This window comes from Pseudomonadota bacterium, from assembly GCA_023229365.1.
In the GTDB taxonomy this organism is placed as follows: Bacteria; Myxococcota_A; Polyangia; order JAAYKL01; family JAAYKL01; genus JALNZK01.
Genome location: JALNZK010000007.1, coordinates 1 through 56,159, shown reverse-complemented (window position 1 = coordinate 56,159; position 56,159 = coordinate 1). Strand labels below are relative to the sequence as shown.

Annotated in this window: 55 protein-coding genes (1 of these 55 running past the window's edge); 29 read left to right on the top strand and 26 right to left on the bottom strand. The window is 70.1% G+C overall.

Going from position 1 to position 56,159, the window contains the following annotated elements:
* The 9 genes from M0R80_06280 to rsfS form a co-directional block, all read right to left on the bottom strand.
* Positions 1 to 189: the start of a hypothetical protein gene (locus tag M0R80_06280; protein ID MCK9459228.1), read on the bottom strand. It extends 1,410 nt beyond the left edge of the window; 189 of the gene's 1,599 nt are visible here — the first part of the coding sequence; it begins with the start codon at positions 187 to 189; the stop codon falls past the left edge of the window.
* Positions 186 to 371 carry a hypothetical protein gene (locus M0R80_06275; GenBank protein MCK9459227.1) on the bottom strand — a complete coding sequence of 62 codons (186 nt, stop codon included), beginning with the start codon at positions 369 to 371 and terminating at the stop codon, positions 186 to 188. The genes M0R80_06280 and M0R80_06275 overlap by 4 nt, the downstream gene beginning before the upstream one ends.
* 5 nt (positions 372 to 376) lie before the next feature.
* Complete coding sequence (gpmI, locus tag M0R80_06270; protein MCK9459226.1) at positions 377 to 1,924, bottom strand: 2,3-bisphosphoglycerate-independent phosphoglycerate mutase; 1,548 nt, start codon at positions 1,922 to 1,924, stop codon at positions 377 to 379.
* 54 nt (positions 1,925 to 1,978) lie between these two features.
* Positions 1,979 to 3,322, bottom strand: a complete 1,344-nt coding sequence (locus M0R80_06265; protein ID MCK9459225.1) for a hypothetical protein — start codon at positions 3,320 to 3,322, stop codon at positions 1,979 to 1,981.
* A gap of 26 nt (positions 3,323 to 3,348) precedes the next feature.
* Positions 3,349 to 5,937: a hypothetical protein gene (locus M0R80_06260; protein ID MCK9459224.1), complete on the bottom strand. Its 2,589-nt coding sequence runs from the start codon at positions 5,935 to 5,937 to the stop codon at positions 3,349 to 3,351.
* Between the two features lie 175 nt (positions 5,938 to 6,112).
* Positions 6,113 to 6,406, bottom strand: coding sequence for a type II toxin-antitoxin system RelE/ParE family toxin (locus M0R80_06255; protein ID MCK9459223.1), 294 nt, complete (start codon positions 6,404 to 6,406; stop codon positions 6,113 to 6,115).
* Complete coding sequence (locus M0R80_06250; GenBank protein ID MCK9459222.1) at positions 6,403 to 6,690, bottom strand: type II toxin-antitoxin system ParD family antitoxin; 288 nt, start codon at positions 6,688 to 6,690, stop codon at positions 6,403 to 6,405. Before M0R80_06250 ends, M0R80_06255 begins: the two co-directional genes overlap by 4 nt.
* 102 nt (positions 6,691 to 6,792) lie before the next feature.
* The gene (locus M0R80_06245; GenBank protein ID MCK9459221.1) at positions 6,793 to 7,233 is read right to left on the bottom strand and encodes a 23S rRNA (pseudouridine(1915)-N(3))-methyltransferase RlmH; all 441 of its coding nucleotides are present in this window, start codon (positions 7,231 to 7,233) and stop codon (positions 6,793 to 6,795) included.
* Positions 7,234 to 7,246: 13 nt separating this feature from the next.
* A complete protein-coding gene (rsfS, locus tag M0R80_06240) occupies positions 7,247 to 7,603 on the bottom strand; it encodes a ribosome silencing factor (protein ID MCK9459220.1) in 357 nt (118 codons plus the stop codon).
* A 189-nt stretch (positions 7,604 to 7,792) separates the two neighbouring features.
* Here rsfS and M0R80_06235 point away from each other — a divergent pair, with 189 nt between their 5' ends.
* Entirely contained in the window at positions 7,793 to 9,352 is a 1,560-nt protein-coding gene (locus tag M0R80_06235) for a carbon starvation protein A (GenBank protein ID MCK9459219.1), read from the top strand.
* Positions 9,353 to 9,434: 82 nt separating this feature from the next.
* Complete coding sequence (locus M0R80_06230; protein ID MCK9459218.1) at positions 9,435 to 10,517, top strand: hypothetical protein; 1,083 nt, start codon at positions 9,435 to 9,437, stop codon at positions 10,515 to 10,517.
* 27 nt (positions 10,518 to 10,544) lie between these two features.
* Here M0R80_06230 and M0R80_06225 read toward each other — a convergent pair whose 3' ends face one another.
* Complete coding sequence (locus M0R80_06225) at positions 10,545 to 11,132, bottom strand: hypothetical protein (GenBank protein ID MCK9459217.1); 588 nt, start codon at positions 11,130 to 11,132, stop codon at positions 10,545 to 10,547.
* 152 nt (positions 11,133 to 11,284) lie between these two features.
* Here M0R80_06225 and M0R80_06220 point away from each other — a divergent pair, with 152 nt between their 5' ends.
* Complete coding sequence (locus M0R80_06220) at positions 11,285 to 12,139, top strand: substrate-binding domain-containing protein (GenBank protein ID MCK9459216.1); 855 nt, start codon at positions 11,285 to 11,287, stop codon at positions 12,137 to 12,139.
* Here M0R80_06220 and M0R80_06215 read toward each other — a convergent pair.
* Positions 12,136 to 13,656, bottom strand: a complete 1,521-nt coding sequence (locus tag M0R80_06215) for a M66 family metalloprotease (protein MCK9459215.1) — start codon at positions 13,654 to 13,656, stop codon at positions 12,136 to 12,138. The two genes, M0R80_06220 and M0R80_06215, sit on opposite strands and share 4 nt — an antisense overlap.
* 119 nt (positions 13,657 to 13,775) lie before the next feature.
* Between M0R80_06215 and M0R80_06210 the strand changes: the two genes are divergently transcribed.
* From M0R80_06210 to fusA, 7 genes are all read left to right on the top strand, one after another.
* Complete coding sequence (locus M0R80_06210; protein ID MCK9459214.1) at positions 13,776 to 15,092, top strand: efflux RND transporter periplasmic adaptor subunit; 1,317 nt, start codon at positions 13,776 to 13,778, stop codon at positions 15,090 to 15,092.
* The gene (locus tag M0R80_06205; protein ID MCK9459213.1) at positions 15,089 to 15,838 is read left to right on the top strand and encodes an ABC transporter ATP-binding protein; all 750 of its coding nucleotides are present in this window, start codon (positions 15,089 to 15,091) and stop codon (positions 15,836 to 15,838) included. Before M0R80_06210 ends, M0R80_06205 begins: the two co-directional genes overlap by 4 nt.
* A 13-nt stretch (positions 15,839 to 15,851) precedes the next feature.
* The gene (locus tag M0R80_06200; GenBank protein ID MCK9459212.1) at positions 15,852 to 17,039 is read left to right on the top strand and encodes an ABC transporter permease; all 1,188 of its coding nucleotides are present in this window, start codon (positions 15,852 to 15,854) and stop codon (positions 17,037 to 17,039) included.
* Complete coding sequence (locus M0R80_06195; protein ID MCK9459211.1) at positions 17,032 to 18,513, top strand: TolC family protein; 1,482 nt, start codon at positions 17,032 to 17,034, stop codon at positions 18,511 to 18,513. The genes M0R80_06200 and M0R80_06195 overlap by 8 nt, the downstream gene beginning before the upstream one ends.
* Before the next feature lie 96 nt (positions 18,514 to 18,609).
* A complete protein-coding gene (locus M0R80_06190; GenBank protein ID MCK9459210.1) occupies positions 18,610 to 18,852 on the top strand; it encodes an AbrB/MazE/SpoVT family DNA-binding domain-containing protein in 243 nt (80 codons plus the stop codon).
* Positions 18,843 to 20,351: an alpha-amylase family glycosyl hydrolase gene (locus tag M0R80_06185; protein ID MCK9459209.1), complete on the top strand. Its 1,509-nt coding sequence runs from the start codon at positions 18,843 to 18,845 to the stop codon at positions 20,349 to 20,351. The genes M0R80_06190 and M0R80_06185 overlap by 10 nt, the downstream gene beginning before the upstream one ends.
* A gap of 167 nt (positions 20,352 to 20,518) precedes the next feature.
* Positions 20,519 to 22,603 carry an elongation factor G gene (gene fusA / locus M0R80_06180; protein MCK9459208.1) on the top strand — a complete coding sequence of 695 codons (2,085 nt, stop codon included), beginning with the start codon at positions 20,519 to 20,521 and terminating at the stop codon, positions 22,601 to 22,603.
* 140 nt (positions 22,604 to 22,743) lie between these two features.
* Here the strand turns inward: fusA and M0R80_06175 are convergent, their stop codons facing one another.
* Positions 22,744 to 23,265 carry an ORF6N domain-containing protein gene (locus M0R80_06175; protein ID MCK9459207.1) on the bottom strand — a complete coding sequence of 174 codons (522 nt, stop codon included), beginning with the start codon at positions 23,263 to 23,265 and terminating at the stop codon, positions 22,744 to 22,746.
* Positions 23,266 to 23,443: 178 nt separating this feature from the next.
* Between M0R80_06175 and M0R80_06170 the strand changes: the two genes are divergently transcribed.
* Positions 23,444 to 24,610, top strand: a complete 1,167-nt coding sequence (locus M0R80_06170) for a radical SAM protein (GenBank protein ID MCK9459206.1) — start codon at positions 23,444 to 23,446, stop codon at positions 24,608 to 24,610.
* A 4-nt stretch (positions 24,611 to 24,614) separates the two neighbouring features.
* Here M0R80_06170 and M0R80_06165 read toward each other — a convergent pair whose 3' ends face one another.
* The 4 genes from M0R80_06165 to M0R80_06150 all read right to left on the bottom strand — a co-directional run bounded on the left by M0R80_06165 (position 24,615) and on the right by M0R80_06150 (position 27,572).
* Positions 24,615 to 26,444, bottom strand: coding sequence for a M14 family carboxypeptidase N/E (locus M0R80_06165; protein MCK9459205.1), 1,830 nt, complete (start codon positions 26,442 to 26,444; stop codon positions 24,615 to 24,617).
* A 34-nt stretch (positions 26,445 to 26,478) separates the two neighbouring features.
* Positions 26,479 to 26,697 (bottom strand): translation initiation factor IF-1, encoded by a 219-nt coding sequence (gene infA / locus M0R80_06160; protein MCK9459204.1) that lies wholly within the window; start codon positions 26,695 to 26,697, stop codon positions 26,479 to 26,481.
* 69 nt (positions 26,698 to 26,766) lie between these two features.
* Complete coding sequence (locus M0R80_06155; protein MCK9459203.1) at positions 26,767 to 27,117, bottom strand: PilZ domain-containing protein; 351 nt, start codon at positions 27,115 to 27,117, stop codon at positions 26,767 to 26,769.
* The gene (locus tag M0R80_06150; protein MCK9459202.1) at positions 27,117 to 27,572 is read right to left on the bottom strand and encodes a hypothetical protein; all 456 of its coding nucleotides are present in this window, start codon (positions 27,570 to 27,572) and stop codon (positions 27,117 to 27,119) included. Before M0R80_06150 ends, M0R80_06155 begins: the two co-directional genes overlap by 1 nt.
* A 150-nt stretch (positions 27,573 to 27,722) precedes the next feature.
* Between M0R80_06150 and M0R80_06145 the strand changes: the two genes are divergently transcribed.
* The 6 genes from M0R80_06145 (at position 27,723) to M0R80_06120 (ending at position 32,617) form a co-directional block, all read left to right on the top strand.
* A complete protein-coding gene (locus tag M0R80_06145; protein ID MCK9459201.1) occupies positions 27,723 to 28,034 on the top strand; it encodes a hypothetical protein in 312 nt (103 codons plus the stop codon).
* Positions 28,035 to 28,117: 83 nt separating this feature from the next.
* The gene (locus M0R80_06140) at positions 28,118 to 28,684 is read left to right on the top strand and encodes a hypothetical protein (protein ID MCK9459200.1); all 567 of its coding nucleotides are present in this window, start codon (positions 28,118 to 28,120) and stop codon (positions 28,682 to 28,684) included.
* A gap of 47 nt (positions 28,685 to 28,731) precedes the next feature.
* Positions 28,732 to 29,721, top strand: coding sequence for a pyridoxal-phosphate dependent enzyme (locus tag M0R80_06135; protein ID MCK9459199.1), 990 nt, complete (start codon positions 28,732 to 28,734; stop codon positions 29,719 to 29,721).
* Between the two features lie 3 nt (positions 29,722 to 29,724).
* Positions 29,725 to 30,753 carry a polyprenyl synthetase family protein gene (locus M0R80_06130; GenBank protein MCK9459198.1) on the top strand — a complete coding sequence of 343 codons (1,029 nt, stop codon included), beginning with the start codon at positions 29,725 to 29,727 and terminating at the stop codon, positions 30,751 to 30,753.
* On the top strand, positions 30,750 to 31,661 hold the full coding sequence (gene mvk, locus M0R80_06125; GenBank protein MCK9459197.1) for a mevalonate kinase: 912 nt from the start codon (positions 30,750 to 30,752) through the stop codon (positions 31,659 to 31,661). Before M0R80_06130 ends, mvk begins: the two co-directional genes overlap by 4 nt.
* On the top strand, positions 31,658 to 32,617 hold the full coding sequence (locus M0R80_06120) for a hypothetical protein (protein MCK9459196.1): 960 nt from the start codon (positions 31,658 to 31,660) through the stop codon (positions 32,615 to 32,617). Before mvk ends, M0R80_06120 begins: the two co-directional genes overlap by 4 nt.
* A 32-nt stretch (positions 32,618 to 32,649) precedes the next feature.
* On the opposite strand, the gene M0R80_06115 is transcribed toward M0R80_06120, so the two are convergent.
* From M0R80_06115 to M0R80_06100, 4 genes are all read right to left on the bottom strand, one after another.
* Positions 32,650 to 33,717, bottom strand: a complete 1,068-nt coding sequence (locus tag M0R80_06115) for a leucine-rich repeat domain-containing protein (GenBank protein MCK9459195.1) — start codon at positions 33,715 to 33,717, stop codon at positions 32,650 to 32,652.
* A 145-nt stretch (positions 33,718 to 33,862) separates the two neighbouring features.
* The gene (locus M0R80_06110; protein ID MCK9459194.1) at positions 33,863 to 34,654 is read right to left on the bottom strand and encodes a YmdB family metallophosphoesterase; all 792 of its coding nucleotides are present in this window, start codon (positions 34,652 to 34,654) and stop codon (positions 33,863 to 33,865) included.
* 9 nt (positions 34,655 to 34,663) lie between these two features.
* Positions 34,664 to 36,229 (bottom strand): ribonuclease Y, encoded by a 1,566-nt coding sequence (rny, locus tag M0R80_06105; GenBank protein MCK9459193.1) that lies wholly within the window; start codon positions 36,227 to 36,229, stop codon positions 34,664 to 34,666.
* Between the two features lie 440 nt (positions 36,230 to 36,669).
* Positions 36,670 to 36,966, bottom strand: a complete 297-nt coding sequence (locus M0R80_06100) for a cell division protein ZapA (GenBank protein ID MCK9459192.1) — start codon at positions 36,964 to 36,966, stop codon at positions 36,670 to 36,672.
* Positions 36,967 to 37,077: 111 nt separating this feature from the next.
* Between M0R80_06100 and dnaJ the strand changes: the two genes are divergently transcribed.
* From dnaJ to M0R80_06080, 4 genes are read left to right on the top strand one after another with little or no spacing between them, the layout of a single operon-like run.
* The gene (gene dnaJ, locus M0R80_06095; protein ID MCK9459191.1) at positions 37,078 to 38,139 is read left to right on the top strand and encodes a molecular chaperone DnaJ; all 1,062 of its coding nucleotides are present in this window, start codon (positions 37,078 to 37,080) and stop codon (positions 38,137 to 38,139) included.
* Positions 38,136 to 38,987: a hypothetical protein gene (locus M0R80_06090; GenBank protein MCK9459190.1), complete on the top strand. Its 852-nt coding sequence runs from the start codon at positions 38,136 to 38,138 to the stop codon at positions 38,985 to 38,987. Before dnaJ ends, M0R80_06090 begins: the two co-directional genes overlap by 4 nt.
* 36 nt (positions 38,988 to 39,023) lie before the next feature.
* Positions 39,024 to 39,665 carry an orotate phosphoribosyltransferase gene (gene pyrE / locus M0R80_06085; protein ID MCK9459189.1) on the top strand — a complete coding sequence of 214 codons (642 nt, stop codon included), beginning with the start codon at positions 39,024 to 39,026 and terminating at the stop codon, positions 39,663 to 39,665.
* A gap of 19 nt (positions 39,666 to 39,684) precedes the next feature.
* Positions 39,685 to 40,476 carry an alpha/beta hydrolase gene (locus M0R80_06080; GenBank protein ID MCK9459188.1) on the top strand — a complete coding sequence of 264 codons (792 nt, stop codon included), beginning with the start codon at positions 39,685 to 39,687 and terminating at the stop codon, positions 40,474 to 40,476.
* A gap of 27 nt (positions 40,477 to 40,503) precedes the next feature.
* Here the strand turns inward: M0R80_06080 and M0R80_06075 are convergent, their stop codons facing one another.
* Positions 40,504 to 42,348 carry a hypothetical protein gene (locus M0R80_06075; GenBank protein ID MCK9459187.1) on the bottom strand — a complete coding sequence of 615 codons (1,845 nt, stop codon included), beginning with the start codon at positions 42,346 to 42,348 and terminating at the stop codon, positions 40,504 to 40,506.
* A gap of 106 nt (positions 42,349 to 42,454) precedes the next feature.
* Here M0R80_06075 and M0R80_06070 point away from each other — a divergent pair, with 106 nt between their 5' ends.
* From M0R80_06070 to M0R80_06040, 7 genes are all read left to right on the top strand, one after another.
* Entirely contained in the window at positions 42,455 to 45,346 is a 2,892-nt protein-coding gene (locus M0R80_06070) for an ATP-binding protein (protein ID MCK9459186.1), read from the top strand.
* Positions 45,343 to 46,893 (top strand): hypothetical protein, encoded by a 1,551-nt coding sequence (locus tag M0R80_06065; protein MCK9459185.1) that lies wholly within the window; start codon positions 45,343 to 45,345, stop codon positions 46,891 to 46,893. The genes M0R80_06070 and M0R80_06065 overlap by 4 nt, the downstream gene beginning before the upstream one ends.
* 41 nt (positions 46,894 to 46,934) lie before the next feature.
* Positions 46,935 to 47,771 carry an undecaprenyl-diphosphate phosphatase gene (locus M0R80_06060; GenBank protein MCK9459184.1) on the top strand — a complete coding sequence of 279 codons (837 nt, stop codon included), beginning with the start codon at positions 46,935 to 46,937 and terminating at the stop codon, positions 47,769 to 47,771.
* Positions 47,772 to 47,779: 8 nt separating this feature from the next.
* Entirely contained in the window at positions 47,780 to 48,850 is a 1,071-nt protein-coding gene (locus tag M0R80_06055) for a sugar phosphate nucleotidyltransferase (protein ID MCK9459183.1), read from the top strand.
* Positions 48,851 to 48,923: 73 nt separating this feature from the next.
* Complete coding sequence (locus M0R80_06050) at positions 48,924 to 49,748, top strand: 3'-5' exonuclease (GenBank protein MCK9459182.1); 825 nt, start codon at positions 48,924 to 48,926, stop codon at positions 49,746 to 49,748.
* Positions 49,749 to 50,336: a hypothetical protein gene (locus M0R80_06045; GenBank protein MCK9459181.1), complete on the top strand. Its 588-nt coding sequence runs from the start codon at positions 49,749 to 49,751 to the stop codon at positions 50,334 to 50,336.
* A gap of 13 nt (positions 50,337 to 50,349) precedes the next feature.
* Positions 50,350 to 51,528, top strand: a complete 1,179-nt coding sequence (locus M0R80_06040) for a hypothetical protein (GenBank protein MCK9459180.1) — start codon at positions 50,350 to 50,352, stop codon at positions 51,526 to 51,528.
* Here M0R80_06040 and M0R80_06035 read toward each other — a convergent pair.
* From M0R80_06035 to M0R80_06025, 3 genes are read right to left on the bottom strand one after another with little or no spacing between them, the layout of a single operon-like run.
* Positions 51,465 to 52,163, bottom strand: coding sequence for a M23 family metallopeptidase (locus tag M0R80_06035; protein MCK9459179.1), 699 nt, complete (start codon positions 52,161 to 52,163; stop codon positions 51,465 to 51,467). The two genes, M0R80_06040 and M0R80_06035, sit on opposite strands and share 64 nt — an antisense overlap.
* Positions 52,164 to 52,207: 44 nt before the next feature.
* On the bottom strand, positions 52,208 to 53,413 hold the full coding sequence (locus M0R80_06030; GenBank protein MCK9459178.1) for a PQQ-binding-like beta-propeller repeat protein: 1,206 nt from the start codon (positions 53,411 to 53,413) through the stop codon (positions 52,208 to 52,210).
* Positions 53,410 to 54,360 (bottom strand): hypothetical protein, encoded by a 951-nt coding sequence (locus tag M0R80_06025; protein ID MCK9459177.1) that lies wholly within the window; start codon positions 54,358 to 54,360, stop codon positions 53,410 to 53,412. Before M0R80_06025 ends, M0R80_06030 begins: the two co-directional genes overlap by 4 nt.
* 102 nt (positions 54,361 to 54,462) lie before the next feature.
* Between M0R80_06025 and M0R80_06020 the strand changes: the two genes are divergently transcribed.
* A complete protein-coding gene (locus M0R80_06020; GenBank protein MCK9459176.1) occupies positions 54,463 to 54,768 on the top strand; it encodes a septum formation initiator family protein in 306 nt (101 codons plus the stop codon).
* A gap of 18 nt (positions 54,769 to 54,786) precedes the next feature.
* Here M0R80_06020 and M0R80_06015 read toward each other — a convergent pair whose 3' ends face one another.
* Entirely contained in the window at positions 54,787 to 55,671 is an 885-nt protein-coding gene (locus M0R80_06015) for an extensin family protein (protein MCK9459175.1), read from the bottom strand.
* The coding region (locus M0R80_06010) for a dipeptidase (GenBank protein MCK9459174.1) at positions 55,668 to 56,159 on the bottom strand (492 nt) is incomplete at its 5' end. The genes M0R80_06015 and M0R80_06010, both read right to left, overlap by 4 nt.

Sequence of the window (56,159 nt, the reverse complement as noted above, 5' to 3'; positions counted from 1 at the left end):
CCACGCGACGTTCTCGGCGGAAAGCCTTTCGACGTGATCGTTTTCCACGACGAAGCGGTCGTCGTCCCAGTTCAGGAAGCCGCCGTCGAGCGACGGCGCGACCACCGCGATCGCCGCGAGGGCCACGACGACCGGCGCCGCGAGCGCCGTCCCGATCTTCCCCTTCTGAGAAAGCATCTCGAGCTTCACGCGCCCGGCTCGCTGTAGTCGTACCGGATGTCGAGGCGGGCGATCAGCTCCTCGTAGCGGCGGACGAGGTCGTCCATCGCCGCGGCGTACGCCGCCTCGTCGAGCTCGCCTGAGCGGCGGCGCGTTTCGATCGCCGCCTCCTCCATCGCGAACCAGCGCTCGGGATCGAAGTTGTACGTCATCCCGCCTACCTCGAGACGAGCGAGAGGCCGGTCATCTCGGCCGGCCGCTCGACGCCGAGCAGCTCGAGCACCGTGGGCGCGACGTCCCGCAGCGAGCCGCCGTCCCGGAGGGCGACGCCCGGCCGCGCGTCGTCCACGAGGACCACCGGCACCGGGTTCAGGGTGTGCGCGGTGTGCGGCTCGCCTGTCGCCTCGTCGAGCATCTGCTCGCAGTTGCCGTGATCCGCCGTGATGATCAAGGCGCCGCCCTTGGCGCGCACCGCCTCGCACAGCCTGCCGACCTCCCGGTCCACGGTCTCGGCGGCGACGATCGCGGCCGCGAGGACGCCCGTGTGGCCCACCATGTCCGGGTTCGCGTAGTTGACGAGGACGAAGGCGTCGTCCGCCGCGGCGAGCCGCGCGAGCACTTTCTCGGTCACCTGCGCCGCGCTCATCTGCGGCTTCAGGTCGTACGTCGCCACCTCCTTCGGCGACGGCACGAGCGCCCGCTCCTCGCCCGGGAACGGCGCCTCGGACCCGCCGTTGAAGAAGAACGTGACGTGCGCGTACTTCTCCGTCTCGGCGCACCGGAACTGCCCGAGCCCGCGCGCGGCGAGCAGCTCGCCGAGGATGTTCCGCATCGAGAGCTGCCCGAACGCGATCGGCAGCCCGAAGCTCTCGTCGTACTCGGTCATGCAGACGTACGCGGAGAGCCGCGGCACGACCTCGCGCGCGAAGCCGTCGAACCCCTCGAAGTTGAGCGCCCGCGTGATCTCGCGCGCCCGGTCGGCGCGGAAGTTGAAGAAGAAGACGCCGTCGCCGTCCCCGATGCGGCCCTTGGGCGCGCCGTCGGCGCCGCAGATCACGCGCGGCTCGACGAACTCGTCGGTCTGGCCCGCCGCGTACGCCGCCGCGATCGCCTCGTCCGCGCTCGCGTGGAGCGCGCCCCGCCCCTGGACGTGCGCGAGGTAGCCGCGCTCGACGCGCTCCCACCGCTTGTCGCGGTCCATGGTCCAGAAGCGGCCGACGACGACCGCGACCTCCGCCTTGCCCCGGATCCGCGCCTCGATCTCCTTCAGGTAGCCGCGCGCCGAGGAGGGCGGCGTGTCGCGGCCGTCGGTGATCGCGTGGAGCCGCACCTCGAGGCCGGCGCCCGCGAGCAGGTCGACGAGCGCGTACAGGTGCTCGAGCGAGCTGTGGACGCCGCCCGGCGAGCAGAGCCCCATGAGGTGCGCCTTGCCGCCCGCGGCCCGGATCTTCGCGATCGCCTCGTTGAACGCCGGGTTCGCGGCGAACGAGCCGTCGGCGACCGCGTCGTCGATCCGCACGATGTCCTGCGGCACGATCCGGCCCGCGCCGAGGTTCAAGTGCCCGACCTCGGAGTTGCCCATCTGCCCGTCCGGGAGGCCGACGGCGCGGCCGTGGGCGGCGAGCTGCGAATGCGGCCGCTCCTTCCAGAGCGCGTCGAACACCGGCGTCCGCGCGAGGGTTATCGCGTTGTGCGCCGACGGCTTCGCCAGCCCCCAGCCGTCCATCACCACGAGCATCACCGGTTTTCGATTCGATCCGCTCATTCCCTCTCCTCTCGGGCCTGTAACTGATGATTCCATGCAGATGATCAGAACCGACTAAAACAGCGGTACGTCGCCCATGCTCGCCGGGGTCTCGTCGTCGCCTATATACACGACGCCAGAACCGAGGTCCCCGTAGCCGAGCTCGCCCGTGTCGTCTACCCCCCAACACCGGATGGTGCCGGTTGTCGTCAGCACGCACGTGTCGCCCTGTCCCGAGTCGATCGCCACGACCTGCGCGCCGATGTCGACGAAACCGACGTCGGCGGGCACCTCGTCGTCGCCGACGTTCTCGGGATTGCCATACCCGAGCTGACCACCAACCCCCTGTCCCCAGCACTTCACATCGCCGCCTACAAGAAGAGCACAGGTATGGTGCGCCCCGAGCGTGATCTGCTGTACTGGCGCACCGACGTCCACGGGGCCGACATCGGCGGGCACTTCATTGTCGCCGATCGTTTCCGTGTTCCCATTGCCGAGCATCCCGTACTCCCCGAGGCCCCAACACACGACGTCGCCGGATTCGAGCAGGGCGCAGGTGTGGTAAGTTCCGCACGAGACCTGCACCGCCGAGCCGCCGAGGTCCACTGGGCCGACGTCGGATGGCAACTCGTCATCGCCGACGTTCTCGATGTTGCCGTAGCCGAGCTCGCCGGCACCGCTGTTTCCCCAGCAAAGGATGTTGCCGCCCTCCAGCACGGCGCAGGTGTGATAGGAACCCGCGGACACCTGGACGACCGATCCCCCGACCTGCGCCACTACCGGCGTGTACGACTGATGGCCGGTGCCCCCGTTCCCGTCCCCCAGCTGTCCGTCGCTATTGTTCCCCCAGCACTTGAGAACGCCACTCTCCAACAGAGCACACGCGTGCGCGGCGCCGGCCGACACCTGCGCGACGGGGCCGTCCAGCGCGATGGGATCGTAGTCCGCGGGTACGTCGATGACTCCGATCGTGTCCACCGCCGCCTGTCCGAGCTGCCCGAAGTCGTTCGTACCCCAACAGAGCATGTCATGGCTTTCGAGCAGAGCGCACGTGAATTTGCCCGACGCCACGATGCGCTCCACCGGGGCACCCACGTCAACGAACGGCAACGTCGATGGCAACGAGGTGTCCGCGCCGGGAAGGGCATCGAGGTCGTAACCGTAGCCCAACGCACCGTACTGTTTGAAACCCCAACACTTGACGTCGCCGCCTTCGATCACGGCGCAGGTGTGGACGTTTCCGGCAGAGACGTCGACAGCCTCGTGGCTCGTCCCGCCGTCCTCTCCCGCGTCTGCGTCCGAATCCCCATCCGTGTCGGTGTCGGTGTCCGTATCCGTTGCGCTATCCGTCCCACCGTCGGCGCCGCCGTCTGGCGCCGTTTCACCGTCGCTGCAGGAGATGAGGGCGAGTCCCAACACGTATAGGAAAAGGGACGTCTGCTTTCTCACGGCCATGGGATCGTCTCGCTGCCTGTGTAGACACCGTAAGGAGTGTCCAACGTCCCGTCCGAGACTGAAATAGTATGCCACAATACAGGGTCACTCCCCGTGTACTGACTATCGCTGAACGCGTCTATGATGTACGCGCCGTACCCAGCCGTCTTCGTCGTGGTAGGCGTCAGGCCCGCAAAATCGCCATCTCCCGGGTTGGAGAGCGGCGCCTTCCAGGCGAAGTACCAATGGAGGCGATTGTCCACGTAGCTTGGGTCAGTGTCGGGATCCCACCATCCGTTTCCGAGAAGCACTATCTTGGATTCTACGCTCTCGACCGAGGAGCGGACTAGGCGAGCCGAGATCTCGCCGAACACGGCCTGAGTATTCCAATCCTGCAATGCCGGCCAGCATCCACCATTCGGATTCGCGTCCGGTGCCGTGTAGTCGTAGTTCGGCTGCAACCAGTTGTCGCACGGCGGATCGCCCATCAATGACGTTGCGTCTTGCTCATCAGGAGACCACCCGCTATCTGTCCCTTCCGGGTCGGCCCAATAGTAGCTTACGATGGGCTTGCCTGTGTACGGATCGACCTGCCCAATCTCGTTCCACTTGATGAACGCAAGGAACAGACCACTCTTACGATACGGTCGTCCAGAGCCGTAAAGTAATAGACCGCCGCGGGACGTCGTTTGCCCCGCGTCGTACAGTCCGCACAGCACGCTCGAAGAATTTACCGAACACGTCGAATCGAAATCCTCTTCCGTCAACTCGACCGCCGCGACCTGGATGAACCGTGCCGGCTCTCCCGGGAGATAGGAGTATTGGCCAGTAGGTTCCCACGGAGGGGGCACGGCTGGAGGAGGCGCAACATCTACGGAGAACGGAACGGCATCTCCTGCCAAGTCGGTGTAGCATGCATGAAAGGTGAAGCCGTCGTACGAACACCCCACCCAAGATGCCGGGCGACGCGTCGGATTCTCGTCGTCAAACGCTACAATCTCGTTTGGGTGAGCGCTCGGGTTGATCGCGGTTCCGTACCAAAGAACGACGCCTCGGAAATACAGAGTAACTGTTATTGGATTGTACGGAACGTTGAGAACGACTTTCATTGGTATCCAAGTCGTCACCACACCGGTAGGTGCGGTGAACTTCGGCTCAACGTGCCAATCGGTCCAATAAGGCTCGTCTAGATCCTGGAGTTGCGGTGAGAACTCAGTGTGCACGCCGGGGATCACGATAGGTCGCCAGCGCCAGTCTCCGGCCAGGCCCTCCTGGCTCTCTAGAATGGGTGACACATCGATGCCATCGGTCGGGTCGTTGTCAGTGGAAACGACAATCATGTCGTCGCAACGGGCGGGTGAATCAATTTTGCAGTCGTTCCGGGACCACATTGGACCCGACGCGGAGTTCAATGTGTCCCCCATGTAGTAGTATTGTTTCCCGTTAATCGCCACACTCATTCCAAGACCAAGATCTGTGCCACTATGATATTGAGACCAGTTGTAGGCGTTGTGGACAGGAAGTTCTGTCGCAGGATCCCAGTACTCCCCTAGAAACCAGTGCTCCGCTTCAGCATTGTCATACAACGGGTCATTCGGAAAACAATTCTTACAGGTTGCACTCGGTCGAAGGGGATGGTTGTACGAACTCGTAAACGGCCCCACGGAGTCTTCCGGCGGCACATCGGCGTTGTAGAAGGTCCAGCTGAGCTTCGACCGCGTGTTGTCCCACAATTCATCGAGCCGCCACTCGGTGGTTAGCAGCCAAGCCTCTTCCTCGGCCTGCTCGAACGTCCAAGAGCCCGGCTGCTGCCGGAGGTCCGACTCGACCTGCGCGAGGAATGAGTACAACCCCGAGTCCACGTACGCCTGAGCCACTTCTTCCATCTTCTCGCGCTCCGGCGGCGTCGGCACGATCTGCTGCACCAGGATGTCGAACATCTTCCACGCGTCGATCGTGTAGCTCCCCGTGTCAGAGATGCCGGTCACCCCGATCTTCTTCGTGTAGTCCGCGAACAGCGCCACCCCGGACATGCAGCCGGTGGTCTGGTACAGCGGCGTGACGTTGGACTTCACATGCGTTGGGTTGACGCCGAAGACCGGGGCGGGCGTCTGGTGCACGAGCGCCTCGGCACCGACCCGGCTCGTGAACGCCGTGAACCCGTCCACCAACGATGTGACCGTGTCCCCGTCCGAGAGACGGGCGATCGGCGACGTTGTCAGCCCGAGCCGGTATGCGTACAGAAACGTCCACGACTCCACGACCAGCACCGGCTTCCCCGACGCCTTGATCGCGTTGAGACCCGCGGCCGACATGAGCGGCGCGGACTCGGTGAGCACGATCAGGTCGTACGCGGCGAAGCTCGTCGAACTCTTAACCTTGTAGTCCTTGATCAGTGTGATGTTGTAGCCGAGATCGAGAAAGTGGTTTTCGATATCGTCCTCTTGGGAGCACCAGCCGTTCGCCACGAACATGACGTTCAGCGGCGTGGGCGGTGTCGCAGAGGCGAGGACCGGCAAGAGGAGCGCTCCGACGATCGCGATGGCGGACACGAAGCGGACGGTTCGACCCCGATTCGTCGACGCGACGTCGTGCGACATGCGACGGCTCCTTTCGCGGCGGGCCACTTCTCGAGTGCCGATGGTACCACAAACGGACGTGGCGAGTGTGGAACGCTTGTTCTCGACGGCGAGATCGAAAAAGCGTCACTTCTGATACGGCACGTTGCGCAGGATCGCCAGCGCCCTGTACAGCTGCCCGCACACTTTCTCAGACCTATTCGTCGAACGCCGCGAGCAGATCACGGTAGCCGCTCAACACGCGGTCCACGAACACGCTCCCGTCCTTCTCGTGGTAGAAGATCAGGTAGCTCCTCACCGGGAAGCTGCGAACCCTGGCCGCTATCTCGGGCCGCTCCCTCCCGATCTGCGGAGAGTCGGCGATGAGCCCGCACTTCTCGAAGATCGTGTCGACGAGGCGATCGGCGGCTTCGAGGCTGTCTTGCGCTACATAGAGCCAGATCTCGTCCAGGTCCGCCCTGGCTTGTCGCGTGAGAACCAGGCTCGTCATTTCGATTTTCTCTGCGAGGAAGCGAGCCGCTCGCGGCCCCGGCGCTTCACCGTGCCGATCGCCGCGGCGTCGAGCGTCTCGACCTCTCCCGCCTCGGCCTGCGCGACGCCGAGCATCACCTCTTTTCGCAGCTCTTCGAGCTTCATCTTCCGCAACTCTTCCTGTTGATCGAGCAGCCGCAGCGCGGCGCGGACCACCTCGCTCGCGGATACGTACTCTCCGGAGCTGATCCTGTCGCGGATTCGCGCCTCCTGTTGCGGCGTGAGCGAGACGTTGAGCGTCATGGTTCTCTCCCTCTTCGAGTTGTTTCCCTTCTCAAATATGGCGAGGCGAACAGGGTCTGTCAATCATTGCCAATTTTTGACACTCGCCGCATCGACAAGGCGTCACTTCTGATACGGCACGTTGCGCAGGATCGCCAGCGCCCTGTACAGCTGCTCGACGAGCACGAGGCGCGCGAGCCTGTGCGGGAGCGTCATCTTCGAGAGGCCGAGCCGCAGCCCCGCGGCCTCCTTGATCTCGGGCGGCAGGCCGTCCGGGCCGCCGATGACGAGCGTCACCTCGGAGAGCCCGCGGTTCATCCAGCCGCCGACGAGAGCCGCGAGCTCGCGCGACGAGAGCTGCTCGCCGCGCTCGTCGAGCGCCACGAGGAGATCGCTCCTCGAAGCCTCGCGCCGCATCCGCTCGGCGACGCGCGCGTCGGAGTCGATCTTGAGGACGGTCTCCTCGAACGGGACGAGCTTCCGGATCCGCGCCGCGTACTCGGCGACGAGCGGCGCCGCCGGATCGGAGCGCTCCCTGCCGACGCTGACGAGCTTGAGCCGCACTTGGGGTCGGGGCTCAGGCGCCCGAGGCGGCCCGCAGCGGCACGCGGGCCGCGTCGATCCACAGCCCCTCGAGGTCGTAGAACCCGCGCGTGTGATCCTCGAAGACGTGGAACACGACGTCGCCGTAGTCCATGAGCACCCACTGGTTCGCCTCGCGGCCCTCGACCCCGAGCGGGTAGACCTTCAGCTGCTTGAGCGCGATCTCCACCGCCGTCGCGATCGCGTCGACCTGCCGCTCCGAGCGGCCGGAGCAGATCACGACGTAGCTCGCGTAGTCGACCTTGGTCCCGACGTCGATGATCTCGATGGTGATGGCTTGCTTGTCGAGGGCTGCGCTGGCGATCTTGAGGGCCAATTCCTTCGCGTCCAAACTCTACCTCTCCTCGGTCCGCCTCGGACCACGGCGTGGCGTTCGCCCACCGCCTGCGTTCGAGCATAACAGCTTCCGCAGCCGGTCACAAACAGACGGCGCGGCCTCTCCGGGCGACTCCGGGCGACTTGGCAGCCGGCTTCGGAGAGTGCTAGCCTGTCGTCGCATCGCGCGAGTCGAGGAGCGCCCATGACCCTTTTCGTCGCCGGATTGATCTTGCTCGTCGCGGGGTACTTCTTCTACGGCGGCCTCGTCGCCAGATCCGTCGCCCCGGACCCCGGCCGCCCCACCCCGGCCATCGCCTGCGCCGACGGCGTCGACTACGTGGCGATGCCGACCTGGCGCGTGTTCCTCATCCAGCTGCTCAACATCGCGGGGCTGGGGCCGGTGTTCGGCCCGATCCTCGGGGCGATGTGGGGGCCGCAGGTCTTCCTGTGGGTCGTTCTCGGCTCGATCCTGGGCGGCGCGGTCCACGACATGCTCGCGGGCGCGGTCTCGGTGCGCAACAACGGCGCGGGCCTGCCGGAGATCATCGGCCGCCACCTCGGGCCCTTGGCCCGCCACGCGACCACGCTGTTCATCCTCGTCCTGATGGTGCTCGTGGGCACGGTGTTCGTGAAGGGCCCGGCCGGGCTGATCGTGCAGATCCTCCCGGCCGAGACCGTCGGCGGCTGGCTCGGGCCGGGCGCGGTCGAGGCGCTCGGGGCGCAGTACCAGGGGAGCTCCTTGTGGATGTGGATCGTGATGGGTTTCATCTTCACGTACTACGTCTTCGCCACGATGCTGCCGATCGACAAGCTGATCGGGCGGGTCTACCCGTTCCTCGGGGCCTGCCTCCTCGTGATGGTGGTCGGCCTGCTGGGCGGGATCGTTTTCGGGAGGATCCAGCTGCCCGAGCTCACGCTCGCGAACCTCCACCCGGACGGCGTCGCCACCTGGCCGATCATCTTCATCACCGTGAGCTGCGGCGCCATCTCCGGGTTCCACGCCACGCAGAGCCCGCTCATGGCCCGCTGCCTGAAGAGCGAGCGGCGCATGCACCTGGTCTTCTACGGCGCGATGATCACCGAGGCGCTGATCGCGCTCGTCTGGTCGGCCGCCGCGTCGGGGTACTACGGCGGCGTGGACGGCCTCGTCGAGGCGCTCGGTCCCGGGCGCAACCCCGCGCTGGTGGTCAACGAGGTGTGCGTCGGCACGATGGGCGTGGTGGGCGGCGTGCTGGCCGTGCTCGGCGTGATCGTGCTGCCGATCACCTCCGGGGACACCGCGTTCCGCGCCGGCCGCCTGATCGCGGCGGACTACCTGAAGCTGCCGCAGCGCAGGATCGCGAACCGCTACAAGATCGCCCTGCCGATGTTCGCGATCTCGCTCGTGCTGAGCTTCGTCCCCTTCGGCCTGATCTGGCGCTACTTCGGGTGGGCCAACCAGACGCTCGCGGCGGTCACCCTGTGGGCCTGCGCCGTGTACCTCGCGCGGCGGGGCCGCCTGTGGTGGATCGCGGCCTTGCCGGCGTCCTTCATGACGGTCATGACGGTGACGTACATCCTGGTGGAGAGCCGCAAGAACGGCTGCCTGGGGCTGGACCACACCCTGGGGACGGGCATCGGCCTCGCGGTCGGGCTCTCGGTGCTCGTCGCGTTCATCGCCTCGGCCGGGCGCCTGCGCCGCCAGGGAGAGCTTCCGCCCCTCCCTCCGCCGAACGCCGGCGGGGACGACCCGCCAAGACCGCCGATCTCCGGCCTCCTCTGATTCGAGCGCGCGCCGTCTTGACCGCTATGTCTTATTGGGCATAACTCGTGCAGCGGCGCTTGTGCCGAGAATCGAGGTGCACATGAAGAACATCCCGAGCCTGATCCTCCTCTGCGTTTCCGTCACCGCTTGCGGCGCGAGCGGCGGCTGTCCCCCGGGCGTGCCCGCGGCCGGCGCGGGAGAAGAGGCGCACGCCACACCGACGGCCGAGGATGCGGTCGCGCTGAAGGTCGAGGGGCTCGTCCGGACGCCGATGGCGTTCACGACGGACGAGCTGCGGCGCCTCGAGCCGATCTCGGCGCGCGCGAACGAGGTGCACAGGGACGGCGAGTTCCACGGCTCGTACACCGTGCGCGGCGTCCCCTTGCGCACGCTCCTCGACCGGGCGGTCATCGACAAGGGCCCGTCGGGGTTCGACAAACCGCTGGATCTCGCGTTCGTCCTGATCGGCGCGTCCGGGAAGCGCGCGGTCGTCTCCTGGGGCGAGGTGTACTACCGCAACGCGTCCGAGACGCTCGTCGCGTTCGAGTCGAAGCCGGTGATGCCGCACAAGCCCTGCGAGCGGTGCCACGGGCCCGACGAGTACCGGGAGCGCCTCGACGTCCTCATGCGGACGCCGGTCTTCCCCAAGCTCGTCGCCCCCCGCGACTTCTGGGGCGACAGGTTCATCGAGGGGATCTCGAAGATCGAGGTGGTCGATCCGAAGCCCGTCCCGGCGACGGATCGCCCCGTGAAGCGCGAGGGGCACCAGAAGCTCTGGGCGGAGTCGACGGCGATCACCGTGCCCGGCAAGGAGGAGATCGTGCTCACGAGCCTCGACGGGTACGCGCGCGTCGAGGTGCGGGCGATCCTGGCGGGCGACGGGATCGGCTACCACGGGACGCGGCGCTACGCCGGGGTCGCCCTGTCGGAGCTGCTCGCGAAGGCGGGCGTCGAGCCGGATCCGGCGACCGCGCTCCTCCTCACCGCGCCGGACGGCTACCGCGTGCTGCTCTCCTCCGCGGAGATCTTCGACGCGCCGGCCGCGTCGCCTATCCTCCTCGCGGATCAGGAGAGCGGGACCGCCATCGACGACGGCGGCAGGTTCCACCTCGTGCTGCCCGGGGATCACGCCGCGGACAGGTGGCTCAGGTCGGTCGCCCGCATCGAGGTCGTGAAGCTCTAGGTTTCGGCTGGCGTTCGGGCGCGTGCTCTACAGGGCGTGCGCGTAGATGACCGCGAGGTCGTCGACGTTCATGCAGCCCGGGAGAGCGAGCGTGCCGTCCCAGTGCAGGTTGCGGCTCACGGGCTCCACGCCGCCCTGATCCGCGTCCTCCGCTCCCATCGGCACGATGTCCGTGCAGTTCCCGCTCTCCTCGGGGCTCCAGCCGTCGCCCGCCTCGAAGTCCAGGGTGTAGTCGGCGAGGTCGCCGGAGGCGATCCCGGCCTCGGCCAGGATGTCCGACAGGAGGACGACGTCGAAGTCGCCGTCTTCTTCCGTGGTGATCGAGGTGGTCGTGAGGTCGCCGAGGTCGACCTCGACCGGGCCGGCGTCGCCGACGACGACGTCGAGCGAAGCCGCGGTGCCGCCGTCCGCGTCGGAATCGGTGTCGGAATCGGAATCGGTGTCGGTGTCGGTGTCGGAATCTGTGTCGGTGTCTGTGTCGGTGTCTGTGTCGGTGTCGGTGTCGGTGTCTGTGTCGGTGTCGGTGTCGGCGCTGCCGCCGCCGTCGTCGTCGCCGCAGCCGAAGGCGCCGAGCGCCGTGAACAGAACCGCAACCATCCAGGACGTCATACGCATCTTTCCCTCCTCGATTGTCGGACGGCGAAAACCGCGGTTGCGGGGCGCCGTCCGTGCATGATACTTCCCTCCGAGACGATATGCTCGGAGAGACACAGCGTCACTACCAGAAACCCGAACGCCGTGTCAAATCCGGGACACGAGGTGAGAACATGTCGAAGAAGATCCGTGCAACCGCCGCCGTCCGCTCCGCCGCCGCCGCGCTCCTCGTGCTCGCCGCGACGTACGGGGCCTGCAAGGGGGAGGAGAAGGCGCCGCCCGCCGAGAAGCGCCCCGTCATCCTCGCGACCACGACGAGCACCGTCGACACGGGGCTGCTCGACGCGCTCGTCCCGGCGTTCGAGAAGGAGAGCGGCTTCGAGGTGAAGACGGTCGCGGTCGGCACGGGCGAGGCGCTCGCGATGGGGCGCAGGGGCGCGGCCGACGTGCTGCTCGTCCACGCGCCGGCGGCCGAGGAGAAGCTGATGGCCGAGGGGTTCGGCGCGCGCCGCCTCGCGGTCATGCACAACGAGTTCCTCCTCGTCGGGCCGCCCGACGGCCCCCTGGGCGCGAAGGCCGCGTCCGCGGCCGAGGCGCTGAAGAAGATCGCCGAGGGCAAGACCGTGTTCGTCTCGCGGGGCGACGACTCCGGCACGCACAAGAAGGAGATGGCGCTCTGGAAGGCGGCGGGGGTCACGCCCGAGGGCGGCTGGTACGTCGAGGCGGGGCAGGGCATGGGCGCGACGCTCACCATCGCGAACGAGAAGCGGGGGTACACGCTCACCGACTCGGGCACCTTCTACTCGATGCAGAACGTCGACCTCGCGGTCGCGGTGGAGGGCGATCCGCTGCTCGCGAACCCGTACCACGTCATCGAGGTCCGGGCCGAGGGCGTCAACGCCGAGGGCGCGCGGGCCTTCGCCGACTACATCGTCGGCGCCGCCGGGCAGAAGCTGATCGCCGGGTTCGAGAAGGGCGGCCGCAAGCTGTTCACGCCCGACGCGGGGAAGGTGCGCCCCGGTCCCTAGAGCCGCAGAGGCGCGTATCCCTCGAGCTCGACGAAGGCGGCGCCGGGGGGCGGCGCGGGGAACAGCACGATCCCGCCGGCCGCGCCCGCGAACGGCTGGAACCGGCCCTCGACCGAGCGCAGCTCCGCCCTCGACGCGTCGCGGAGGACGATCCGCCGCGCCGGGCCCGAGGGGGCGGCCGGGAGGAGGATCGCCGGGCCGAGCGCGACCGTGCCGTCGCCGCGGTCGAGGACGATGCGCCACGGCTCGTCGCCCGGCTCTGCGCCCTTCGCCGCCTCGTTCACGTCGACGATCCGATCGTACAGGGCGAGGTAGTGGAAGTCGCTCACCCAGTCCGGATCGCAGTAGCTCATGAAGTCGTACGCCGCGCTCGACATGAGCTGCCCGGACTCGTCGTCGTAACCGAAGACGCCAGTCGTGCCGTCGGCGTGCGGGAACGCGGGATCGGCGTCCGACGTGCCGCACGGCGCGTGCCCGAGGCCGTGCGCGTGGCCGACCTCGTGCACCATCGTGTCCGCCGCGACGTCCCCTCCGAAGCCGATGCCGATGCTGGAGCGCAGCCACGCCGACCCCGCGTCCGGCGCGAGGTAGCTCAGGCCGAGGACGCACCCCCCGCTGCAGTACGAGCCGAACGCGTCCGCGGGCTCGAACAGCCCGTAGTAGTACTCCTCGAACGCCGCGCTGTCGGAGTCCCGGAGTTCGGTGATCGCGACGAGCAGCTCGCCCCACCCGTCGCCCCCCGGGAGCACCGCCCCGTCCCAGTCGAACGGCTCCCGGGCGGTCACGCTGACGGCGCCCGTCGGGTACATCGACTCGAAGCGCGCGGCGAACGCGGCCAGCGCGCCCGGCGAGGTGTCCGGCGTGCGGCCCGAGCCGTCGGCGTTGTACCGGATCGGCACGACGACGACCTCCACCGGCGCCTCGGGCGCGACGATCGGGATCTCGGCGCTCCCCTCCGCGGGCCACACCGCCTGCGGCTCGCCGCCGTTCGGATCCGCGTAGCCCCCGTTCTCGCGGAGCCGGAAGGCGCACTCGGGCCCCTCGGCGACGTGCTCGCCCGGCACGACGAAATTGATCGTCGAGTCGAGCTCCTGCTCGCTCGGGTTGTCCTCGATCACGAGCTGGTAGGAGACGGCGTCCCAGCCCACGCCCGGCGCGTCGTACTCGAACTGGGCCCAGGTCGAGCGGTAGTCCCAGCCGACGAGGAGGTGGTGGTAGATCCGGATGAGCGCCGGCTTGCCCGGGACGATCGGGATCGCCGGCTCGACCTCGCCGAGATCCGCCATCAGGTCCGTGCACACGGTCTGGCAGAGCTGGATCCGGTCGATCCGGACGCCCGTCGCGAGGGTGCCCGGCCCGGAGGCTGTGTCCGCGCCGGTGTCGTCGGTGTCGTCGGTGCTCGTGTCCTCGCCGGAGTCCGGCTCCCGCGCGGTCGCGGGGGCGCCGCACGCCGCCACGACGGCCCAAGGAGCGAGGAGGAACAGGAGGAGGCGGCGCCGGTCGAAGTGTCTACGCATATAAGGTTGATGTACATGCGCAAACGGGTCTAGACAAGGAGCGGCGTCTAATTCGTCTTGCGACGTCATACGGATCGGGTTCCTAGAACCACCGTCTCCGGGGAGAAGGAGAGGACCGCGTGGCCGAGCAGCGCTCCGAGAACGAGGGGCTCCGGGAGATCCTCACGGCCGACAAGCGGCGCTCCCGCTGGAGGCGCGTGCTCGTGGGCGTCATCGTCCTCGCGCTCGCGGGCGTGGCGGCGTACGTCGGTCTGCGCCTCTTCGGCGCCGGCGCCGGGGAGGACACCCCGCGGTACAAGACGGCCAAGATCGCGCGCGGCGATCTCAAGGCCTCGATCACCGCCACGGGCACCGTCGAGGCGCTGAACACCGTCGAGGTCGGCGCCGAGGTCTCCGGGAAGATCGCGGCGCTCCACGCGGACTTCAACGACGGCGTGACCGCGGGCCAGCTGCTCGCGGAGATCGATCCGGAGCAGGCGGAGGCCTCGGTCGCCGAGGCGAAGGCGCAGGTGCTCGCGGCCCGGGCCGGCGTGGCCAAGGCGAACGCGACGCTCGTCGCCGCCCGCCTCGAGGCCGAGCGGTCGGAGTCGCTCGCGGAAAAGGGGCTCGTGTCGAAGAAGGAGCTCGAGACCGCCGTCTCCAGCCACGAACTGGCGAAGGCCTCGCGTGAGTCCGCGCGGGCGTCGCTCGCGCTCTCCGAGGCCTCCTACGCCTCCTCGAAGACCAAGCTCGGCAAGACCCAGATCGTCGCGCCCATCAGCGGCAACGTGCTCTCCCGCGAGGTCGAGGTCGGGCAGACGATCAACGCCGGCATGCAGACGCCGGTGCTGTTCACGATCTGCGAGGATCTCGGCCACATGCGCCTTTCTTCGAGCGTCGACGAGGCCGACATCGGCGTCGTCAAGGAGGGGCAGGCCGCGACGTTCACCGTGGACGCGTACCCGGAGCGGACGTTCGTGTCCGAGGTCGAGTCCGTGCGCAACGTCGCCACGGTCTCGAGCAACGTCGTGTCGTACGAGGTGCTCCTGTCCGTCGACAACAGCGAGCTCCTGCTCAAGCCGGGCATGACCGCCTCGGTCGAGATCGTCACGCTGCTCCTGCCCGACGCGCTGCTCGTGCCGAACAAGGCGCTCCGGTTCAAGCCGTCCGACGCCGCGCCCGCCAGGGGCGGCCCCCCGACCGGGCTCCCGTTCCTCGGCGGAGGGCGGGGCGGCAAGGGCGGCGACAAGCCGACGAACCGGGCGTCGCTCGAGAAGCTCGGCAAGCTCGACTCGCGGCAGGCCGTCGTGTGGGTGCTCGAGGGCGGGGCGCTCAAGCCGGTCGCGGTCGAGAAGCTCGCGACGGACGGGGCGAACACGGCGGTGGAGAGCGACGCGCTCGCGGAAGGCGCGCTCGTCGTCACCGATGTCGTCGAGGCAGAGGGAGGCGCGAGGTGACGTCGCCCCCCGCGGCGGACGGGCAGCGAGGCGATCCGCTCATCGAGCTGCGCGACGTGCGCCGCGTGTTCGGCAAGGGCGACTCGGCGGTGCGGGCGCTCGACGGGATCGACCTCGACGTGCGGGAGGGCGACTACCTCGCGGTGATGGGCGCGAGCGGCTCCGGCAAGTCGACGTGCATGAACATCGTCGGCTGCCTGGATCGGCCGACGTCGGGGAGGTACCTGTTCGCGGGGGTCGACGTCGGCACGCTCGACGCCGATCAGCTCGCGCTCCTGCGCCGCCACAGCATCGGCTTCATCTTCCAGGGGTTCAACCTGCTCTCGCGCACGTCGGCGATCGAGAACGTCGAGCTGCCGCTGATCTACCAGCGCGTCCCGGCCAGGGAGCGGAGGTGCCGCGCCCTCGAGGCGCTCGACCAGGTCGGCCTCTCGCACCGCGCCAAGCACGCGCCGAACGAGCTCTCGGGCGGTCAGCAGCAGCGCGTGGCGATCGCGCGGGCGCTCGTGACCAGGCCGCGCCTCGTGGTCGCGGACGAGCCCACGGGCAACCTCGACTCCGCGACGAGCGTCGAGGTGATGGAGATGCTCGTCCGCCTCAACAAGGAGCGCGGGATCACGATCGTCATGGTCACGCACGAGGAGGACATGGCGGAGTACGCGAGCCGGATCGTCGTGTTCGTCGACGGCCACATCACGCGGGACTCCCTGTCCGGGGACGGCCCCGTGGGGCGCGACCGTGTTTAGCAACATCTTCGTCATGTCGCTCCGGGCGATCCTCCGCAACAAGATGCGCTCGTCGCTCACGATCCTCGGCATCGTGATAGGCGTCGGCGCGGTCGTGGCGCTGGTGACGATCGGCCAGGGCGCGACGGCCCAGGTGCAGAGCCAGATAGGCGCGCTCGGAACGAACCTCCTGACCCTCCAGTCCGGCGCCGAGCGCCGCCCCGGGGAGGCGCGCGCCGCCGCCGACCCGTTGGAGATCGGCGACGCGACGGCCATCCGGAGCGAGATCGACGGGATCGCCGCCATCGCGCCCGTGGCCTCCTCGAACGCGCTCGCGGTGAACGCCAACGTGAACTGGCAGACGTCGATCACCGGCACCACCGCGGAGTACCTGGAGTGCCGCGGCTACAAGCTGGCGAGCGGCCGCGTCTTCTCGGACGGCGAGGAGTCGAGCGGCGCCCTGGTCTGCGTCGTCGGCGCCACGGTCGTGAAAGAGCTGTTCGCCGGCGAGGATCCGGTCGGGCAGAGGATCCGCGTCGGCAGGATCTCGTGCTCGGTGATAGGCGTCCTCGCGGCCAAGGGGCAGGCCGCGATGGGGATGGACCAGGACGACATCGTCCTCATTCCCATCCGCGCCTTCCAGCGGCGCGTCGCGGGCAACGACGACATCTCCCGCATCGAGATCTCCGTCGCCGAGGGGCGTTCCACCGGGGCGGTCCGGACCGGGATCGAGTCGCTCATGCGCGATCGGCGCAGGGTGGAGCCGGGCGGCGAAGACAACTTCCGCGTCCGCGACATGGCCGAGATCGCCTCCGCCATGGCGGGGACGACGACCATCTTGACGACGCTGCTCAGCGCGATCGCCGCGGTGAGCCTCCTCGTCGGCGGCATCGGGATCATGAACATCATGCTCGTGTCGGTCACCGAGCGGACTCGCGAGATCGGCATCCGCCTCGCGATCGGCGCGACCGGGTCCGAGGTGATGACGCAGTTCCTCGTGGAGGCGGCCGCGCTGTCTGGCCTCGGGGGGCTCATCGGGCTCGCGCTCGGCAACCTCGGGGCGTTCATCGCGACGCGCTCGCTCGAGATGCCGTTCTCGCCGTCCGCGATCGTCGCCGCGATCGCGTTCGTCTTCTCCGTGCTCGTCGGCATCGTTTTCGGATACCTGCCGGCCAAGAGGGCCTCCAGGCTCAACCCCATCGAGGCACTTCGCCATGAGTGACAGACGTCTTTTCACGGGCATCTTCGCGGCGCTCGCGCTGTCGGGCGCCGTCGCCGCGGCTGGGGAGACCGCCCAGGAGCGGATCGTGCGGTCCGACCGGGCCGTCGGGCTCGCGGCGGCGCACAACGGGGATCTCCGGGCCGCGCTCCTCGAGGAGAGGCGCGCCTCGGTCGCGGTCACGGCCGAGGAGGGGCTCCGGCCGTTCACGCTCCAGCTCGACGGCGGCTACACGCACAGCTCGTCGCCGGCCGTCGGTGCGGACGGCGACGTCGACTTCCGGACCGGGAACCAGCTGGCGGTCGGCGGCCAGGTGAGCAAGACGACGGCCGCGGGCACTCAGGCGGCGGTGCGCGTCGAGGGCGCCAGCCAGATCGACAACCCGGACTACGGGCTCAACGCGCGGCTGAGCGTCACGCAGCCCATCCTGCGGGGCGCCGGCAAGGAGGTCGGCGAGGCGAGCCTGCGCCAGGCGCAGAACGCCGAGGTCTCGGCGCGGCTCGCCGCCCGCAGGACCGCGAGCGCGCTCGCCCGCGACGTGCTCGACGCCTACTGGGAGCTCTGGTACGCCGAGCGCGCCCTCGAGATCGACGCCCGAGCGAGGGACGTCGCGAAGACGTCGCTCGAGGAGACGCGGATCAAGATCGAGCAGGGGGCGGCGGCGGAGATCGACGCGCTCCAGTACGAGACGCACCTCGCGTCGCTCGAGGAGACGGTCGTGGCCGCGGAGGCGGACGTGAGGCGGCTCTCGGTGCAGCTCGCGACGCTCCTCGGGCTCGCGCGCGAGGTGTTGCGGGTGCGGCCGGATCCGGGCGAGAGCCCGCCGCTCGCGGCGTCGGACCCGCCGGCGGACGAGGCGCTCCGGGCGGCGCTCAGCGACGCGCCCGAGATCCGGGAGAGCGCGGCGGCCGTGACCGCGGCCGAGGAACGGGCGCGGACCGCCGGCGAGGCGATGCGGCAGCGGCTCGATCTCGTGGGCTGGATCGGCGCGCAGACCCTCGGCTACCAGGAGGTCCCGCCCGCGTTCACGCAGTTCGGCGACGGGGCGGCGTACGCGGGATACGTCGGGCTCGTCTACGAGCTGCCGATGAGCGACACGCGCAAGGACGCGCAGCGCGCGTCGGCGAAGGTGGACGTCGAGATCGCGAGGCAGCGGCTCGTCACGACCGGCGATCAGGTCCGCGCCGAGGTGGCGATCGCGCTCGAGAAGTGCGCGAGCGGCCGCAAGAGGCTCGCCCTCGCCGAGCAGACCCTCGCGGTCGCGCGCAGGCTCGCCGAGGCGGAGCGCACGCGGTACGACCTCGGCGTGTCGATCTTCATCCAGGTGCGCGACGCGGAGGAGGCGGAGCGCGAGGCTCAGCTTCGCACCGTGCGGGCGCGCATCGATCTCATGCAGGCCCAGATCGAGCTCGACCACCTCACCGGCGCCCTGCTCGCGCGGCTCGGCCGGTTGCCGCAGCCCACCATCGGCGGCTGAACACGTCCCCGCTTCTGCGACATCGGGTACAATGGGCGCGTGCGGTCTAGCCCGACGTCTTTGTCGCGCGCTACGACTTCGCGGAGTGAGCTCCGGTTGACCGAGAAAAAGAAGGAACCCATGATTGCGACTTCGAATTTCCAGGTGATGATCCCGAAGCACGTCCACGAAAGGCTCAAACTCAAGCCGGGGCAGAAATTCACCGTAGTCGAGAAGGGAGACTTCCTCTTGCTCGTGCCGCTGGGCCGACTCGAGGACCTGAGGGGAATGCTCGCCCAAGCGAACGATTCCGGCTTGCGTGATAGGGGCACCGAGAAGGGGAAGACCGTATGTCTCTGACCCAGCAGGACATCATTTATTTCGTTATCCTGGACAGGTTCCACGGCGTGCCGAACCCGGATCCCGCGATCGCGAGGAGCGTCAACCGGCAGGATCCGCGCCGCTGCCACGGCGGCAACCTCGACGGGCTGCGCGAGAAGATCCCGTACCTCGTCCAGCTCGGCGTCACGGCCGTCTGGATCACGCCGGTCTACCTGCAGATCGATCTCGCGGACGCGGACGGCTACCACGGCTACTGGGCGCTCGACTTCAACGCGGTCGATCCGCGCTTCTACGTGGACAACGGCGAGTACCCGCGCGGCTCGAAGCGGTACGTCCGCGATCTCGCAGGCGCGCTCCACGCGGCGGGGCTCAAGCTGATCCTCGACATGGTCGTCAACCACACCGGCTACGATCACCCGGGGACGCGCGACGCGGAGCCGAACCCCACGCCGATCCGCCGCCACTGGTTCAACCGCGCCGGGATCTCGTGCGCCGCGGACGAGACCCAGGGCGAGCTGTCGTGCCTCCCGGACCTCGACCTCGACGCCAAGGACGTGTCCGACTACCACATCGGCACGATCCTCGACTGGATCCGCGAGACCGGCATCGACGGGATCCGCATGGACACGGTGAAGCACGTCGAGCGCGTGTTCTGGAACGACTTCAAGACGCAGGTCAGGGGGCTCTACCCGGAGGTGGCGCTCCTCGGCGAGGTGCTCGAGTTCGACATCGACAAGATCTCGCAGTTCCAGCGCTCGTGGGCGTTCGACAGCCTGTTCGACTTTCCGCTCCAGGAGGCGATTCGGCGGGTCTTCGTCGACGGCGGCTCGCTGCACGATTTCGTCTCCCCGTACGATCGCGGCTACGGCCTGCTCGAGCGGGACGGGGCGTACACGAACCACAACAAGCTCACGACCCTGCTCGACAACCACGATCTGCCGGCGCGCTTCATGACGATGCTCGTCGACAGGCTCCAGGATCCCGCCGCCGCCGCGCGCGCCATGCGGCTCGCGCTCAGCTTCCAGCTTACGGTGCGCGGCATCCCACAGCTCTTCTACGGCGTCGAGCTCGGCATGCAGGGACACGGCGATCCGGACAACCGGCGCGACTTCGAGTGGGAGAAGCTCGACGAAAGGTACGAGGTCAGGCCCGGCTTCCCGCACGAGAAGGCGATCTACGATCACCTGCGCCACCTCGTCCGGATCCGCCGCGAGAGCCCGGCGCTCTGGGCAGGGGACTTCACCTGCCTGTACGTGGATCACTTCGTGCTCGTCTTCCTGCGCTACGTGGACGACGACGTCGTGATCGTCGCGATCCACAACGGGTGGCAGGACATGCCCGGGTCGATCCCGATCTCGATCGCGGACAACCCGCGCCTGCCGACGCGCGTCAAGGAGCGGCTCGCGGGCGCCGAGCTCGTCTGCAAGATCACCGGCGCGGCGATCCACGTCGAGGGCGGGTGGTTCGACCTGAGGATGCCGGGCAAGACGGCGCTGATCCTGAGGGAGGGGAAATGAGAATCACGGGAATCATAGGAGGCATAGGAGAGAGCCCCCTCCCATTCTTCCCCTGATTCCCATTCTTCCCATCCCTTTTTCCTCCAATTGACCTTGATTACGAGCTGATCTACATAGCGTGGTCCTTGTTTTGACCCAGAAACGCGGCCGCGGGGCCGGAGGACCACATGAAAAAGTACGACACGAAGAACATCCGGAACGTCTGCCTGGTCGGGCACGGCGGCAGCGGCAAGACGTCCGTCGCCGAGGCGATCCTGTTCGACACGGGCGCCACGACCCGCCTCGGATCGGTGCTCGACGAGACCTCGACGTTCGACTTCGAGCCCGAGGAGCTGAAGCGCCAGAGCTCGATCTCGTCCGCGTTCGCCGCCACCGAGTGGCAGAAGAGGAAGATCCAGATCCTCGACACCCCCGGCGACAACAACTTCTTCGTGGACGCGCGCAACTCCCTGTGGGCGAGCGACATCGCGGTGGTCTGCATCTCCGCGGTGGACGGCGTGCAGGTGATGACCGAGAAGATGTACGCGCTCGCCGAGCAGCTCGACATCCCGCGGCTCGTCGTCGTCAACAAGCAGGACCGCGAGCGCGCGGACTTCGGCGCCACGATGGAGTCGGCGCGGCAGCTCCTCTCCAAGCGGATCGCGCCCCTCATCATCCCGATCGGCGCCGAGGACGCGTTCAAGGGCGTCGTCGAGGTGCTCCGGCAGAAGGCGTTCAAGTTCCCGGGCGACGGCGGGAAGGGGATCGAGGAGATCCCGGTGCCCGCGGACATGAAGGACGAGGTGGCTGCCGCGCGCGAGAAGCTCATCGAGGTGATCGCCGAGAGCGACGACGCGCTCATGGAGAAGTTCCTCGAGACCATGGAGCTGTCGGACGCCGAGATCGACGTCGCGCTCCCCAAGGCGATCACGAGCGGCCAGCTCGTGCCGGCGGTCGTGACCTCGGCGACCAAGAACGTGGGCATCCAGCCGCTGCTCGACCTCATCTGCGAAAGGTTCCCCTCGCCGGCGGACCGGCCCGCGCGCAAGGGCACGGTCGACGGTGCGGAGATCGAGATCGCGCCCGACGAGGGCGCGCCGTTCGCGGCGACCGTGTTCAAGACCGTGCTCGACAAGTTCACGGGCAGCCTCGCGATCGCCCGGGTCTGGTCCGGCACCCTCAACGCGGACACCTCGTTCTTCAACGTGAACAAGGAGGAGCGCGAGCGGTTCGGATCCATCCTCGTCCCGTTCGGGAAGAAGCAGGAGCCCGTGCCGTCCGCGGGCCCCGGCGACATCATCGCGCTCGCCAAGCTCAAGCTCACGCCCATCGGCCACTCTATCTGCGACGAGAAGCGGAAGGTCGCGTTCGAGTTCCTGCCCGAGGTGAGCCCGATCATCACCTACGCCGTGCGCGCCAAGGACAAGAACGAGGAGGACAAGATCGGGCAGGCGCTCAACCGCATCGCGGAGGAGGACCCGACGATCAAGGTCATCCGCGACGCCGAGGTCAAGGAGACGCAGATCGCGGGCATGGGCCAGGTGCACATCGAGCTGACCATGGAGAAGATCCGGCGCAAGTTCGAGGTCGAGGCCGAGCTCTTCCCGCCGAAGATCCCGTACCGCGAGACGATCCGCAAGAAGGTGGAGGGCGTCGAGGGGAAGCACAAGAAGCAGACCGGCGGCCGCGGCCAGTTCGGCGTGTGCTACCTCAACGTCGAGCCGCTCCCGCACGGCGGCGGGTTCGAGTTCGTCAACGCCATCGTCGGCGGCGCGATCCCGCGGAACTGGATCCCCTCGGTCGAGAAGGGCGTCGTCGCCCGCATGGTGAAGGGCGTCATCGCGGGCTACAACCTCGTCGACGTGCGGGTGACCGTGTACGACGGCAAGTACCACGACGTCGACTCCTCGGACGCCGCGTTCCAGATGGCCGGCTCCAAGGGGTTCAAGGCCGCGGTCGAGAAGGCCGACGCGTACCTGCTCGAGCCGATCTGGAACCTCGAGGTCGTGTGCCCGGACGAGTTCATGGGCGACGTGATGGGCGACATCAGCTCGCGCCGCGGGCGCGTCATGGGCATGGAGGCGCGCGGGCGCTACCAGGTGATCAAGGCGCAGGCGCCGATGGGCGAGCTGCTCAGGTACGCCAACGAGCTCGACTCGATCACGGGCGGCCGCGGCACGTTCACCGTCTCCTTCTCGCACTACGACGAGGTCCCGCGCGACGTCCAGGAGAAGGTCGTGGCGGCGTACAAGGGCGACGACGAGGAGGACTGAGCCTCCTTCTTCCCTTCCTTCCCGTCCACTCCGTCCAATGCGTCCACCAAGTCCATCTCGTCCATCTCCTAGCCAGTGGACGGAATGAACGGTATGGACCGAGAACGGTAGTGGCAGAGTAATGGCGGCAATCGCGCCATTCACTCTTTCCCGAACCCGATCCGGCGCTTCGGTCTCGCCTCCGGCGCCATGAGCTCCCGTATCGTGTCGAACACGACCTTGAACTGTGCGTCGTACTGCTTCTCGAGCGCGGCGACCTTGCGGGCGAGGTCGGCGTTTGCCACGAGCATCTGCCGAAGGCGTACGAAGGCCCGCATGATCTCGATGTTCACCTGCACCGCGCGCGGGCTGCGCAGCACGGTCGACAGCATCGCGACGCCCTGTTCGGTGAAGGCATAGGGCAAATACTTCCGATGCTGCCCGCGTCCGCTCTTCTTTAAGATCACAGCCTGTGATCTTAAAGACACCGACTCCTCGTCGGTGAGCCGGAACATGAAATCTTCCGGAAAGCGCTCACGATTGCGCTTCACGGCTTGCACGAGCTCGCGCGTCTCAACCCCGTACATCGCAGCGAGATCCGCGTCGAGAATCACTTTGTACCCGCGGACGAATAGGATGGTGCGCTCCACCTGCGCGAGCGGAACCAGTTCGACTTTCACCATGATCGGCCCTTTCGTTCGCCGGCGCGACAGCGTAACCGCGCCCGCTGCGACCGATATCGGACGTTCGCGAAAAAGGTTGCCGAAAATCGACCACTGGGTACGCGATGCCCACTTCGTCCATCCACTAGCCAGTGGACGAAATGGACGGTATGGACCTAGTGGACGGAGGGTTGGAGAAGTGGCGCAGGATTCCAGGACCAGAGAGGTCGAGCTCGGGCCGATACGGCCGCCGAGCGAGGCGACGAGCCTCCTCTTGCGCGTCACGCGCAACTGCCCGTGGAACGACTGCGCGTTCTGCGCCGTGTACAAGGGCGAGAAGTTCGGGCGGCGCCCGGTCGAGGAGATCATCGGCGACATCGACCTCCTCGCCGACGCGGCCGCGCGGGTGCGGGGGCGCCTCGGCGCGGCGAGCGCGAACGGGCCCGTCGATCCTGCGGCCGCGCTGTCGATCGTGCGCGACCACTCGGCGACCGAGGACGAGCGGCGCGTCGCCCTCTGGCTCGCGCGCGGCGGCGAGCACGCCTTCCTCCAGGACGCGGACTCGCTGGTGTTGCCGCTCGAGCGGATCGTCCCGGTCCTCGAGCGCCTCAAGGAGCGGTTCCCGTCGGTGAGCCGCGTCACGACGTACGCCCGCTCGCGTACCCTGTGCGCCCGATCGCCCGAGCACCTCGCGGCGCTGCGACGGGCGGGGCTCACGCGGATCCATGTCGGCGTGGAGAGCGGCTCGGACGCCGTGCTCGCGCTCATCCGCAAGGGGTGCCGCGGCGAGCACCACGTCGAGGGGTGCCGGCGCGCGATCGACGCCGGGTTCGAGGTGTGCTGCTACGTCATGCCCGGCCTGGGCGGCCGCGCCCTCACGGCGGTCCACTCGCGGGAGACCGCGGCGGTGCTGCGCGCAATCGATCCGCAGCACGTGCGCCTGCGCACCCTCGGGGTCGAGCCGGGCTCACCGCTCGCCGGGATGCGGAGGGACGGCCTCTTCGAGCCGCTCGAGGAGCACGAGATCGTCGCGGAGATCCGCGAGCTCCTGCGCGGGCTCAAGGGGGCGCGCGGCGCGCTGATCTCGGATCACGACCGCAACCTCCTGCCGGAGCTCGAGGGCCGCCTGACCGAGGACGCCGACGCGCTCGACGCCGCCGCCACGAGGTTCCTCGAGCTCCTGCCGGACGTCCGCGACGCGTTCGTGGTCGCGCGGCGCGCCGGCTACGCCCTGGAGCTCTCGGCGTTCCTCGCGGCGCCCGGCGCTGCCGTGGAGTTCGCCCCTCTCGCGGAGCGGCTCCGGGCGCTCGGCGGCGGCTCGCTCCTGCGCGGCATGGAGCTCGGGCTCAGGTTTCGCCACATCTGAAGCGTCAGAGACAGGAGAGCAGCGCGAGGAGGCCCGGCCCGCGCGCGGACGGGTCGATCGCCGCGCAGCCGCAGCCGCCCGGGGACATGGTGACGGCGCCGCCGTCCGCGTCGGAATCGGCGTCCGCGTCGGAATCCGTGTCGGAATCGGCTCCCGTGTCCGTGTCGGAATCGGTGTCGGAATCGGAATCGGTGTCGGTGTCGGTGTCCGTGTCGGCGTCGGTGTCGACGTCGCCGCCCGACAGGGAGACGTTCACGACCGCGTCGAGATCGTAGCCCGCCTCCTCGTCGTTGAACGGCCCGCTCGTCGTGTCGACGATCCGCAGGTACCGGGCAGACGCGAGGTCGGCGATCGCGAGATCGGCCGCGACGTCCCCGGAGCCGTCCGCGAGCGCCTCGAACGGGCCGTCCTGGTCCGCCGAGGCGTACACCTCGATCGTGTCGCCGCTGCCGGTCCCGCTCAGCACGACGACATCGTCGCCCGCGACGTCGGTGATGGGGGCCGAGGGGCCCATGTCCAGGGTGATCGCGCCGCCCGGGCTCAACGAGTAGAAAACGTCGTCCGGCGCGCCGAGCGCGGCGCTGGCAATCGTGTCGTTGAGGTAGCTCGACGCGGAGTAGCCCTCGTCGATGACGCGGGGCATCTCCATGTGGTTCACGGCGAAGGCGTAGTAGGTGGCGGTGTCCGGCTCGAGCGCGAAGTCGACCAGGGCGACGGAGCCGTCGGAGACGACCACGCCGGTCGCGGTCGCCGGGGCGTAGCCGTTCGCCTCGGCCGTGATGTCGTACGTCCCGGGCAGGAGGACGCGGTGGTAGTCCCCGAGGACCGGGTCGGTGAACACCGGCTCGCCCTCGGGATCGACCAGGATGCGCGCCGGGAGCGGCTCCCCCGAGTCGGCGTCGGTGACGAGCCCCGAGGCGCCGGTGAGCGCGAACGGGAGGAACGCCGCGACCCCGGGACCGTGGATGTCCCACTGGAGATCGGTGTCCGAGTTCAGCTCGATCGTCCAGTCGAAGGTGCCGGACGTCCCGAGCGACCAGTCGTTGACGTCACCCGTGATAGGGTACCAGTCCCAGCCGAAGACGACGTCGTAGCTCGACGTCCCGGCGTAGGCGTCGCCCATCGCGTCGACCAGCTCCTCGTCGAGCGGGTGCTCGGGGCGGTAGTTCCACGGCCCGTTCACGTACGGAGAGATCGTGTGGTAGGTGAGGCCGATGGTGAAGCTCGAAGCCTGGCTCAGGTCCCGGATCGCGAGCGACTCGGGCTCCGAGAACGGCTCCTCGTCGCCGCCCTCGCCCTGGACCCAGCCGAAGCCGAAGTTGCGGTTCAGATCGACGCCGTTCGAGTTCGTGCGCGTCGCGAACGGCGTGTCGGAATAGCCGTCCGGGTTGACGAGCGGGACGAGGACGATCTCGGAACCGTCGACGAGATCGCTCGCCGTCGGATCGTCGCCGTAGCCGTCGAGCAGCCACTCGGCGATCGCGAGCACCATCTCGGCAGCGAGGCACTCGTTGCCGTGGATGGCGCCGATGATCCGGATCTCGGGTTCCTCGCTCTCGACGCCGACCTCCGCGGAGATCTTCAGGCCGTGGATGGTGCGCCCGTCGACCGAGGTGCCGACGTCGAACGCGTCGGCGATCTCCGGGTAGGTGCCCTCGTGGCCGGCGAGGGCGTCGCCGATCTCGTCGTTCGTGGCGAACGACGAGCACGACCACGACGAGCGATCCTCTTCCTTCGCGACGGCTTGGGTCGTGGAGATCGCCGCCGCGCACGCCCAGGCGACGGCCGCGGCGACGCGGTTCGCGCGTCCCCCGTGTTCGGCGCAGCGTTGCACCTGACGACTATATCACGCGGAGAGGGCGGCGGCGCTACTTGATGCGATAAATGATGCGGCCGCGCGAGGGGTCGTAGGGCGAGACCGCGAGGCGCACCTGATCGCCGAGGACGATGCGGATGCGGAACTTCCGCATCTTGCCCGCAAGGTGCGAGCGCACGACGAGGCCCGACTCGAGGCGCACGCGGAACATTCCTCCCGCGAGCACCTCCTCCACGATTCCGTCCAGCTCGATGTGATCCTGTTTCGTCATGCGGAGGGAACCCTAAGCGCTTTTCATTTCTCGGTCAACACGGCTTTTCCCGCGAAGCGGGACGGCGCGTCACTCGTCGAACGCCAGGGTCGAGATGAGATCCTTGAGCGCCGCCGCGTCCGCCTCGGTCGCCCCCACGAACGCGAAGCCGGTCTCCCCCGGTTCGCCGGACTCGGCCGCTCGCTGCCACGCGACCTCGGCGTGGAGGACGAGCGGCGCCCATCGGGAGGGTGTCGTGAGCGCCACTTCGACGCGCTCTCCGGTCCGGAGCGCCTCGCCGTAGGACAGGCCCAGGCCGCCCGCACCGACGTCGCTCGTGTACGCGATCAGGGGCGGGATCGAGCGCTCGAGGAAGGCGACGGACACGCGGCACTCCGCGCGCGCCCTCGGGGTCCCTCTGAAGTGGTTGCTCGCGGCCATCAGGTCTTCGGGACGCAGATGCCCCACTCCCTGTCGGGGTCGTAGTCGAGGTCGATGATGGTGGTGTTCTCGAGCACGGGCAGCGCGCCCGTCCCGCCTTCGTCGGCGTCGCCCTCGGGCAGCAGGCACTCGTACTTCGAGCGGCACCCCTTGTCGCTCTTGCAGTGGCGCAGGCAGTACGTGCGCTCGCGGTTCTCCTCGATCTGCTCGCACGTTGCCGGATCGGTCCCCGCAGGGCAGGGCGTCGTGAACTCGACGCACACGGCCTCGTTCGGGCAGGAGTCCGGCTCGCAGCCCAGGATGAGGCAGTAGCCGCCGGGCTGGTTGCGGTCGCAATTCCTGTCGTAGTTCGACGAGCAGTCCACGTCGTAGGTGCAGCTGTCGCCGATCTCGGCGGCGCAGCCGCTCGCAGCGACGAGCGCGAGGATCGCGATCTGGCATGCCGGGCGCGTCATCGGGGGCGGAAGTTAGCACACTTTGCACGGGCAGGGAAACCGGGTAGGCTGATCCGAGCGACCCACTATTTTGTTTCTGCGGGCGGCAGTATGCTCACCCAAAGGCGGAACGGAACCCCGAGGCGGAAGGGAGAGGGAAGGAGAGAAGAGATGAATGAGGCGAAGAAGGGCTTTGATCTCTGGCGCATGATCCTCATCCTGGTGTGCTTGGTGGGCTTCATCGGGGGCATCTACCTGCTCAACACCACGATCAACACGAGGCTCGACGCCGTGGACGCGACCGGAGACGGCAACGCGCAGACGACCGCGATGGCGATCAAGCGACTCGACAACAAGCTGGCGGAAGTCCTCGCTTCCGTCAAGGCGCTGGAGGCGAAGGTGGCCGCGCCGCCCGCGCCCCCGCCCGCGCCCCCGGTCGCCTCCGACGCCGCCGCGGCTCCCCCGCCCGCGAAGATCGAGTAGCCCTTTCCCGGCGCGGCCGCGCTCGTTGCCTCGGCGCCGCGGCCGGCGTAGAGTGGGGCGATGGCTGCGACACGAGGTGCGCCTTGACGATCCCCGGTTTCATCGTGGTGAACCTCCTCCTCGGCTCGTCCGTGGCGTTTTCCGCGCACCTGCAGATCCGCACGATGCAGCGCCCCGTCTCGTACAACCGCTACTTCAACGCCCTGATGCTCCTCGAGGCGCTGGTCGTCATCCCGGCGGGCATCTACTTCGCCACGTTCTATCCGGACTGGTCCTGGATGTACCTGATCGACACGCGCACCCTGCCGACCGGGACGAGCGTCATGGCGATCGCGTCCTACCCGGTGGCCGCGGCGCTCGGCTACCTCGTCGGCTACTTCTCCGCGCGGAGCGCGAGCGACTGGGTCACCGTCGTGTTCATGCTGTTCGTCGTGCTGAGCATCGGCGGGCTGCTCGTCATGTCGGGCGACAAGCTCGCGGTGCTCGGCACGTACGAGCAGTACCACCGCAGCGTCGGGCTCAAGGCGTTCGGCGAGTCGTCGCTCCTGCCGTCGATCGCGCTAGCCTGGCTGTGCATCGGCGTGAGCTGGGGCACCCTCGTCTTCCGGTTCGCCCGCGAGGGCCGCCTCGCGACGGCGATCCACTCCTGACTCGCTGCGGGGCGGGTGGCGCGTTGTCCAGCGTCGACACGGCACGGATGGAAGCCGCGAACGCGGCGCTCGAGAGCTTCCCCCGGGTCGGCCTCGGCGAGTGGCCGACGCCGGTCGCGCCGTTCGCCGGGCTCGAGGCGGCAGGCGCCGGGCGGATCTGGATCAAGCGCGAGGATCTCGCGTCGCCCCTGTACGGCGGGAACAAGGTCCGCAAGCTGGAGCGCCTCCTCGCGACGGGGGGCGGGCCGGTCCTGGCGTTCGGCGGGCTCGGCTCCCACCACGTCCTCGCAACCGCGGTGCACGCCGCCGCGCTCGGACGGGAGTGCTTCGGCGTCCTCGCGGAACAGCCCATGACCGCCCACACGGCGGCGGTGCTCGCGCTCAACGAGGGATCGTGCGCCGGGCTCCTGCGCCGGCGGAGGCCCGGCGCGACCCTCGGCGCCGTCGGGCACCTCGCGGCGCGGATCGCCTCGGGCGCGGACGGTTCGCCGTCGCCTCCGCGCGTCCTGTTCCCGGGGGGATCGTCGCCGACCGGCACGCTCGGGTGGGTGGGAGGCGGCCTGGAGCTCGCGGCTCAGATCGCCGCGTCCGCGTGCCCCGTCCCGGACGAGATCTACGTCGCCTACGGTTCGGGCGGGACGGCGGTCGGCCTGGCGCTCGGCCTGGCGCTCGCCGGGGTGCGAAGCGAGGTCGTGGCGATCCGCGTCGCCACGCGCCTCGCCGGGAACGCGGCCTACGCGGAGCTCCTCGCGCGCAGGACGTTCGCGCTGCTCGCCGCGCGCGTCGATCTCGGCCGGCGGCCGCGGATCCGCCTGCGGATCGAGCACGGCTTCGCCGGCCGTGGCTACGGCCACCCGACCGCCGCGGCCGAGGACGCCATCCGCCGCGCCCGCGGGTCGGCCGCTCCGCTCGAGCCGACCTATACGGGGAAGGCGCTCGCGGCGCTGCTCGCGGCCGCCGGCGACGGCCGCAGGCGAATGTTCCTTGACACCTACTCCTCAATCGACAAGCTGATGGCGGCGCGAGCCTCGGAGTGAGCCATGGACGTCACGTTACAGCGGATCGCCGCGGCGGTGGAAGAGCGCCTGGAGCGCCTGTTCCGGGACGACGAGGACGACCCCTGCGAGCTGTTCGCGCGCCGGCCGGCGCCGATGCTGCTCGAGCGCGTGCGCGATCTCACGCTGCGCGGGGGGAAGCGCATCCGGGCGGCGCTCGTCTACGCGGGCGCGCTCCTCGTCGATGCCGCCGGGGGCGGCGCGACGGCGTTGTGCGACGCGGCGGCGGCGATGGAGCTCCTGCACACGTATTTCCTCATCCACGACGACATCATGGACGACGATCTCGTGCGCCGCGGCGGGCCCTCGGTCCACGCCGCGCTGACGGCGGCCACCGGCGACGCGAAGCTCGGCCGCGACCTCGCGATCCTGGCCGGCGATCTCTCGGTCTCCCTGCACGAGCGGCTTATCGCGCGGCTCGACATCGCGGAGGAAAGGCGGCGTCGCGTCGCGTCGCTCTTCGCCGGCATGCACGCGGACGTCATCCACGGACAGGCGCTCGATCTCCTCGGGGGCCCCTCGGAGGAGGTCGCGGATCACAAGACCGCGAGCTACACGACCGTCGGCCCGATCGCCATCGGCGCCGCGATCGCGGGGGCGTCGCCCGGCGACACGGCGCGGCTCGCGGCGATCGCGCGGCCGATCGGCATCGCGTTCCAGCTGCGGGATGACGTCATCGGTGCGTTCGGTGATCCCGCGATCACAGGCAAGCCGCGCGGCTCGGACCTTCGGAGCGGGAAGCGCACGCTCCTCATCCAGCAGGCGCTCTCCCGCGCCGGCGCGGACGAGCGGGCGGCGCTCGCGGCGGCGTTCGGCAGGGCCGACGCGAGCGAAGGGGAGATCGCGGCGGCGACCCGAGCCATCGCCTCGTCGGGCGCGAAGAGGTTCTGCGAGGAACGCGCGGCCGATCACGTCGCCGGCGCGCTCGCGGCGCTCGAAAAGAGCGGCTTCGGGGCCGAGGGGAGGGCGATGATCGCCCACATCGCGCGGCTCGCCGTCACGCGCGAGAAATGAGCGGCGGACGCGACAACGCCGTCGGCCGCGCGGGGGGCAAGGTGATCCTGCTCGGCGAGCACGCCGTGGTCCACGGCGCGGCGGCGATCGCGATCGGGATCCCGGGAAAGACGTCCGTCACGGCGTGCCGCGCGCGGGGGCCCGCGTCGCTCCGGGTGGAGGGATGGGGGCTCGACGCGCGGGCCGACGGCGGCGATCCAGCGGACGTCGCGCTGCGGGGCCTCCTCGGGGCGCTCGAGGCGCCGCTCGAAGGGCTGTCCTTGCGAGGGGAGACGGCGCTTCCCGCGCGGGCCGGCCTCGGCGCCTCGGCGTCGATAGCCGCCGCTTCGGCGCGAGCCGCTGCGGCGCTCCTCGGGCTCATTCCTACTGCGGCGGAGCTCCACGCCGCTGTGCAGGCCTCGGAGCGCGCGTTCCACGGGAACCCGTCCGGTGTCGACGCGGCGGCGGTGCTCGGCGAAGGAGTGCTTCGATTCAGCCGCGATGCGGGCGCTACGAGGCTCGACGTCCAGGCGCCGGAGCTCGTCATCGTCCACACCGGCGCCCCCGGCGACACGCGCGTCACGGTCGCCGCGTTCGCGGCGAAGATCTCCGCGGAGCCCGTCGAAGCGGCGCGGCGCCTCGAGGCGATCCGCGGGATCGTCGAACGCGGCGTCGCGGCGCTCGGGCGGCGGGACGCCGTTGCGCTCGGTCGGCTGATGGATGAGAACCACGAGCAGCTCGCCTGGTTCGGGGTGTCGACGGCCGCGCTGGATCGCGCCTGCGCCGCGGCGCGGGACGCCGGCGCGCTCGGCGCGAAGCTCACGGGCGGCGGGGGAGGCGGCTGCGCGATCGCGCTCGTCGCCCCGCGGGATCGGGCGCGCGTCGCGGCGGCGTTGGGCGAGGCCGGGTTCGCGCTGGTGCCGGTATGACGGGCCTTCGCGCGAGCGCCCCGGGGAAGCTGTTCCTGTGCGGCGAGTACGCGGTGCTCGAGGGCGCGCCCGCGGTGCTCACGGCGATCGACAGGCGGGCCGTGGCGCGGTTCGGCGGGAGGGCGCTCCGGGTGTCCCCGGTCGTCGCCGCGGTGTTCGAAGAGGTTCACGCGCGTTTCCCGGCGTGCGCGATCGCCCGCAGCGACAAGGCGCCGATCGCGGTCGAGACCCGCGGGTTCGCGAGGGGCCGGGCCAAGCTCGGGCTCGGATCGTCGGCCGCGGTCGCGGTCGCGGCGACGGCACTCCTGCTCGCGCGCGCCGAGGCGACCGCCGGCGTCCCGGGAGAACGGATCCTCGAGATCGCGCTCGCCGCGCACCGCACGGCGCAGGGAGGCCGGGGCTCGGGCGCGGACGTCGCCGCCGCCGTGCTCGGGGGCACCATCCGCTACGAGAGGGGCGCGACGGCGGTCGGCCTCGGGCCCCCGCCCGCCGCGATTGCATTCGTCTGGACCCGCAGGCCCGCCTCGACGACCGATCTCCTCGCGCGCGTCCAGGCGTTCGCGGTCGCGTCCCCGGCGGAGCACGGTGCGCTGATAGGCGATCTCGCGGCGCTCGCGGCGGCCTTCCTCGCCGCCTACGCGGCCCGCGACGCGAACGAGATCGTCCGCCTGACCTCCGCGTACGGCGCGGCCATGGCCCGCCTCGGCGAGGCGTCGGGCGCGCCTATCGTGGACGCGGCGCACGCGCGCGTGGCGCGCCTCGCGGCGTCCTGCGGGGGCGCCGGAAAGCCCTCGGGCGCCGGCGGCGGGGACACGGCGGTGGCGATCTTCGCGCGCTCCGAGGATCGGGATCGCTTCGCGATCGCGGCCGCCGAGGACGGCTTCGCGGTGCTCGATCTGCGGTGCCACGAGCGCGGCGTCGAGGTGTCCGGGGGAATGGTGGGACCCCACTCCTGATCCCATTTCCGCCGTTTGGTTCCCGTCTGGTTCTAGTCGTCAGGGCTTTCTTCGCAGTCCTCGACCGCAGCGTTCCAGTCGCCGACGACGCAGACGCCGCGAATCTCGAGCGCGCCGATGTGTTCTGCTTGATCGACGGCGTCGATCGGGTTTTCGGCGATCCACACTTCATCGTAGACGCCGAGGCCCTCGTTGGCCACCAACGGCGCAAGATCCGAAATGGAGTTTGTGTCGAGATAAACGTACTGAATCGAAGAGAGGGATGAAAGGGGACCAATCTCGACGATTTGATTATCGTCTAGACGAAGAAAAGTCAGCTGGGAAAGAGGGGAAAGTGGACCGACGTCGACAATTTGGTTGAAACCGAGATCGAGCATTGTCAGTTGAGACAACGAGGAAAGCGGACCGATGTCGACGATCTGGTTGTTGAAAATGGAGAGATAGGTGAGCGAAGAGAGAGAGGCCAGCGGGCTGACGTCGGCGATCTGGTTGGCATAAAGACCGAGCTCGATCAGCGAGTACAGCGAAGCGAGCGGGCCGATGTCGGCGATCTGATTCCCGCTCAAGTGGAGCGCGGTCAGCTGAGACAAAGAGGCGAGCGGACCGATGTCGGCGATCTGATTGCCTTGCAAGTGGAGCGCGGTCAGCGAAGACAGCGCGGCGATCGGGCCGACGTCGTCGATCTGGTTATGATCCAGGTTGAGCGTCGTCAGCGAAAGAAGCGAGGCGAGCGGGCCGACGTCGTCGATTTCATCGTCGGAAAGCGCGAGGTTGGTCAGCGCGTTCAGGCACTGGATGCCTTCCAGCGACGTAATCGTCCTGTTGCTCGCGTCGAGAATCGTCAGTTCGGCAACGTCCTCGGGATAGATCTCACCCGATGGCAGGCCGATCGCTTCCCTGATCGCCGCCTCGAGGTCGGCGTCCGCGAACACGAGCGGGCCGTCGCACGCCTGGTCGGTGCCTGAATCCGCGTCCGAGTCCGAGTCCGCTCCGGAGTCGCCAGCGTCCACCGCTTCGTCGCGCGAGGAGCCGCACGCTGTGGCAGCGGCGACCAACCACAGAGCGAACGGCGCAAGCAATCCTGCTCTCGTGCGAAACATGTTCGCCTCCTTGTTTACGGTGAAGTCGGAGCATTTTTCGCGCCAGGGCTCAATTGTAGAACAATGGAGTGAATCCGCCGAGATCCTGCGGGTTTCCTGTCTCGGGCGGGAAAATGGGGACGGCACAACTTGTGCCGCGCGCTGATCACTCAGCCACTGGAACGCTGATCCGCTCGATGCGCGACGCCCGCCCCGACGCCGCGTCCGCCGTGACGAGGACGGCCTGGAACAGGACGCCGGAGGTCGCCGGCTTGAAGCTCTCCGGCATGCCGGTGACGAAGCGCGACAGCACGAGATCCTTGCGCATGCCGATGACCGAGTCGTGCGGGCCGGTCATCCCGACGTCCGTGATGAACGCTGTGCCTCCCGCGAGGACCTGCTCGTCCGCGGTCTGCACGTGCGTGTGCGTGCCGATCACCGCCGTGACGCGGCCGTCGAGGTGGAGGCCCATGGCGCGCTTCTCGCTCGTGACCTCGGCGTGGAAGTCGACGACCACGATCGCCGCCGCGCCGCGCCGCGCGAGCGCGCGATCCGCCGCGGTGAACGGGCTGTCGGCCGGGTCCATGAACACCTGCCCGACGAGGTTCATCACGGCGATCGGGACGCCCGCAGCGGTCTCGAAGACGCCGAACCCCCGGCCGGGCTGCCCCTCGACGAAGTTCAACGGGCGGAGCAGCCGCGGCTCCTTCTCGATGTACGGGCGGATCTCCCGCTGGCGCCAGACGTGGTTGCCGGTCGTCAGGACGTCGGCGCCGGCCGCGAAGAGATCCGCGGCGAGCGGCGGCGTGATCCCGACGCCGCCGGCCACGTTCTCCCCGTTCACGATCGTGAAATCGACGGAGCGCTCGGCGATCACCCGCGGCAGGGCGCGGCGCGCGGCGAGCAGGCCCGCCTTGCCCATGACGTCGCCGACGAGGAGCAGCCGGAGGTCTCCCACCGCCGCACCCTACTTCGCCGTCGCCGTGGCGCGGGTCTCGCGGATCACGGTGACCTTGATCTGCCCAGGGTAGGTCAGCTCGGTCTCGATGCGCTGCGCGATATCCTTGGCCAGGATCGACGCCTCGGCGTCACCGATCCGCTCGGACTCCACGAGCACGCGAACCTCGCGCCCGGCCTGGATCGCGTACGACTTGTCGACGCCCGCGAACGACCGGCAGATGTTCTCGAGGTCCTCGAGCCGCCTGACGTACTGCTCGAGCATCTCGCGCCGCGCGCCCGGGCGGGCGCCGGAGAGCGCGTCCGCCGCGGCGACCAGGTGCGCGATGACGCTCGTCGGCGGCTCGTCCTCGTGGTGCGAGCCGATCGCGTTCACGACCAACGGCTCCTCGCCGAACTTCTTGGCGAACTGCGCGCCGATCACGGCGTGCGACCCCTCGACCTCGTGGCTCATCGCCTTGCCGATGTCGTGGAGGAGGCCGGCGCGGCGGGCCTTGCGCTGGTTCAGGCCCAGCTCCGCCGCCATCATCCCGGCGATGAACCCGCACTCCACCGAGTGCCGGAGAACGTTCTGCGCGTAGCTGTACCTGTACTTGAGGCGGCCGAGCATCTTCACGATCTCCGGGTGCACCCTGGCGAGGCCGAGCTCGAGGATCGCCTGCTCGCCGGCCTCCTTTATCATCTTGTCGACGTCCTTCGCGGCCTTGGAGACGATCTCCTCGATCCGCGTCGGGTGGATGCGGCCGTCCTGGATCAGCCGCTCGAGCGAAAGCCTCGCGACCTCGCGGCGCACCGGGTCGAAGCCCGAGATGACGACCGTCTCCGGCGTGTCGTCGACGATGAGGTCGATGCCGGTCGCCGCCTCGAGGGCGCGGATGTTGCGGCCCTCGCGGCCGATGATGCGGCCCTTGAGCTCGTCGGTCGGCAGCTGGATGACGGACACCGCGCGCTCCTGGACGTGCTCGCCCGAGTAGCGCTGGATGGCGATGCCGACGATCCGCTTCGCGCGCGACTCAGCCTCCTCCTTCGCCTCGTCCTCGATCTGCCGCACCGTGATCGCGGCCGTGCGCTTGGCGTCGTCCGTGATCTGCTCGACGAGCTCCTTCTTGGCCTCGTCGCGCGTCATGCCCGCCTTGCGCTCGACGATCTTCCCGATCTCCTCGGCCTGTTCGTCGAGCTTCCGCTTGCGCTCCACGAGCGACCGCTCGGTGCGTTCGAGACCGGCCTCGCGCTTCGAGAGCTCGATCTCCTTGTTCGTCATCAGGTCCTTTTTCTTCTCGAGCACCTCGTCGCGCTGCCGGAACCGCTCCTCGTTCTTCTTGACCTCCGCCTTGACCGAGCGCCCCTCCTCCTCGACCGCGGCCAGCGCCTTGATCTTCTCCTCCCGCGCCGCGATCTCCGCGTCGCGCAGCAGCGTCTTCGCGTCCCGATCCGCCGTCTGCAGAATCGCTTCGGCCTTGCGCTTGGCTTCCTCGTGCTCCTCGGTGCCGCGCTTCGACTTCACGGCGCCCATGATCAGGGCGCCTATGACGGCCCCCGCGACCGCGGCGATCGCTCCGATGATGATGATGTTCATGCGACCGGCTCCTCTATGAAAAGCGCGCGGCGGGCTCGGCGTTCCGACGCGACGCGATCCTGCGCGCCGGCGCACGTGCGGCGCCGGAGGCGCGACGCCCGGGAGGAGCAGTGCGGTCGGATCAGCACCGAGGTGGGCCGGTGTTCCGCCCTCGACCGTGCGGTCGGGCTGGAACGCCGATCCGCGACTCGTCCCTCAGCCGCGATCGCAGAAGAGGCGGTCGCTCGAGGGTCGATTATTTGAACCCGCCGTTCGCCGAGAACGGCAGCGCAAATAACGCTGTCGCACCGATCGCGCCTTCTGCGCGATCGCGTCTCCGGACCTCGGGGCCCGAACGATATGTCCACACTCCCTCACCGGGAATGACCGCGCGCACTATGGCGCAGACGACCGGAAATCGCAAGCGTATTCGGTGGGATATCGGCGTCTCGGGGGCGCGATCAGCGGGTCTGGCCCGCGGCCAGCACGTCGTCGATGCGGGCGATCAGCTGCGCGACGAACCCCCGGGTGCTCTCGCGGATCTGCTCGCCCTGCTTGCGCGCGTCCAGGAGCTCGTCCATGAGCACGATCGCGACCATCGCGAGGGCGCGGAACTCCTGCTCCGCCCGCGGGCCCTTCTTGTCGATTGCGTCGTAGCGCGCGCCGACCTCGTCGGCGAGCTGCTTGACGTGCTCGGGATCGGCGTCCGAGCGGATCTGGAAGCTGTGCCCCCCGATGGCAATCGTGTAGGATCGCATGGATTTCGAGTCTAGCCGCCCGCTGTCTGGGGGTCAACGAAACATTGGGTGCGCGGCGACGGCGCGCCTTGACTTTTGATGTCGCGACGTTAAATCGTCCTTCTAGAGCTCATGCACGGAAAACGGGACTACTACGAAATCCTCGGGGTTCCCCGCGACGCGGACGCTCGGCAGATCAAGCAGTCGTACCGTCGCTTGGCGATGGAGCATCACCCGGACCGCAACCCCGATCGCCCGGACGCCGAGGAGCGCTTCAAGGAGGCGGCGGAGGCGTACGAGGTGCTGAGCAATCCCGAGAAGCGGGAGATCTACGACAGGTTCGGCCACGAGGGGCTGCACGGCCAGCCCGGCTTCTCCGGCGTGGACGACATCTTCACGCACTTCGGCGACATCTTCTCGGACTTCTTCGGCGGCGACCTGTTCGGCGGACGGCGCCGCTCGCGCCCGCCGCGACCGGCCCGCGGCGCGGATCTGCGCTACGACCTCCAGATCACGTTCGAGGAGGCGATCCGCGGGATCAAGAAGAAGATCGAGGTCTCGCAGCTGCGGACCTGCGAGGCGTGCGGAGGCGACGGCGCCGCCGCGGGGACCACGCCCGAGGCGTGCCGCACGTGCCAGGGCACCGGACAGGTCGTGCAGCGCGCCGGGTTCATGACCCTCGCGACGATGTGCCCGTCCTGCTCCGGCAAGGGCACGGTCGTCGGCGTCCCCTGCGAGGCGTGCCACGGGATCGGGCGCGCGCCGTACACGCGCTCGGTCACGGCGTCGGTGCCGGCGGGCGTGGACACCGGCATGCGCCTGCGGCTCGCCGGCGAGGGCGAGCACCCGGAGCACGGCGGGGAGCCCGGCGACCTCTACATCTTCATCGAGGTCGCCCCCCACGCGACGCTCGTGCGCGAGGGGAACGACCTGCTCGCGGACGTCACGGTGCCGTTCACGAAGGCGATCCTGGGGCACACCGTCACCGTGGAGCTCGTCGACGAGGAGATCGAGGTGGAGATCCCCCCCGGCTCGCAGCCCGGCCGCCAGATCGTCCTCGAGGGGAAGGGTGTGCCGTACGTCGGCCGCTCCGGGCGCGGGGATCTCGTGGTCACGCTGCGGATCGAGCTGCCCGAGCGCGTGGACGGGAAGTCGCGCGAGCTCCTCGCCCAGCTCGACAAGCTCCTGTCATGAAGGCGCGGCACGTCCGGGATCTCCTCCTCGTCGCGGCCGTCGTCGCGATCGCGGTCGCCGCGGTCGTCCCGTCCCGCGCCCCCGATAGGGAGCCCGTCGCCGCGGATCGCGGCGACGCCCCGAAGGAGGAGCCGCCGGAGCCTCCGGCGCAGGAGGCGCGCGGCGCTCCGACGCCGGCCGTCACGGCGTTCCCGATCGCCGCGGGCGCGACCTGGGTCTACCACGTGGAGGGGCCCGAGGAGCTCGTGCCCTCGGACCGCTGGACGCTGGAGGTGCGCGCGCTCCCCGAGGGCGACGCGCCGGGCGAGGTGGCCGTGGGCTTCGGCGCGGAGCGGAGCTCCCACCCGTTCTGGATCGAGGGCGGCGCGGTGCGGCTCGCGGCGCTCCCGTTCGTCGAGCCGCTGGAGCTCAGCGGACCAAAGCCCGGCGCGATCGAGGGGTTCCTCGTGCCCCCGCGGCGCGGCCTGGGAGACGGGGCGGCGTGGAGCCAGAGCTTCGCGCGCAGCGGCGAGCACGAGATGACGGACGCGAAGGGGCGGACCGAGCGCGTCGCCGTCCGCGGCACGCAGATCGACCGCGCCCTGGCCGGGGAGCTCGCCGACGTCACGGTGCCGGCCGGCACGTTCCCGGCGCGCCGGATCGATTGGACCGCCCGCGTCGAGCTCTTCGTCGGAAAGAGGCCGGTGCTCGATCCGCTGACGGCGAAGCCGTTCCGCACGGAGATCCTGTGGGTTTCGGAGGGCGTCGGGATCGTGCGCCGCCGCGTGGAGCACGCGATCCCCGACGAGACGGTCGTCACTTTCGACCTCGTGAGCTACACTGTCCCGCCGCCGGCTGGCGGCATCTAGCGGGCCGAGGCGTCCCCGGGGCCCATGGAGAGCTGCATGGAGAGGACCATCGCGAGAATCCTGATGGAGATGGGCGCGGTCACGCTGCGGGCCGATCCCCCGTTCCAGTGGGCGTCCGGGCGGTTCGCGCCGATCTACTGCGACAACCGCCTCGTCATGTCCGAGCCGGACAAGCGGATCGCGGTCGCCGAGGGCTTCGTCCGCGCCATCGAGGCTCGCGGGTGGAGCCCCGAGGTGATCGCGGGCACGGCCACGGCGGGCATCCCGCACGCCGCGTGGGTGGCGCACCTCATGTCGCTGCCGATGGTCTACGTTCGGGGGGCGGCCAAGGGGCACGGCAAGGAGAACCGCATCGAGGGGAGGCTCGAGAAGGGGCGGCGCGTGGTGCTGATCGAGGATCTGATCTCCACGGGCGGCAGCTCGCTCGAGGCCGCGACCGCGCTCGTCGAGGCAGGCGCCGCGCTCGAGGGGCTCGCGGCGATCTTCACCTACGGCCTGCCCGTCGCGGCCAAGCGCCTCGCCGAGGCGGGCGTCGACGCGATCGCGTTGTCGAATTTCAACGCGCTCATGGAGGAGGCGCTGGCGCAGGGCGCGCTCACGGCCGCGCAGAAGGCGATCATCGCCGAGTGGCAGCGCGATCCGGGCGCGTGGTCCAAGGATCGCGGCGGCGCGCCGTAGGATCGAGGCTGCGCTTTCCATGCCGTCGACACGGGCGAGCGGCGTCGAGATCCGCTTCGAGGTGCGGGGCGGGGGCCCGGCGCTCCTCATGATCCCGGGGTGGAGCCTCGACCTGCACGCCTTCGACGATCTCGTCGCCCGCCTCGAGCGGCGGTTCACCTGCGTCGCCATGGACAACCGCGGGGCCGGGGAGAGCGAGGCGCCGCCCGGGCCGTACGAGATCCGGGATCTCGCCGCGGACGCGGCCGCGGTGATTCGGGCTGCGGGATGCCGGAGGGCGTTCGTCCTCGGCCACTCCTTGGGCGGCTTCACGGCGATCGAGCTCGCGCTCCTGGAAGGCGCGCCGGTGGGAGGCCTCCTCCTCGTCTCCACCGCGGCGGCCGGCGCCCGCGAGCGGATCGGCCAGGCCGAGGAGGTCGCCGCGGCCATGGATCTCCGCGTCGGCACGCCGGCGGAGATCGCCCGCGCGACCTTGCGGGCGTCGATCGGCGAGGCGCACCTCGTGGCGCACCCCGGGGAACTCGAGCGGCTCGTCGACGGGAGGCTCGCGCATCCTCCAAGGGGGCGGGGCGTCGCCGGGCAGCGCGCGGCCGCGCTCTCCTTCGACGCGGTGCGGCGGCTCGGACGGATCAGGGTCCCGACCGCGGTCGTGCACGGCGACGCGGATCGCGTCGTCGCCCCGTCGTGCGGCGCCGAGCTCGCGGCGGGCATCCCGGGCGCCGCGTTCCACCTCTTGCCCGGGGTCGGTCACGCGCCGTTCTGGGAGGCGACGGCGGAGCTCGCCGCGATCGCCGAGAACGCGTTCCTGTAGGGGCGCCGTCCCGCCGCGCCCGCGCGATCAGAAGGCCTGCCTGAGCTCGAGCATCGCGAGGTCCTGCTCGTAGCCGAAAGCCTGCCCAGGAACGCGCTGGTACGCTGCGCCGCAGCCCTCGATTTCGACCATGGGCCTCGGCGCGGCGTCGATGTTCGAGGAGCGCTCGTGGTGCAGGTAGCGCACGGCGAGCACGGCCCTCTGCCAGAGATCGAACTGCAGCTCCGCCGACAGCTCCCACTCGAAGTCGCGGCGCGCGAGATCGTAGTACTCGCTCTTGAACGCGGCGTTCTCCTCCGCGCTGAACTCGGGGTTCGTCATGAACGCCGGCCTGAACGAGTTCTCCTGGTTTCCTATCGAGTTCAGGTACCAGTGGTAGAGGAGCCTGCCGCCGACGAGCACGGAGAGGTGCGGCAGCGGCGTGGACCACTTCAGCTCGAACGACGCCTCGGACAGGAGCTGGTCGTACTTCACGACGTCGGGATCACGGTAGGTGCGATCGTAGCGCAGCCCCGCGTAGGTCTTGAGCTGCAGCGCGCGATCGAGGAACCAGCGCTGGTGCTGCGCGCGCAGGCGGAAGCGGTTCGCGCTCCTTTCCGGCTCCAACTCGTTCGGCCGCGCGTCGTACTTGAGCTGCAGGCTCCACGCCGCGTTCTTCGACCTGGCGAAGGACCACCAGGCGCGCCCGCCTATCGAGTACGCGAACAGCTCGAACGCGTCCGCGGACTTCACGTACGAGCCCGCGAGGCACGGATCCGCCGCCGCCCCCTCGGCGTCCGGCTCGCGGAACTCGATCTCGTGGTCGAGGAACTGCACCTCGACGTCGACCCCGAAGCGCAGCTCGTGCTCGAGGCGCTTCCCGAATCCGCGCCAGAGGTAGCTGAGCTGGGTCTGGAAGTGCGTGAGGTTCACGTCGGGCGGCGAGACGCGGTTGTCGAAGTACAGCTCCTCGTCCGAGGCGTTGCTCGGCGAGGGACCGATCTCGGTCCAGCTCTGCTCCCGGTACAGCGTCGCGGCGCCGAGGAACCCGTGCGTGTAGTTTCCGCCCGCCACCGAGAGATCGCCCCGGAACACGCTCTGGAGCACCGGCGCGCCCGCCTGCCCCGGATCGTCGAACACCGCCGCGGTCGGGTGCGTGTTCATCCCGATCGACCCGAGGAGCTGGCCCCTCCATCCGTTGGCCCGCGGGAAGGCGGTCGCCGCGGCGCGGCGATCCGTGACGGCCTTCGAGATCTCCGGATCCGGGCCCGCCTCCGCGGCACGGAACATCGCCGCGGCCTTGTCGGTCTTCTTCTGGCGCTCGGCGATCACGCCGCGGAAGAAGGCGCAGCGCTGCGCCGCGTCCGCGGGGAGATCGCGCGCGGCCCGGGCGAGCTGGCGATCCGCTTCGTCCAGCGCGCCGCTCTTGAGCAGCGCGTAGCCGAGGTAGTACCGGAGGAGGGCCTTCTCCCGTGCGTCGCGCGCGACCGCGAGGCCGGCCTCGAGGTGCTCGATCGCCCAGGTCCAGTCCTGCTTCCCGAGCAGAAGGAGCGCGAGCCCATACCGCGCCTCGACGCTCTCGGGATCGAGGATGACCGCCGAGCTGAGCGCCCGCTTCAGCTCCTTCTCCCGATCCGGATAGGCCTCGGGCCGCTCCGCGACGAGATCGGCCCATTCGAGGCACGCCCGCACGCGGCCGCGCTCCGCGAGGCACGCGCGCTTGAACGCCGCGACCGCGTCCTTCTCCCGGCCCTCCGCGCGGGCCGCGAGCCCGGCGCCGTAGTCGATCTCGGCGTCGACGCTCTCGGCGATCGCGGCTCGCGGGGAGGCCGCCGCCGCGACGGCGATCGCGATCGCCGCACCGAGACGCGCAGTGGCACCTTCCTTCCCCATGACCGGGCATTTTATTTGAGGTGGTATTCAAATACGAGGTCGAATTCGATAGGCACCCCGCGCGGGCACCGCTTCCCTTTGCAGCAAGGTCGGGTATCCTTTCCCCGTGGCCGACACCGACTTCAGATCGCGGGCGCTCCGGGAGGCTCTTCGCTACGGCGGCGACAGGTACGTGTTCGTGCGCGAGCTCGCCCAGAACGCCCGCGACGCGACGGCGCGGCGGATCGACGTGACGGCCTCGTTCAAGAGCGGCCTGCTCGAGACGGTGTTCGTCGACGACGGCGTGGGCATGACGTTCTCCCACGCGCGGAAGTACCTGTTCACCCTGTACGCGTCGAGCAAGGAGTCCGAGGCCGAGAGCGCCGGGCGCTTCGGCGTCGGGTTCTGGTCGGTGCTGCTCCTCGAGCCGGATCTGATCCAGGTGGAGTCGCTGCCCGCGCGCGGCGAGGGGTTCTCGGTCTCCCTGAGCGGCAGGCTCGGCGACGAGGAGCGCGGGCCGTGCACCCTCCGCCAGGGCGGGACGCGCGTGCGGCTCGTCCGGCGCCTCGACGAGCGGGAGGGGATGCGCGCCTGCACCGAGATCGAGCGCGCGCTCAAGCGCTACTGCGTGCACCTGCGGAGGAACGATCGCGCCCACTCCCCGCTCGCCGTGTACCTCAACGGGGCGCGCATCGACGCGCCGTTGTCCGTCGACGGGCCGTGCTGGATGTCGTTCGAGGACGGATCCGTCGAGGGCGCGGTCGGGCTCGGCGCGAAGCCGCTCGTCGAGCTGTACGCGCGCGGGCTCCTCGTGTGGCGCGGCACGACGATAGACGAGCTCCGGTACGGCGCGCCGCCCGCCGCGGAGCAGGCGCACCCCGAGGGGCTCGCGCCCGTGTACGTCCTCAACGGCAACTCCCTCGCGGTGACCCTGGATCGGCGCGCGGTGATCGACGATCCCGCGCTGCGCAGGCTGCGCCGCGTCGCCCGGCGCCGCATGCGAGAGCTCCTCGGCCGCTACCTCGACACGGTCGCCGCGCGATCGTGGGTCGCGCGCCTCAAGGACGCCGTCGCCGGAGTGCTCGACGACTGGCGCACCGCCGGCCCGCCGAGGCCGGCGATCGCGGCGGCCGTGGTCGTCGCCTTGTGCGCCGTGGCGCTCGTCGCGTTCCGCTGGGATCTCGTGCGGAGCATCCTGCCGCGGGGGGCGGCGGCGCCCGACGCCTCTCAGGCTGCGGTCGGGGTGCCGGCGGATCCGATCGCCACGCCGCTCGGCGTCGCCACGCCCTACGGCGGGCCGGTGATCACGCCGCTCGACGCGGCCGCGATCCTGCCGCTCGCCTATGCGCCGCCCGCGCGGACGCTGTTTCGGACCGCGGCCGTCGAGCGGCTCGATCCCGGGAGGGGGGCGGTCGCGTCCGAGCCGTCGGCGGTGTCGGTTGCGCCGGCGTACCGATGCGCGCAAGGCTGCGTGCGCGTCGAGATCGGCGTCCACGCCGGCCCCGGGCTGCTCCCGCTCCCGGTGCCGACCGGGCACCGCGTCGAGACGCTCGCGATCCGGATAGGCGGCAAGGCGGTCGGCCCGCTCCTGCTCACCGCGCAGGGCGATCCGGTGCTCGCGCTCACCGACCGCGAGACGGACGGCGTCCTCGCGTACCGGACCGGCCCGTCCTCCGAGGCGCTGGCGGTCGAGCGCGCCGCGGCGCTCATCGAGGTGCCGGCCGAGATGGCGTTCCCGGGCGATCTGGATCGCGTCGCCGCGAGCGCCCGCGCGATCCCGTGGACCTCCGAGCGCGCGGAGCTCGTGGTGGAGCACGTCGCGCGCAGCATCGCCTACGATCGCTCGCCCGAGACCGCGGAGGCGTACCGGCGCTTCGTCGGCGCCTCCCCGAAGGCGGGCTGGCTCGAGTTCGTCTCCGCGTCGGGCCGCGGAGACTGCGACGTCAAGAACGCGGTCGCCGTGGCGGTGTTGCGGCGCGCGGGCGTGCCGTCGCGCCTCGCGCTCGGCTACGCCGGCAGCGCGGGCCGGGCCGTCCCCGGCATGCACGCCTGGGTCGAGTACCACGACGGCGGATGGGTAGCCGCCGACGCCTCCGGCAGCGCCGTGCGCACCGAAGGCGCCGGCTCCGCGCAGGGGGCGCCGGCGTCGCCCGCCCCGGCCCCTCCCGCCGGGGGCGCGGCGCCCGAGACCGGGCCGCGTTCCGGGGACGCGCGGCTCTTCCTGGTCGCGGTGACGGCCGCGAGCGTGGCGGCGATCGCGGCCGTCATCGGGTTGATAGCGCTCGTCGGCTCGGGCGGCGTCCGGCGGCTGTCGGTCCCGAAGTCCGACGTCGACAAGCGCCGGGTGGCGGCGAAGATGCTCGTCAGCTCGTTCGGCGATCCCTCCGTTTGGCTCAAGGGGAGCGGGCTCGAGGGCCGCGCGCTCCTGCCCGCGCTCGGCGGCGCCGCGCCGTTCGCCCTCGACGAGGCGCTCGCGCTCGGCAGGGCCGGCGCCCTCTGGTTCTCGACCGGCCGCTCCGCGCTCGCGAAGCGCGCCGCCGCCCGCGGGGCGCGCATCCTCGACGCCGCGGATCCGGACTTCGGAGAGATCGCGCCGCGCATCCCGGGCGCCCAGGACGTCGACGCGGTCTCGAAGCTCTACGCCGTCGACGCGAGCGAGCTGCCGCCATCGAGCGCCGCGGCGGGACTCTTGATCGAGGCGGCGGACGATCTGCTGACGCGCGGCGGCTGCCCGCCGCGGACGGTGTGCTGCTGCCCGGGCCTCGCCGACGGATGGATGCGCGACGTGGATCTCGCCGGCCTGCGGCTCCAGGCGCGGCCGACGAGGCCCACGCGCTTCGTCGCCGTATCGCCCGATCACCCGTTCGTCGCGGCGATCTCGGCGCGCGCGGGGAGCTCGCCCGAGCTCGGTGCCTTCCTGCTGGTCGACGCGCTGCTCGGGGAGAGCGGCCTCCTCGCGCGGCGCGCCCAGCGGGTTCGGAGGGTCGCCGCGGGGGCGGTGCTCGAGGTGGCCGGATGACGCGGCCGCTCCTCAGCATCGACGTCGAGGCCGAGATCCGCAAGCTGACTGGGCAGCGCTTCAAGACGCCCGCGGACTACGCGGTGGAGCTCCTGAAGTGGGCCGCGACGCAGCGGCCGATGCGCATCGACGTCGCCGTGACCCGCGCGTCCTTCGGGCTGTCCCACGACGGAGACGGGCTCTCGCCGCACCTGACGCGCGACCTCGCGGCGCTGTTCGACAGGCGGCGGCCGGAGGAGGAGCGGCACGAGGCGCTCGTCGCGATCGAGGGCGTCGCGCCCGAGCTGCTCGCCGCGTTCGCCGTGCCCGGCGGGCGCGTCCGCATCACGACGCCGTCCGGGAACCGGGTGACGGCCTACGAGTACTCGCGCGACGGCACCGTGCTCCGCGTCGACCCCGGCGACGACGATCGGCTCACGATCTCGATCCGGGGTCGCGGCCGCGATCCCGCCCTCGAGCGGCGGATGCTCCGCGAGGCGGGACGGCACTCGATCGTGCCGATCTTCATCGACGGCGAGCGCGTGAACCACGGGCCGAAGCTGGACGACACTGTGGTGCAGGTCGATCTGCGGAACGAACGGCTGCACGGCGTCGTGGGCCTGCCGTCGAAGAGCGACCTCGTGCGCGTCGTGCGGCTGAGGCGCGGGATCCGCGTCGAGGAGAGGCTGCTCGCCTCCGTAGGCGGCATGATCCTGCACGCGGTCGTCGACGAGAGCGACGACGACTTCGAGGCGACGAGCGGCACGCTCCGGCGCGCGGGAAGGCGGCTGTACCGCCGTATGGCGCAGATGTACGAGGAGCTCACGGACGAGCGCCGGGCCAGGGCGTTCGAGCTACTGCTCACGCGGTACGAGCACACCCGGGAGCCGGAGCTGCTCGAGGGGGTCCGGACCTTCGCGGTCGCGTCGGGCCAGCCGCTGGACCTCGACGGGGTCCGGAGGCTCGCCGCGGGCGGCCAGCTCCACGCGATCTCCCTCGACGAGCCCCCGCGGCGGTACGATCTGTCGGGCCGCACGGTGCTCCGGCTCACGACGCGCCAGCGCCGCTTCCTCGAGAAGGAGCTCGGGGTGCAGCTCTGGGCGCCGTCGCTTCGGCGCGAGGACCTCGGCCTCGCAGCCGCCGTCGCGAGGCTGCGCAGATCGCTCGCGGCGCGGCTCAGGCCGCCGCTCACCGGGAAGGCCGGGCGCGCCGTGCCTGACGACGATCTCGAGCGGGAAGAGCTCGCCTTCCTCGAGGCGGTCCGGGCCGAGATCCGGTCCGGGGCGTTCTCGCTGCCCGGGGAGGCGCGCCCCTTCGGCCTGCGGTTCAGGATGGCGTCGAGGCAGCGGCGGCCGTTCGTGCGGATCGAGCGGGCGGACGGCGGGAACGAGTACCGCGTGTCCCGCGATCACCCGCTCGTCCGGCGCATGATCGACGCGTACGCGAGGTCCCCGGCGTACCTCTACCCCGCGCTTTCGGCGCTCGCCGAGGGGCACGACGGCTACGCGGACAACCGCGCCGAGGCCGGGCTCTCGGCGCTCGCGCGGCTCGCGCCGGAGAACCGCTGAACGCTTGACCGGCCACGCCGAACCGCATAACCGTTCTACCCATGGACACCGCCTGGACAGCCGCGCTCGGCGCGGTGCAGGGGCTCACCGAGTTCCTCCCGATCTCGTCGTCCGGGCACCTCGCCGCGGCGGAGCTCGCCGCGCCGCGCCTCGGGTTCGAGGGCGCGGGCGGGGAGGAGCCGCTCCTGTTCGGGATCCTGCTCCACGTCGCGACGCTCGCCGCGGTGCTCGTCTACTACCGCGCCGCCGCGTGGGACGCGATCCGCGGCTTCGGCCGGGGCGTCGCGGCGCTCGCGCGCGGCGGGCTCGGCCCGGCGATCGAGGCCGACGAAGGCACCCGCCTGGCGGCGGCGATCTGCGTCGGCACGCTGCCGACCGGCGCGCTCGGGCTGGCCCTCGAGCGGCCGACCGGCGGGATCGCCGGGTCGCCGCTCGCGCTCGGGCTCTGCTTCCTCGCGTGCGCGGCGATCCTCGTCGCGACCCGGTGGTGGCCGGGCGGCGCGCGCCGGCTCGACTGGCGGGTGGCGCTGATCGTCGGCATCGTCCAGGGGATCGCCGTGCTCCCGGGCGTGTCCCGTTCGGGCGCGACGATCGCGGCCGGCCTCGCGCTCGGATTGCCGCGCGACGAGGCGGTGCGCTTCTCGTTCCTTCTGTCCGTGCCCGCGATCGCCGGCGCCGCGCTCCTCGAGCTCGACGGTGCGGCGCTCGCGGGGGCGGGAGAGATCTCGCCGCTCGTCGCGGGCTGCGCGGCGGCGTTCGTCGCGGGGTTCGCGTCGCTCGCCGTCTTGCGGCGGATCGTCCGCGGCGGCCGGCTGTGGCTGTTCGCGCCCTACGTCGCGGCGGTGGGCGCGGCGCTCGTGATCGCCTCGCGGGCCTAGGAGGAGAGATGGACAAGACGTTCGCAGTGATCATGGCCGGCGGCGTGGGCGCGAGGTTCTGGCCGGCGAGCCGGGCGGCGCGGCCCAAGCAGCTCCTCGATCTCACAGGCGGCGGGGCGTCGATGATCGCCGCGACGCTCGCGCGGCTCGAGCCCGACATCCCCGCGCGGCGCGTGATCGTGGTCACCGGGCGCGCCACGGCCGACGCGGTCCGCGCGGCGCTCCCGGCGCTCCCCAAGGAGAACGTCCTCGCGGAGCCCGTCGGCCGCAACACGGCGCCGTGCATCGGCTGGGCGGCGCTTCACGCGCGGCGGATCTCGAAGGACGCCGTGCTTGCCGTGCTGCCTTCCGATCACCTGATCCGCAGACCCGAGGAGTTCCGCGCCGCCGCAAGGCTCGCCGTTGGCGCCGCCCGCCGAGGCGTGCTCGTGACGTGCGGCATCACGCCGGACCGGCCGGAGACCGGCTTCGGCTACATCGAGCTCGGCGAGCCGCTCGCGGAGGGCGTGCGCCGCGTCGTGCGCTTCGTCGAGAAGCCGGATCTGGCGACCGCGAAGGGCTACGTCGCCTCGGGGCGCTTCGCGTGGAACTCGGGGATGTTCTTCTTCACGGCGGAGCGGGTGCTCGGCGAGATCGCGCGGCAGATGCCCGAGCTCATGCGCGGCCTCGACGAGATCGACGCCGCCATCGCGGCGCAAGACGAGGCGGCGGTCGTCGACCGCGTCTTCCCGAGGCTCCCGGCCCAGTCGATCGACTACGGCGTGATGGAGAAGGCGGAGGGGATCTCCTGCGTGCCGGTCGACATCGGGTGGTCGGATCTCGGTTCGTGGTCCGCGGCGCACGATCTCTCGCCGAAGGACGCCGACGGCAACGCGTTCGGCGCGGAGGTCGTCGCGGTCGACGCGCGGGGCTGCCTCGTCCGGGCGCCGACCGACGTGCTCGTCGCGCTCGTGGGTGTCGAGGATCTCGTCGTGGTCGGCACAGGAGACGCGCTGCTCGTCTGCCGGAAGGATCGCGCGCAGGACGTCAAGCGCGTGACCGATATCCTGCGCGACCGGGGGCGGAAGGATCTGCTGTAGACCTTCGCCCCGATACCTGTGCCCCCGTTCAGCGTTGACCCGAGCCGAGCGGCGACCGTACCGTCGTCCGGCCATGCGGCTGAAGCTGTCACGACCGCTCATCGTCTTCGACCTGGAGACGACGGGCACCGACCCGCAGCGCGATCGCGTCATCGAGATGGCGGCGGTCAAGATCTGGCCCGACGGCCGCCAAGACGAGAAGGTGCGGCGCTTCAACCCGGGCATGCCGATCCCCAAGGAGGCGACCGCCATCCACGGGATCACCGACGAGGACGTGCGCAACGAGCCGCCGTTCGCCAAGGTGGCGCGCGGGCCCAAGGGGATCGCCGCGTACTTCGCGGGGTGCGATCTCGCGGGGTACAACGTCATCAACTTCGACATCCCGATGCTCTCCGCCGAGCTCGAGCGCGCCGGGGAGCGGCTGGACGTGACCGGCGTCGCGGTGATCGACGCCTTCCGCATCTTCACGAGCCGCGAGCCCCGGAACCTCAAGGGCGCGGTGCGGTTCTACCTCGGGCGGGAGCACGCCGAGGCGCACGCGGCCGCGGGCGACGTGCGCGCCACGGTCGCCGTGATCGAGGCCCAGCTGAACCGATACCCGGAGCTGCCGGACACGCCGCAGGGGCTGGACGCCGCGGTGCGCGATCCCGAGGAGGTGGACCGCCGCGGAAAGCTGCGCTGGATCGACGGCGAAGTTGCGGTAAACTTCGGGAGGCACAAGGGACGAACCCTGCGGTGGCTCGCCCGGGAGGAGCCGGACTACATTCGGTGGATGATCGAGAGCCGCGTCCTCGAGGACGCGGTCCACCACCTGCACGACGCCTTGATCGGGCACTTCGCCCGGAAGGATAGCGCTCCCGCCGCGGACGGCCCGGGGGAGGCACAGGAGGATGGTTAAATGAAAATCGAGAAGATCGTTTTAACGGCTTGCGCCCTGGCGTTGTTCGCGGGCTTCGCGACGTTCGGGTGCGGCGACGATGACGCGTCGAGCGACTCGGACACCGACACCGACACCGACACCGACACGGACACGGATTCCGACACGGACACCGACACGGATTCCGACACGGACACCGACGCCGACGGCGGCACCGAGTACGAAATCACCGCGACGATCACCGTCCCCGACGAGTTCGACGCGACCCCGGCCTCCATGGCGGCGGTGTTTTACACAGAGTTCCCGCCGCCCGACGAGATGCCGGTCGGCTGGGGCGGCCAGATTGCGGATCCGGTCATCGGGCCGACCACGCCGTACGAGCTGTCGACCCAGGCCTTCGAGTTCATGGGGACGACCCCGCTCGGCGACGGCACGTACTACATGGCGATCGTCCTCCTCGTCGAAGGCGGCGGCACGACGACGCCGCTGGAGGGCGTCGACTGGACCGGCGCGAGCGCCACGGCGATCGCCCTCCCGGCCACGGGCACCGTGGACGTAGGCGACATCGAGCTCTCGATCTACGGCGGGGCGCCGGACGGCGGCGTCTGATCTCCCGAATAAAATGATTTCACGCCACCTTCTCAGAATCGCCGTCACCGCGTCGGCGCTCGCGCTCCTCCCTGGGTGCGGCGGCGGCAAGGGGAGCATCCAGGGGCTGTCGGACGTCCCGACGGACCGGGACACCGAGATCTCGGCCGCCGATCTCGTGCCGCGCGCCGTGCTCGTCTCCGCGGAGCTCACGACCGCGGTGGACGAGGAGCGGTACGTGGCCACGGCGCCGGTGCTCACCGAGTTCCCTCCCGAGGGGCCGCAGATCTTCCTCGTGGGCAAGCTCAAGCACGTGCCCACGCAGGCCCGCATCGAGGTGCGCTGGTTCCGCGACGCGGATCCCAGGCCGGTGCTCGTGTCCGAGACCGAGGGCTCCGACACGTTCACGTTCGCGGCGTCGCTGCGCCCGGTCGGGCCGGCGTTCGTCCCCGGGCCGTACACGGCGCGGATCTTCGTCGACGAGCGGGAGGTCGGGGGCGCGCCGTTCACGGTGACGGGCACGCCGCCGTCGGACGAGGGGGCGCGGGCGAGCGAGCTCAAGGTGTCGACCGCGGTGGGCTTCAAGATGAGGCCCAAGCGCCCGGGCTCCGAGTTCGAGGCCGGGACGAAGCGGCTGTACGCGACCTTCCGCGTCGACGGGGCGCCGGAGGGATCGAGCGCGACCGTCCGGTGGTCGCGCAACGGCGCCGTGTTCCACGAGCAGGAGGTCGAGGTCGCTCCCGAAGGTCGCTTCGGCGCGGAGCTCGGCGCGGCGAGCGGGCTCCCGGACGGACCGTACACCGTGGCGGTGATCCTCGCCGGCGCGGACGAGGTGACGGCCGGGTTCACTGTGGGCGACGCGTCGGCCGGGCCCCGCGTGGACCTGCTCTCGCTCGGGCGCACGCTGGGCGACGACAACCTCCCCGAGGCCGAGGTGAAGCTCTTCTCTAGGGGCGACGACGCGGTGCGTTGCGGGCTCAGGTTCCTGGATCTCGCACCGGGCTCCGAGATCAACGTGGTGTGGTTCGCGGAGTCCGATGACGGCGAGCCGCTCCGGATGTACGCCGTCCGGAGCGCGGTCCCGGCGGGCGGCTCGGGCACGATGGGGGCCGAGTGGACGCAGCCCGACGGCGGTTTCGAGCCGGGGTCCTACAGGGTCGAGGTGATCATAGGCGACCAGAAGCTCGCCGAGCTCGGCTTCACGGTCGAGTAGAACCGCTCCAACGTCCCGTCGTTCGAGGAGACGCGGAGGACGCTGTCCGGGGCGCCGTGCATGTACCTCATCGGATCGATCCGCACTCCGCGCGAGATCAGCTCGAAGTGGAGGTGCGGTCCCCTCGAGATGCCGGTGCTCCCCACCCGGCCGAGCACCTCGCCCGTGACGAGCCGCTGCCCGGGGCGGGCCCGGAGCTCGGAGAGGTGCGCGTACAGCGTCACCCAGCCACCGGAGTGGAGGACGAGCAGGACGTCGCCGTAGCCCTTCAGCTCGTCGCCGGCGTAGCCGACGATGCCGGGCGCCATGACCCTGACCTCCGTGCCCTCGGGCGCGGTGATGTCGACCGCCTCGTGGCGGCCGCCGTCCGAGCCGAAGCCCCGGCCGAGCCTCCGGCCCGGCAACGGCCACTCCAGGCGAGCCGGGCGGGTATCCCCTCCGGCCGCGTCGGTCCAGGTCGACGGAAATCCGCCGTTGAGCAGCAGCGTCGCCGCCATCCGCGTGCCGAGGCCGAGTTCGGAGGCCAGCTTCGTGGCGACCCTGGCGCTCGCGGAGCCGCCGTCCGCGCCGCTTACAGTGGCGATGAAAACGATCGCTCCGAGGCAGATCGCGGCTATGGAGATCTTGTGTCGCATTCCAATGCCAACACGTGGATCCTGCCAGAAATTCCCTGAAAAAGCTAGAGGATGGACAAGGTATAGACCGTCGAGCGGTTTCCCATGACGATGAGGTAGCCGCCGAACTCCACGGGCCGCGAGAAGAAACCGCCCATCGGGTTGAGCCGTTCGAGCACCTTTCCGGAGCTCGTCGAGACGACGATCAGCCCCTCCTCGCTGTCGGAAACGAGGAAGACGTCCTCGTAAAGCAGCGGATCGCGGAGCACCCCGCTGCCGAACGCCGAGCACCACTCGGTCTCGCCGCTCTCCCTCGAGATCGCGCACATCCCCTTGCCGCCCGCAAACGCGGCATAGAACATCCCGTTCGTGGCGCCGAGCCCGGTGATGCCGACGAGATCCGGGCGGGTCCAGATCACGTTCCCGGTGTCGACGTCGAGCCCCCACAGGCCGCCGCTCACCGAGGCCGCGGCGAGGATGCCGTCGACGACGACCGGGGTCGCGTCCGCGTCGATCAGGTTGATCTGCCCTTCCTTGGTCGCGGAGACGACCTCGGCAGCGAGATCGGAGGACCAGAGCTGCGCGCCGGTGATCGCGTCCAGGGAAGAGACCGTGCCGTCGGCGAACGCCGCGATCACGGCGGCGCCGACGTGGAGGATGTCGGAATAGCCGGTCGCCGAGAACCCCTCGACGGGCGGCTTGCGGTACCGCCAGACGACCTCGCCGGCGTTCGGGTCGATCGCGTAGACGGTGTTGTCGGCGTTGGCGAGGTACAGCGTGTCGTCGCGCATGATGACGGACCTCTGGACCTCGGCGCCGGTGTCCGTGGACCACAGGAGGCGGCCGGAGCGGGCGTGCACGGCGTACAGGAGGCCGTCGTCGGCGCCGAAGTAGACCCGCTTGCGCGCGCTGTCGTACAGGGGCGTCGAGCCGACCGGATCGTCGACGGAGAAGCGCCAGAGCGTCTCGCCGTTGCGCAGGTCGAGGCAGTAGAGGCCGCCTATCGCGGCGCCCACGAACGCCCGGCGCTTGTCCGTGTCGAACGCGGCGCCGCCGGTCTCGACCGGCCTGAACCGATCGTGCTCCTCGATCATCTCCGGGATGTAGAAGTTCGGGAGCGACGGGGCGAGGTTCTTGACCCAACGGAGGCGCAGCACCTGCACGCCGGCGCGGGAGCTCCACTTCGGATCCGTCAACGGGATGGAGCCGCACGACGCGGCGACGAGCGCGGCGGCGAGCGCGAGGAAGACAAGTCGCCGCGGGAGGATCACGGCGCGCCGGCTCCGGCGGCTTGCTTGGCGCGGAGCAGCTGCTCGAGCAGCGCCGGGTCGATCCCCTCGAGCCCGCTCATGCCGGCGCTCGGGAGGCTCGGCACGTCCGCCGTGGGGTCGATGGACAGGAGGAGCTCGCGCGAGGCGACGAACGCGTAGTCGAGCGCGTCGATCTGCCCGCGCTCCTTGATCGCGTCGATGACCCCTTTGAGCAGCTTCTTCGCGGCGTCGACCTCGCCCTTCTGGACGGCGATCCGCGCCTCGTGGTAGCGGCCGACGAGCGACGCCGTGCCGTCGCCGAGATCGCCGAGCTCCTTGTACTTCCCGCGGGCCTCGTCGAGCTTGCCCTGCGCCTCGAGCGCCTGCCCGAGCCCCTCGAGCGCGTTGGCCTTCAGCCAGGCGCCGCCGCTCCCGGCCTCGCCGAGGAACGCCTCGTACTCGGCCGCGGCCTTGTCGAACGCGCCGAGATCGAAGTGCGACGCCGCTGCGCCGAGCCGGGCGATCGCGCCGATCGACGTCCCGGCCTCGTCGGCCGCCGCCTTGGCGAACCGCTTCTGCGCCTCCTCGGCCCGCGCCTTCCGCGTCTCGAAATAGACGAGATCGGGCGCCTGTTTCTTGATGTCCTTCGGCACCTCGGCGGCCGGGATCACGGGCGCGAGGTACGCCTCGAAGCCCCGGCTGAGGAGCGCCGACGCCTCCGCGCGGCCGCTGTCGATCAGCTGGCTGACGGCGATCGCGCCGACGACGATCACGAGCGCCGCGATCGCGCCGATCCCGATGGGCTGCCGCCTGTCCACGATCCAGTTGAAGATCGTGGCGGACTTCGTCATGAACTTGTCCTTCATCGGATCGAGATCGTCCTTCTTGTCCGTCTTCACCGATATCTTGTTCCGTGCCACGGCGAGCGTGCTCCTCTCGTTTCCGGCGCCGCGCCCGTCGAGGGGCATCGCGGCGGTGGGCGAATATATGCCGGTGCTCGAAGCCCGTCAACCGACTGCCGGGCGGCGCGTTTGTTGACCGTGGCGCGCACCGGGCGCTATGAAAACTGCATGGGCACGATCGCTCGGTTCGCCAAGATCGCGATTCCCGCCGCGCTCCTCCTCGCGGCCGCGATCCTCGTGCCGTTGAAGCTCTTCGACCAGCGGGGCTTCGAGCGGGTCGAGAAGCTCGAAAGGGAGCTCGAGCAGATCGACGAGGCGAACCGCGCGCTCGATCGGGAGAACGAGTCGTTGCGGCAGCAGATCCGGGCGTTCCACTCGGATCCGGAATACATCGAGAAGGTCGCGCGCGACGAGCTCGGCATGGTCGGACCGGACGAGACGATCTACCAGTTCCCCGAGAACGACCGGCCGTAGGCCGACGGGCCCCTCCACCTACCGGACGATGTACCAGCGCGCGTTTGGCGTGATGTCGAAATGGAAGTGGTTGTGGTGCGCCTCGTTGGCGTTCGGGGTGAGCACGACGTTGAAGATCTTCCGGGCGTGCAGGGCGCACGCGAAGTCGCGGAGCCGACGCCCCACGTCGGTGTCGGCCGCCGCCTCGCACGGCGGCTCCCCCGAACGGCGTTCGTACCCCGAGAGCACCTCCACGGCGGTGCCGTCCGCGGCCGTGAGCCAGCCGACGTCGATCGCGAGCCCGCGGCGGTGCATGCTCGCCTTGCCCGCCTTGGCCTTGTCCTTCGTCGGCCGGTAGGTGGAGTAGAACAGGATCTCCCTGAAGCCCTGCTCGCGAGCCGCCCCGGCGACGGCGCGCAGCGCGACGATCAGGCGGCAGTCCATCACCTCGTTCAGCCGGACCGGGCGCCTCGCCTTCGGGCGGATCGCCACGCCGTCGATCGGGCCGTCGAGGAGCAGCGGCTGCCGGACGGACGGCGTCTCGAAGCCGGGCTTCGACACCGCGACGCCCGCGGCCGCGAGCGCCTCGCTGCAGGCCTCGTCGGTCATCGACCAGACGTCGTACGCCGTGGCCGCGGCGCTCGTCGCCGTGGCGCTCTCCGCCTCGGCGGGGGCGGGGTCCGCGGGGGCGCCGAACGACGCGATGAGCCGCGCGATCGGATCGCCGTCCGCCGCCTCGCCGTCGTCGAGCCCCTCGAGGGAGATCTCCTCCTCCTCGAGCGACTGCGCCTCGCGGTCCGCGCCCGTGTCCGTCGTCGTCTCCTCGATCGCCGCTTCGCCGGCCGGCGGCTGGGGAGTGAACAGGGAGCACGAGGCGATCGACGCGGCGACCGCGAGGGCGAGACGCTTTCGCGCGCGCTTCACTTCTGCGCCGGCCCGGCGACCTCGCGGAAGACGCGGAGGAAGTTGCCGCCCAGGATCTTGGCGATGTCCGCATCCGAGAAGCCGCGGGCTACGAGCGCCTCGGTGAGCCGCGGCAGATCCGCGGCGCTCGAGAGCTCGGCCGGGCCGATCGCGAACCCGTCGAAGTCCGAGCCGAGCCCGACGTGGTCGACGCCGGCCACGCGGGCCGCGTGCTCGATGTGATCCACGAGCCTCGAGAGCGGCACCGGCGGCAACTTCTTCCTCGCCTCCGCGTTGAACAGGGCCCAGCGCTCCTTGCGCGCCTTGCCCGGCTCCTTGGCGAGGCGCTTGTCGATGAGCGCGTACTGCGGCGCGAGCGCCTTGCGGAGCGCCTCCGACGCCTTCCCGTTCTCCGCGTCGAGGAACCCGGCGACGAAGTCGATGCCGACCACGCCGCCGTTCTTCGCGAGCGCGCGGAGCATGTCGTCGGAGAGGTTGCGGTGGTGGTC

Excerpts from the sequence above, each read along its gene's own strand:
- M0R80_06275 (MCK9459227.1), bottom strand. The coding sequence starts at position 371 with ATGACGTACAACTTCGATCCCGAGCGCTGGTTCGCGATGGAGGAGGCG.
- gpmI (MCK9459226.1), bottom strand. The coding sequence starts at position 1,924 with ATGAGCGGATCGAATCGAAAACCGGTGATGCTCGTGGTGATGGACGGC.
- M0R80_06260 (MCK9459224.1), bottom strand. The coding sequence starts at position 5,937 with ATGTCGCACGACGTCGCGTCGACGAATCGGGGTCGAACCGTCCGCTTC.
- M0R80_06255 (MCK9459223.1), bottom strand. The coding sequence starts at position 6,406 with ATGACGAGCCTGGTTCTCACGCGACAAGCCAGGGCGGACCTGGACGAG.
- M0R80_06250 (MCK9459222.1), bottom strand. The coding sequence starts at position 6,690 with ATGACGCTCAACGTCTCGCTCACGCCGCAACAGGAGGCGCGAATCCGC.
- M0R80_06235 (MCK9459219.1), top strand. The coding sequence starts at position 7,793 with ATGACCCTTTTCGTCGCCGGATTGATCTTGCTCGTCGCGGGGTACTTC.
- M0R80_06230 (MCK9459218.1), top strand. The coding sequence starts at position 9,435 with ATGAAGAACATCCCGAGCCTGATCCTCCTCTGCGTTTCCGTCACCGCT.
- M0R80_06225 (MCK9459217.1), bottom strand. The coding sequence starts at position 11,132 with ATGCGTATGACGTCCTGGATGGTTGCGGTTCTGTTCACGGCGCTCGGC.
- M0R80_06220 (MCK9459216.1), top strand. The coding sequence starts at position 11,285 with ATGTCGAAGAAGATCCGTGCAACCGCCGCCGTCCGCTCCGCCGCCGCC.
- M0R80_06215 (MCK9459215.1), bottom strand. The coding sequence starts at position 13,656 with ATGCGTAGACACTTCGACCGGCGCCGCCTCCTCCTGTTCCTCCTCGCT.
- M0R80_06200 (MCK9459212.1), top strand. The coding sequence starts at position 15,852 with ATGTCGCTCCGGGCGATCCTCCGCAACAAGATGCGCTCGTCGCTCACG.
- M0R80_06195 (MCK9459211.1), top strand. The coding sequence starts at position 17,032 with ATGAGTGACAGACGTCTTTTCACGGGCATCTTCGCGGCGCTCGCGCTG.
- M0R80_06185 (MCK9459209.1), top strand. The coding sequence starts at position 18,843 with ATGTCTCTGACCCAGCAGGACATCATTTATTTCGTTATCCTGGACAGG.
- fusA (MCK9459208.1), top strand. The coding sequence starts at position 20,519 with ATGAAAAAGTACGACACGAAGAACATCCGGAACGTCTGCCTGGTCGGG.
- M0R80_06175 (MCK9459207.1), bottom strand. The coding sequence starts at position 23,265 with ATGGTGAAAGTCGAACTGGTTCCGCTCGCGCAGGTGGAGCGCACCATC.
- infA (MCK9459204.1), bottom strand. The coding sequence starts at position 26,697 with ATGACGAAACAGGATCACATCGAGCTGGACGGAATCGTGGAGGAGGTG.
- M0R80_06155 (MCK9459203.1), bottom strand. The coding sequence starts at position 27,117 with ATGGCCGCGAGCAACCACTTCAGAGGGACCCCGAGGGCGCGCGCGGAG.
- M0R80_06150 (MCK9459202.1), bottom strand. The coding sequence starts at position 27,572 with ATGACGCGCCCGGCATGCCAGATCGCGATCCTCGCGCTCGTCGCTGCG.
- M0R80_06145 (MCK9459201.1), top strand. The coding sequence starts at position 27,723 with ATGAATGAGGCGAAGAAGGGCTTTGATCTCTGGCGCATGATCCTCATC.
- M0R80_06135 (MCK9459199.1), top strand. The coding sequence starts at position 28,732 with ATGGAAGCCGCGAACGCGGCGCTCGAGAGCTTCCCCCGGGTCGGCCTC.
- M0R80_06130 (MCK9459198.1), top strand. The coding sequence starts at position 29,725 with ATGGACGTCACGTTACAGCGGATCGCCGCGGCGGTGGAAGAGCGCCTG.
- mvk (MCK9459197.1), top strand. The coding sequence starts at position 30,750 with ATGAGCGGCGGACGCGACAACGCCGTCGGCCGCGCGGGGGGCAAGGTG.
- M0R80_06120 (MCK9459196.1), top strand. The coding sequence starts at position 31,658 with ATGACGGGCCTTCGCGCGAGCGCCCCGGGGAAGCTGTTCCTGTGCGGC.
- M0R80_06115 (MCK9459195.1), bottom strand. The coding sequence starts at position 33,717 with ATGTTTCGCACGAGAGCAGGATTGCTTGCGCCGTTCGCTCTGTGGTTG.
- rny (MCK9459193.1), bottom strand. The coding sequence starts at position 36,229 with ATGAACATCATCATCATCGGAGCGATCGCCGCGGTCGCGGGGGCCGTC.
- M0R80_06100 (MCK9459192.1), bottom strand. The coding sequence starts at position 36,966 with ATGCGATCCTACACGATTGCCATCGGGGGGCACAGCTTCCAGATCCGC.
- dnaJ (MCK9459191.1), top strand. The coding sequence starts at position 37,078 with ATGCACGGAAAACGGGACTACTACGAAATCCTCGGGGTTCCCCGCGAC.
- M0R80_06090 (MCK9459190.1), top strand. The coding sequence starts at position 38,136 with ATGAAGGCGCGGCACGTCCGGGATCTCCTCCTCGTCGCGGCCGTCGTC.
- pyrE (MCK9459189.1), top strand. The coding sequence starts at position 39,024 with ATGGAGAGGACCATCGCGAGAATCCTGATGGAGATGGGCGCGGTCACG.
- M0R80_06080 (MCK9459188.1), top strand. The coding sequence starts at position 39,685 with ATGCCGTCGACACGGGCGAGCGGCGTCGAGATCCGCTTCGAGGTGCGG.
- M0R80_06075 (MCK9459187.1), bottom strand. The coding sequence starts at position 42,348 with ATGGGGAAGGAAGGTGCCACTGCGCGTCTCGGTGCGGCGATCGCGATC.
- M0R80_06065 (MCK9459185.1), top strand. The coding sequence starts at position 45,343 with ATGACGCGGCCGCTCCTCAGCATCGACGTCGAGGCCGAGATCCGCAAG.
- M0R80_06060 (MCK9459184.1), top strand. The coding sequence starts at position 46,935 with ATGGACACCGCCTGGACAGCCGCGCTCGGCGCGGTGCAGGGGCTCACC.
- M0R80_06055 (MCK9459183.1), top strand. The coding sequence starts at position 47,780 with ATGGACAAGACGTTCGCAGTGATCATGGCCGGCGGCGTGGGCGCGAGG.
- M0R80_06050 (MCK9459182.1), top strand. The coding sequence starts at position 48,924 with ATGCGGCTGAAGCTGTCACGACCGCTCATCGTCTTCGACCTGGAGACG.
- M0R80_06045 (MCK9459181.1), top strand. The coding sequence starts at position 49,749 with ATGAAAATCGAGAAGATCGTTTTAACGGCTTGCGCCCTGGCGTTGTTC.
- M0R80_06040 (MCK9459180.1), top strand. The coding sequence starts at position 50,350 with ATGATTTCACGCCACCTTCTCAGAATCGCCGTCACCGCGTCGGCGCTC.
- M0R80_06035 (MCK9459179.1), bottom strand. The coding sequence starts at position 52,163 with ATGCGACACAAGATCTCCATAGCCGCGATCTGCCTCGGAGCGATCGTT.
- M0R80_06025 (MCK9459177.1), bottom strand. The coding sequence starts at position 54,360 with ATGCCCCTCGACGGGCGCGGCGCCGGAAACGAGAGGAGCACGCTCGCC.
- M0R80_06020 (MCK9459176.1), top strand. The coding sequence starts at position 54,463 with ATGGGCACGATCGCTCGGTTCGCCAAGATCGCGATTCCCGCCGCGCTC.